This window comes from Parabacteroides sp. AF14-59, assembly GCF_003479515.1.
Taxonomy (GTDB): domain Bacteria; phylum Bacteroidota; class Bacteroidia; order Bacteroidales; family Tannerellaceae; genus Parabacteroides; species Parabacteroides faecis.
Genome location: NZ_QUHH01000036.1, coordinates 1 through 56,101 on the forward strand (window position 1 = coordinate 1; position 56,101 = coordinate 56,101).

Genomic DNA, 56,101 nt, shown 5'->3' on the forward strand with positions numbered 1-56,101 from the left:
ATTGTTTTTAGTAATAAATGTTTTATCTGTAAACTACTTTCAGTAAAGGTCAGAATGCTTACTTATTTATCGTTTGACAATTATAAAGCGATCTTTTCACAATTGTAGATCGATTATTCGACAACTGTAAACCTTTCGTTCCACAATTGTCGAACGCTTACTATCTCCTTACAAAAGTAACAGTTCTATATGACTTCTGCAATACTTGTTACCGACTTTTCCGGTAGATGAGATTGTAAGAAAATAGTTGCCTGTAAATTTGTAAAACCTTGATATACGGTAGTATATTCGTGAAAAACAACTTAATTAATCTATATGTATATGCTGAAAAAAATGATTGAAAAATGGTATCGTCTGTTCATTGGACGGATGCTTGCCGGGAAAAACGATGTGGAGGAAACTATGTCGGAGAAAATATCTTTAAAGCAGCTTACTACACCCCTTAAGAAAGACGGTTCTATGCAAAAAGGGACCGGCATGATGGTCTGTATGGAGCAGTTTTTGGAAGAACAGTATGATTTTCGTTTCAACATGCTGACAGAAGAGACGGAATACAGGAAGCGGAACGTTCCTTCGGTTGGTTTCCACCCTGTAGGACAGCGCGAATTAAACAGTTTCTGTATCGAAGCGCGAAAAAACGGAATCGATTGCTGGGACAGGGATGTGTCGCGCTATGTGTTATCGGATAGTATTTCTGAATATCATCCGTTCCGTTTGTTTATGGAAGAATTACCGGAATGGGACGGGACAGATCGGGTCATACCTTTGGCACGCCGGGTCTCATCGGACGGGTTGTGGGTGAGAGGGTTTCGCCGTTGGTTACTGGGGATGGCGGCACAATGGCTGGGAACAGACCGCTTGCATGCGAACAGCGTTTCGCCGGTGTTGGTCAGCCGCGTGCAAGGTCGGCAAAAGTCTACTTTTTGTAAATTATTATTGCCCGGTGAGTTGAAACGATATTATACGGATTGTTTCGATTTGACGGCTCAATCTGCAGCCGAACGCAAACTGACTGAGTTCGGTTTGATCAATATGGATGAGTTCGATAAATTCACTTCCCGTAAGATGGCTTTGTTGAAGAATCTGATGCAGGTGGTTGATCCGTGTATTCGTAAGGCACATCAGAAAAGTTACCGTTCCTTGCCTCGCGTCGCTTCTTTTATTGCTACATCCAACCAGAAAGAGCTACTGACCGACCCGACCGGTAGCCGGCGTTTCCTTTGTGTGGAGATAGAACATAAAATTGATTGTTCTGCCATTGATTATCGCCAGCTTTATGCACAACTGAAAGCAGAGTTGGCAGCAGGCGAACGCTATTGGTTCACTTCCGAAGAGGAAGCGGGGATCATGACGGCCAATGAGGCGTTTTATAAGCATCCGGTGGAAGAGGAGGTGTTCAAATCTTGTTTCCGTCCTGCCGGATATGGCGAGAAGGCGTTGATGTTATCTGCCGCGGAGATTTTCCTGCGATTGAAAAAGCACAATCCGGCAGCGATGCGTTCGGTATCGGCAGGTAATTTCGGAAAGCTTCTTTCTTCCCTGGGAATTGAACGGAAACATACTGAAAACGGTAATTTGTATCTGGTGGTAGCACAGGGGTAAAAGGCGTTTTTGGGGGTGAAAAAAGACAAATTAACATTTCTCCTCAAAAAGAGAGGAAATGCTCTTTGACGGAGAGTAAAACGGTATTAATCCATCTTTCAGTTTTATGAGCTGACAATCAGTGTGATAAGTTGGCTGAAACCTGAAAGGTGGATTGTGTTATTATATATGTACACGTACATTATTTATATCTATACTTCAATTTAACATTTGGGTGGATTTAGAAAAATGCGAAAGTAATAATCTGATATCCAGAGTATAAGTGCAGAAAAAATGATGAAAAGTGATGACTGAATTAAACGTCCCTTTTTTCTCGTCAACAAAAGTAATCATTCCTTTCAAATCTACAATCCTTTTTGAGTAAAAATTATCTTTCCTATATTCTTTCTTATCAGTTAGATAACAATCCTAGTACAAAAAAGCGTTTTTTTATTACGAAGTCAAAATGGACTCTAAAAAATGACGAGAAAAAAGGGACGTTTAATCTAGTCATTAACATTTGAACGTCCGACAGAATACAGAACATTACGAACATTAGTATTAATATTAAATTTAGAATTATGAACAAAAAGTTTTCTACGTTAGTAGTTGGCGCGATGTTGTGTTCAGCAGTTGGCGCTTCTGCTCAGATTCAAAATTCTGTTTCAGCCAATGTGCCGGACAATTTTGGTTATGAATGGAAGACCCTTTCACATTTTGTGATGGCAGATACTTTGCACAAAGCTCCAGCTTATCCTTTTGATGTTACCGAAATTAAAGATTATACGGCTGGTAACATTTTGTATCAATTATCAAATGCAGCAGGTGACAGCGTATTGGTACAGTTGCGTGATAAAGAAACAGGTGCTCTTTACCTGAAAATGGATTCTATCAGCAAAGCTCCTCTGAACTACTCATTGTGGAGAGTGAAAGTAGATGCTGCCGATGGTGTTAGCGGTGCTAAATTTACATTTACAAATGCTGAAACCGGTGTTGATTTGATTTTTGATGATCAGACAGATAACAGTAATGTATTAGCTTCTGCAACAGCTAATCTGAGTGTTGCAGATAAAGACTCTACAATTTTGAATGGTTGCCAGAACAAATGGCAGTGGTATAACAGTGCAACTAATAATGGTGCTGCTATTTCTACTCCGACAGCTGTGTTTGCTTATTTTGGTGCAAACAATGACCATGTTATGGTAATGCAGCTGAATGACAAAGGTCAGGTAGTAGCTGTTAAATATCCGAGAACAGTAGTTGGTGCAACAGGTGTAAGTGCTATTACTGATGCTTTGAAATTACGTCCGAGATTGGCTTCTCCGCTTGTATTGGATCCTTTGGCTTTAAACACTTTGGTTGATTTTAATGCCGATGGTACATTTAAATTGAAATCTTCTGCAAATCCTACAATTGCCTCTGAATTTATCAGTGGTGAATTTAAGGCTGTTTCAGCAGATGCCTTCTTGAAAGCTCCTGTGGCTTTTGCAACTGGCGTATCTGCTATTTCTGATCAGTTTGCTCAGGATACATTAGGTCTGAACAGTGCTGACAGCTTGAATCTGTATGTAGCACTTCAGAGTAAAACCGATGTAACTAAATATATGATGGTTGACTCTGTACCTGCGGCAGGATACAATGATTATGTACCTTTCAAGTTTAGTGCTTATGATAAAGCTACATCTTCTTTGAGCGATACAATTCTTGCTACACGTTTCTTGTATAAGTTTACTTATTATGCATCAACTGATAGCTTGGTTATCGAACCGTTGAATGCTCTGTCTATGGCTTCTGTAAGTGGTAATTATGAATGGAGAAACAAAGGCATTGCCTACAACTCTCATTATAATAACAGAAGAGCATTCTTGGCAGCAGATAATCAGCCTACTACGGCTTTACGTGATGCTGCTCAAGATAGTGTTGTTGTTACTTTAGTAGAGTTAGGTAATACGACAGCTTTAACAGCTTATAATAATGATGGTACTTCTGTTACAACTCCGAAATTTAACTTTGATGGCAGAGACTTATCAACAAAATGGTTACAGCGTGCAACTTTGACTAAAGGTTTGAACTATATCATGACTGGTGGCAAGTATGTTGTAGCTAATTTGGTTGGCTGGACTCAATATGATGTTCCTACTGAAGCTCAGAAGTTTGTTTATATGCCTGCCACAATGTGGGATGTTCAACAAATTGGTTGTGAAGCAGATGCTACTTCTCCTGTACAGATTGCAAACCGTGAATTTGCAAATGAAGTATTCAAAGGTCAGCTTTATAAAGATGCTACAGGTAAGGTCTTTATCATCGATAATAATTATAATACTGCTATTGATAATATATCAGTGAAATCGCTGTATAATAAAGATGGCTATGATATTACTACTGTTGTTGACAAAGATGGCGCTGCCGCTGCAGCAATTATTGCAAGTGATTATCATGGTTACAGACATTTGAGCAGTAATGAATTGGCCTATAATGAATTTAAGTTGAAATATAATGTTACAGACAATTTGACTGGCGGTAAAGATGCTTTGGTTGCTGTAGATAAAGATATGAATTTCGTTGCTACAACCGATGGTTCTTCTACTTATTTCCAGGTAGAACAGATTGAAGGTGCTCCGACGAATTTCGGTACTAATTATTCTACAACATCTCAGTTGAAAAAATATGCTTACAAATTGAAAGTCAGAGATGCTAATCTGATAGATAATGATAAGTGTTATGTATATCTGGCCGAAATTACACAGAGCGATGGTACTAAGAGATCTTATTATAAAGCTTATACACCGGAACAGGCTGCTGCTAATAATGCAACACTCGCTAAATTCTATTTGAAGAATGATCAGGTAGATACGGAACGTGAATATTATACATTGGTTGACACTGTAGGTAGTACTCTTTCTTCAGGTGTATTAGAAAATGCTCACCGTGTTGCATTGGGTGATGGTGTTCAGCACATGACTTCTGTCAACTTGAGAAACTATGTAACTGATGATATCGACGCTTTCGCATTAATTGATGCTTCTCGTAACTTGTATCAAAATGTTGATGATTTGAGCGGCAAAACAGTTAAGGTCTATCGTGAAAGACAAGGTAATTCAACTGAATGTTTGTATGAAAATTCAACGAGTGGTTTCAACTTCCTAGGAATAGGTACTGGAACAGACTTTAAACCGGGTGAAAATTACACAACAGCTCTGTATTTGCATGCAATAGGTGGTGAACATATGCCACAATATATGTTGGGTGTTGCTACAGGTACTGTTGAAGATGGAAAGTGGTGTGATAAACACGGATACAATCCTACTTGTTCAGGTGAACATTTTGAACCGGTTGATTATAAAGGATATTTATATGGACGTTTCTTGGTTAATCTGAATGATTCAACTGACAATGCTTACATGTGGAATGATGTATATACTCGTCTTGCCTTCATGGAAGGTGTTATCAAAGATGGTGTATTCTATCAGGTAAATGCCGGAAATGGTTATACTTTAGCTTCTTTAAGTGAAAAGTATGGTGTAATAGCTCCTGCAGACTTCAATGATAATACAAAACTTGTTCCGACAACTCTGACAAAAGATGTTCATGCTAACTGCTTGTTCTCTTTACGTAAGATTACAGATGATGGTGAGGATTTCTTACTGGAAACTAATCTGGATGGTGTATCTGGTATCGGTTCATTCAAGGGTGCTTGGGTGAAGATTGAAAATGGTGTTCCTGTATTGGCTAAATCTAAAGAAGAAGTTGGCGGTAGCCATGACGGTGATGAGGCTAAGGTAGACGAACTTGTTAAGCAGGCTCAGGTATTTAGCTTGAAGGATGCTGAAGGTGAAATTGCAACAGATAACGAATCAATTTCTTCAACATCTGAAGTTAGTGTAATTGCTGCAAAAGGTTCTGTTAGAGTATTGAACGCAACAGGTAAATCTGTTAAAATTACAAACTTGTTGGGTCAAACAGTCGCTGAAACAATCGCTACATCAAATGATGTTGAGGTAAATGCTCCTACTGGTATCGTTGTAGTAGCTGTCGAAGGCGAAACTGCTGTAAAAGCAATCGTGAAATAAGAATTAGAGAAGGAGCTTTCCTTCTTTAAATAATCAAATAATTAGAACTACGTAGTTTGGTTGTATGCATATTTATGCATTGCTGGATTAAGTAGCCTGTGAGAGGTGAACAAGTAGTTTTTAATACTAAAGTAAAAAATAAAGTTCTTCTGTTAGTATCCCTGTGAAGAGAGAAGGCAGACACAAGACAAACCCCGTTGGTTTTAAGCCAGCGGGGCTTTGTTGTTAAATAATAATAAATAGTTTGAATTCACCTGTTCTATAACAGAAACAAACGGGAACTATTATGTAACTTTGCACCGTTTTTAGCGCAAGTTATGTAGAAAAACACCCGTAACTCGTTGGTTATACGGAAATAATGCGTATCTTTGCAGCCTGAAATAGAAAAAAGAGATAAATATAATTATAACACATTCAAAGTTTAAAAAGAAAAAGAAATGCCTACAATTCAGCAATTAGTTAGAAAAGGAAGGGAAACTTTGGTGGTAAAAGGTAAATCACCTGCATTGGATGCTTGTCCTCAGAGACGTGGCGTTTGTGTACGTGTTTACACTACAACACCGAAAAAGCCTAACTCTGCAATGCGTAAAGTAGCGAGAGTTCGTTTGACAAATGGTAAAGAAGTAAACTCTTACATTCCGGGAGAAGGACACAACCTGCAGGAACACTCAATCGTATTAGTACGTGGTGGTCGTGTAAAGGACCTTCCTGGTGTACGTTATCACATTGTACGTGGTACCTTGGATACAGCTGGCGTTAACGGTCGTACTCAGCGTCGTTCTAAATACGGTGCAAAACGTCCTAAAGCAGGTGCTGCTCCAGCAAAAGGAAAGAAGTAAAAATCACCCTTTCAAACTGAGAATTTAAATTAAGTATTAAAGCTGGTTTGAGTTATTTGGATAGGCTATAAGGTTGAGTAAATGGTTCAGCGGAACCGTTGAAGACAAAATTAAAAAGGCAACCAAAGACAAAAACGAAATTTTTGAAACAAAATGAGAAAAGCAAAACCAAAGAAAAGACAGATCCTCCCGGATCCTGTTTTCGGTGATGTAAAGGTTACGAGATTCGTTAACCATTTAATGTATGATGGCAAGAAAAATACTGCCTTCGAAATTTTCTATTCCGCTCTGGAAAACGTTAAGGCTAAATTGCCTAACGAAGAAAAGTCTGCTCTCGAAATTTGGAAAGCTGCACTCGACAATATTACTCCTCAAGTCGAAGTGAAGTCACGCCGTGTAGGTGGTGCTACTTTCCAGGTACCTACTGAAATTCGCCCCGATCGTAAAGAATCAATTTCTATGAAGAACCTTATTATCTTCTCACGTAAGAGAGGTGGTAAGACGATGTCTGACAAGCTGTCTGCAGAGATTGTAGATGCTTTCAACAACCAGGGTGGCGCATTCAAAAGAAAAGAAGATATGCATCGTATGGCTGAAGCTAACCGTGCATTCGCTCACTTCAGATTTTAATTTAGCATAAAGGATATACAATGGCAAACGATAAACAATTAACGTTTACAAGAAACATCGGTATCATGGCGCACATCGATGCAGGTAAGACTACGACTTCAGAGCGTATTCTTTTCTACACTGGTTTGACGCATAAGATCGGTGAAACACATGATGGTACTGCTACCATGGACTGGATGGCTCAGGAGCAGGAACGTGGTATTACAATTACTTCCGCTGCTACAACTACATTCTGGAACTACTTGGGTAACAAGTATAAGATCAATCTGATCGACACTCCGGGACACGTTGACTTTACAGTAGAGGTTGAACGTTCTCTTCGTGTACTGGACGGTGCTGTTGCTACTTTTTGTGCAGTGGGTGGTGTTGAACCCCAGTCTGAAACCGTATGGCGTCAGGCTGATAAATATAATGTACCTCGTATCGGTTACGTGAACAAAATGGACCGTTCAGGTGCGAACTACTACGAAGTGATCCGTCAGATGAAGGATGTACTGGGCGCTCGTCCATGTCCTATCCAGATTCCTATCGGTGCTGAAGAAGTTTTCAAAGGTGTAGTAGATTTGGTCAAAATGAAAGCTATTTTCTGGCATGACGAATCAATGGGTGCTGAATATAGCGTAGAAGAAATCCCTGCTGATCTGCAAGCTGAAGCTGAAGAATGGCGCGATAAGATGTTGGAAGCTCTGGCAGAATGCGATGATGCTTTGATGGAAAAATATTTTGATGATCCTTCTACTATTACTGAAGAAGAAATCAATGTAGCGATCCGCAAAGGAACATTGGCTATGCAGATCAATCCGATGACTTGTGGTTCTTCTTTCAAGAATAAGGGTGTTCAGACTCTGTTGGATGCAGTTTGTGCATATCTGCCGTCTCCGGAAGATACTCCTGCTATCGAAGGTACAGATCCTGACGATCCTGAAAAAGTGATTATCCGCAAGCCGTTGTTCGAAGAACCGATGACTGCTTTGGCATTTAAGATCGCAACAGACCCGTATGTAGGTCGTCTGTGCTTCTTCCGTGTATATGCAGGTGCTATCAATGCCGGTTCTTATGTATTGAATACCCGCTCTGGTAAAAAAGAACGTATCTCTCGTTTGTTCCAGATGCACTCAAACAAACAGAACCCGATGGAAATGATCGGTTGTGGTGATATTGGTGCAGGTGTTGGTTTCAAAGATATTCGTACAGGTGATACGCTGTGTGACGAAAATCATCCGATCACACTGGAATCTATGGACTTCCCGGATCCGGTTATCGGTATCGCTGTAGAGCCTAAGACTCAGAAAGACATGGATAAACTGGGTATGGGATTGGCTAAATTGGCTGAAGAAGACCCAACATTCCGTGTACAGACTAACGAAGATACAGGTCAGACTGTTATTAGCGGTATGGGTGAGCTTCACCTGGATATTATCGTTGACCGTCTGCGTCGCGAATTTAAGGTTGAATGTAATCAGGGTAAACCTCAGGTTACTTACAAAGAAGCTATCACTAAATCTGTTGAACTTCGTGAAGTTTATAAGAAACAGTCTGGTGGTCGTGGTAAATTTGCTGATATCATCGTTCGCGTTGAGCCGGCTGACGAAAGCTTCGAAGGAACTCTGCAGTTCGTTGACGAAGTAAAAGGTGGTAACATTCCTAAGGAATTTATCCCGTCAGTACAGAAAGGTTTCGAAAAAGCCATGAAGAACGGTATCCTTGCCGGTTATCCGTTGGATAAACTGAAAGTGACTTTGATTGATGGTTCATTCCACCCGGTTGACTCTGACCAGTTGTCTTTCGAGATCGCAGGTATCCAGGCTTTCAAGAGCGCTTCTGAAAAAGCAGGTCCTGCTTTGATGGAACCGATCATGCAGATGGAAGTTGTTACTCCGGAAGAAAGTATGGGTGATGTTATCGGTGACTTGAACAAACGTCGCGGCCAGGTAGAAGGTATGGAAACAAGCCGTACCGGTGCACGTGTTGTGAAAGCTAAAGTACCTCTGGCTGAAACATTCGGTTATGTAACAGCTCTTCGTACTATCACTTCAGGTCGTGCAACATCTTCAATGCAGTTCTCTCACTATGCTCAGGTATCTTCTTCTATTGCTAAGCAGGTACTGACAGAAGTACAGGGTCGTGCTGATTTGATCAAATAATTTAGAAACATATATAACAATATGAGCCAAAAGATCAGAATTAAATTAAAGTCTTACGATTATTCTTTGGTAGACAAGTCTGCCGAGAAGATCGTGAAGACGGTAAAGGCTACAGGTGCTGTTGTTAGCGGACCGATTCCCCTGCCTACACACAAACGTATCTTTACTGTGAACCGCTCTACTTTCGTTAATAAGAAATCTCGTGAGCAGTTCGAACTATCATCTTATAAAAGATTGATAGATATCTATAGCTCAACTGCAAAAACAGTTGACGCATTGATGAAGCTGGAATTACCCAGCGGTGTTGAAGTAGAAATTAAAGTGTGAGTTATTTAAAAATTAAGTGAAATGCCAGGATTATTAGGAAAAAAAATCGGAATGACATCCGTTTTCAGTGCCGAGGGAAAGAATCTTCCATGCACTGTTATCGAAGTGGGTCCTTGTGTTGTTACACAGATCAAGACTTTGGAGAAAGATGGCTATGAAGCTGTACAGTTGGGTTTCGAAGAGAAAAAAGAGAAACACACAACACAGCCGGAAATGGGTCACTTCAAAAAAGCCGGTGTAACTCCCAAGAGATACTTGGCCGAGTTCAAGAATTTTGAAACTGCATACAATCTGGGTGACGTGATCACTGTGGATTATCTGGAAAATGCAGGTTTCGTTGATGTAGTAGGTACATCAAAAGGTAAAGGTTTCCAGGGTGTAGTAAAACGTCATGGTTTCGGTGGTGTAGGTCAGACTACTCACGGTCAGCATAATCGTTTGCGTGCTCCCGGTGGTATTGGTGCTTGTTCTTACCCTGCAAAGGTATTCAAGGGCATGCGTATGGCCGGACAGATGGGTAATGAACGTGTAACAGTTCAGAACCTGGAAGTGATCAAGGTAATGCCGGAACACAATCTTTTATTGGTTAAAGGATCTGTTCCAGGAGCAAAAGGTTCAATCGTATTAATTGAAAAGTAATGGAACTGAGCGTATTTAATATTAAAGGTGAAGATACCGGAAGAAAGGTAACTTTGAACGATGCTATCTTCGGCATTGAACCCAATGATCATGCCATTTACCTGGATGTAAAACAGTATTTGGCTAACCAGCGTCAGGGTACTCACAAATCGAAAGAAAGAAGTGAGATCTCTGGTAGTACACGCAAACTGATCCGTCAAAAAGGTGGTGGTGGAGCCCGTCGTGGTGATATCAACTCTCCTGTATTGGTTGGTGGTGCTCGCGTTTTCGGTCCGAAACCGAGAGATTATGAGTTCAAATTGAACAAGAAGGTAAAGGGTCTGGCTCGTAAGTCTGCTTTGGCTTATAAAGCTAAAAATAATGCAATTGTAGTTATTGAGGATTTCGCTCTGGAAGCTCCGAAAACTAAAGAATTTGTAACAATTGCTAAAAACCTGAAAGTGGCTGATAAAAAGTTACTTATGGTTTTACCGGAGAAAAATAATTTTGTATATTTGTCGGCTCGTAATTTAGAAAAGACAAGTGTTATAACAGCCTCTGAATTAAACACATACAAAGTGCTTGATGCAGCTAATTTGGTTTTGACTGAAAGCTCTGTTGCTGTTATAGAAAAACTTTTTAATGCATAAGGAGTAAAGAAATGGGAATTATCATTAAACCTATAGTAACAGAGAAGCAAACAGCGATTACAGAAAAAATGGCTAATCGCTATGGTTTTCGTGTTTCTCCTGATGCCAACAAGTTGGAGATCAAAAAAGCTGTACAGGATATGTATAATGTAACCGTAGTTGATGTTAACACCATCAACTACTCTGGCAAGCAGAAAAGCCGTTATACAAAATCAGGTATTATCAATGGTAAACAGTCAGCTTTTAAGAAGGCAATCGTAACGTTGAAAGAAGGAGAAACAATTGATTTCTTTAGTAATATCTAAAAAAAGAAATGGGAATACGTAAATTAAAGCCCACAACACCGGGGCAGAGACACAAAGTTATTGGTGCATTTGATAAAATCACTGCAAGTACACCAGAGAAGTCTCTTGTGGTAGGTAAGAACAATACTGGCGGTCGTAACAACACAGGTAAGATGACAATGCGTTATCTTGGTGGCGGTCACAAACAAAAGTATAGAATTATCGACTTCAAGAGAAATAAAGATGGCATTCCTGCAACAGTAAAGTCTATCGAGTACGATCCAAACCGTACTTCTCGTATCGCTTTATTGTATTATGCTGACGGAGCAAAGAGCTATATCATCGCTCCGAACGGATTGGAAGTTGGCCAGACAGTGGTTTCAGGTAGCGATGCTGCTCCTGAGATAGGTAATACTTTGCCTATGGCAAATATTCCCGTTGGTACTATTATTCACAATATTGAGCTTCGTCCTGGTCAGGGTGCCAAAATGGTACGTTCTGCAGGTGCATTTGCTCAGTTGACTTCTAAAGAAGGTACTTATGCGATTATTAAGATGCCTTCTGGCGAAACCAGAAAGATTCTTGCTGCATGTAAGGCTACAATTGGTAGTGTAGGTAACTCAGACCATGGTCTTGAAAAATCAGGTAAAGCCGGTCGTTCTAGATGGTTAGGTCGTCGTCCTCGTAACCGTGGTGTTGTAATGAACCCGGTTGATCACCCAATGGGTGGTGGTGAAGGTCGTGCTTCCGGAGGTCATCCAAGATCTCGTACAGGCTTGTATGCTAAGGGCTTGAAGACAAGAGCTCCGAAGAAGCATTCTTCAAAGTATATTATTGAAAGAAGAAAGAAATAATCTGATTAATTAAGTAAACTATGAGTCGTTCACTAAAAAAAGGCCCGTATATTAACGTAAAGCTGGAAAAGAAAGTCTTGACTATGAATGAGTCAGGAAAGAAAGCTGTAGTTAAGACATGGGCAAGAGCTTCAATGATCTCGCCTGATTTCGTAGGCCATACTATTGCAGTTCACAATGGAAATAAATTTATTCCTGTTTTTGTAACCGAGAATATGGTAGGTCACAAGCTGGGAGAGTTTTCTCCTACTCGTACGTTCCGTGGACACGCCGGTAACAAGAAAAAATAATTATCGGTAGTAACAGGAATTCAGGAATCTGAAAATAAAAAGAATCAATAAAAATGGGTGCTAGAAAAAGAATATCAGCTGAAGCAAGAAAAGAAGCCCAAAAGACCATGTACTTCGCAAAGTTGCGTAACGTACCTACTTCTCCGCGTAAGATGCGTCTCGTTGTAGACATGATCCGCGGTATGGAAGTATTCCGTGCGCTTGGTGTTTTGAAGTTTTCTAACAAGGAAGCTGCAGCAAGAGTAGAAAAATTGCTTCGTTCAGCAATTGCCAATTGGGAGCAGAAAAATGAACGTAAAGCAGAAACTGGTGAGTTGTTTGTTTCTTCAATCAGCGTAGATTGCGCTACTACATTGAAGAGAATGCGTCCGGCTCCCCAGGGTAGAGGATACAGAATTCGTAAACGTTCGAACCATGTAACCTTGTTTGTTGATACACTTAGTAAAAACGATAGTCAAAATTAATTGTAGATGGGACAAAAAGTTAATCCGGTTAGTAATCGTTTAGGAATCATCCGTGGTTGGGATTCCAATTGGTATGGCGGCAAAAATTACGGAGATACTTTGCTGGAAGATAGCAAGATCCGTAAATACTTGAATGCTCGTCTTGCTAAAGCTAGTGTATCTCGTATCGTTATTGAACGTACGCTTAAGTTGATCACAATAACAGTTTGCACATCACGTCCGGGCATTATCATCGGTAAAGGTGGTCAGGAAGTTGATAAATTGAAAGAAGAGTTGAAAAAGATTACCGACAAAGAAGTTCAGATCAACATCTTTGAGGTAAAAAGACCCGAATTAGACGCAGTTATTGTAGCAAACAATATTGCACGTCAGCTTGAAGGAAAAATTGCTTACCGTCGCGCTATCAAGATGGCTATCGCCTCTACCATGAGAATGGGTGCCGAAGGTATTAAAGTGCAAGTATCTGGTCGTTTGAATGGCGCTGAAATGGCCCGTTCTGAAATGTACAAAGAAGGAAGAACTCCGTTACACACTCTGAGAGCAGATATCGATTACGCTTTGGCTGAAGCGTTGACGAAAGTTGGCTTGCTGGGTATCAAGGTATGGATCTGTCGTGGTGAAATTTATGGTAAGAGAGATCTTGCTCCTTCATTCACTGCTTCTAAAGATTCAGGCCGCAGAAATGAGAATGCCGGTGGCAACAGAGGAGATAAGAACTTCAAGAGAAAAAAAGCTAATCGTTAAACGTTAGAATTAAGAAGAGATGTTACAACCAAAGAAAACCAAGTTCAGAAGACAGCAGAAAGGCCGCATGAAGGGTGAAGCTCAACGTGGCAACCAGCTGGCATTCGGTTCGTTTGGTATAAAAGCGTTAGAGAATAAATGGATTACCGGTCGCCAGATTGAAGCTGCCCGTATCGCGGTAACTCGTTATATGCAACGTCAAGGTCAGGTTTGGGTTCGGATTTTCCCGGATAAACCTATTACAAAGAAACCGGCCGAAGTACGTATGGGTAAAGGTAAAGGTAACCCGGAAGGATTTGTTGCGCCTGTTACTCCAGGTCGTCTTATTTTCGAAATCGAAGGTGTTCCCTTTGATGTTGCAAAAGAAGCATTGCGCTTAGCGGCTCAGAAGCTTCCTGTAACAACGAAATTTGTTGTGAGACGTGATTATGACATGCTAAATCAAAATGTGTAATTGTTATGAAGATTGCAGAAATTAGAGAATTAAGCACAAAAGAATTGCTTGAAAGAGTAGATGCTGAGGTTGCTGCCTACGATCAGAAGGTTATTAACCACACTATCTCTCCGACAGACAACCCTGCACTGATTAAACAACAACGCAGGATGATTGCGCGCATGAAAACAGAATTGCGCCAGAGAGAACTTAACAACAAATAATTGAGCCTGATGGAAACTAGAAATTTAAGAAAAGAAAGAACGGGCGTGGTTACTAGCAACAAGATGGATAAAAGCATCACTGTTGCTATTAAATGGAAGGAAAAACACCCCATTTATGGTAAGTTCGTTAACAAAACGAAGAAATATCATGCTCACGACGAAAAGAACGAGTGCAATATCGGTGATACCGTAAAAATTATGGAAACTCGTCCTTTGAGCAAAACAAAGAGATGGAGACTTGTTCAAATAATCGAAAGAGCTAAGTAACATGATACAACAAGAATCTAGACTAGTAGTAGCAGATAACAGTGGCGCAAAAGAATGTTTGTGTATACGTGTATTAGGCGGTACAAGAAAACGTTACGCTTCTGTTGGGGATGTAATTGTAGTTGCAATTAAGAGTGTAATCCCATCAAGTGATGTGAAGAAGGGTGCTGTTTCTAAGGCTATCATTGTTCGCACTAAAAAAGAAATCCGTCGCCCGGATGGTTCATACATCCGTTTCGATGATAACGCTTGCGTATTGTTGAATGCCGGTGGTGATATTCGTGGAAGCCGTATCTTTGGTCCGGTTGCCAGAGAACTTCGTGCAACAAATATGAAAATTGTTTCACTTGCACCTGAAGTACTTTAATTCGTAAAATTTAAGGTAATGAGTAAATTACATATCAAAAAAGGCGATATAGTTTTTGTTAATACCGGCGAAGACAAAGGTAAAACAGGTCGTGTTTTACAGGTACTCGTAGACGAGAACCGTGCTATTGTTGAAGGTGTTAACATGGTATCAAAGCATACTAAGCCTAATGCAAAGAATCCGCAAGGAGGAATTGAAAAGAAAGAAGCTCCTATTCATCTTTCAAACCTGAACGTGGTTGACCCGAAAACTGGAAAACCGACACGTATCGGACGTAAAGAAAATGCTGAAGGTGCTTTAGTTCGTTATTCTAAAAAATCAGGGGAGGAAATTAAGTAATGAGCAATACTGCCAGTCTTAAAAAAGAATATCAGGACAGAATTGTTCCTGCTTTGACGAAAGAGTTCGGATATAAGTCGGTAATGCAGGTTCCCGTACTGAAAAAGATTGTTATCAATCAGGGATTAGGTATGGCTGCTGCTGATAAGAAGATCATCGATATCGCAATCAGCGAATTGTCTACAATTACAGGTCAGAAAGCTGTTGCAACAGTTTCTAAAAAGGATATCTCAAACTTTAAGTTGCGTAAAAAAATGCCGATTGGTGTGATGGTAACATTGCGTCGTGAGCAGATGTACGAATTTTTGGAAAGATTAGTTCGTATCGCTCTTCCGCGTATTCGTGACTTCAAAGGTATTGAAAGTAAGTTAGATGGTAGAGGTAATTATACCATGGGTATTCAGGAACAAATCATTTTTCCTGAAATAAATATCGATAATATTACTAAAATATTAGGAATGAATATTACCTTTGTGACCTCTGCGAAAACAGATGAAGAAGGGTATGCTCTGTTGAGAGAATTTGGGTTGCCTTTTAAAAATGCAAAAAAAGACTAAGTTATGGCTAAGGAATCAATGAAAGCCCGCGAGGTTAAAAGAGCAAAGCTTGTGGCTAAATATGCAGCTAAAAGAGCTGAACTGAAGGCTGCCGGCGACTATGAAGCTCTGCAGGCTTTACCTAAAAATGCTTCTCCTGTACGTTTGCACAATCGTTGCAAGATCACAGGACGTCCAAAAGGGTATGTACGCCAGTTCGGCATTTCACGTATTCAATTCCGTGAAATGGCATCCAATGGTTTAATCCCGGGTGTAAAGAAAGCAAGTTGGTAAGTTTTTTTATTTAAATATTGTCCGGGTGGCCGGATCAATTTAATTCATTTATATATGACAGATCCTATTGCAGATTATTTGACAAGATTGCGTAACGCAATCAAAGCGAAGCACAGAGTTGTTGAAGTGCCGGCGTCAAATTTAAAGAAAGAGATCACTAAGATCCTCTTCGAAAAGGGTTACATTCTTAATTTTAAGTTTGTAGAAGATGGTCCTCAGGGTACAATTAAGATTGCCCTGAAGTATGACCTGGTAAACAAAGTGAATGCAATCAAGAAGCTTCAGAGAGTTTCTACTCCAGGTTTGCGTAAGTACACTGGTTACAAAGAAATGCCGAGAGTATTGAATGGTTTAGGTATTGCCGTTCTTTCTACTTCTAAGGGTGTGATGACTGACAAAGAAGCCCGCGATCTTAAAATCGGTGGTGAAGTATTATGTTATGTTTATTAATTAGGAGGAAAGAAGAATGTCAAGAATAGGAAAATTACCAATTCATGTGCCAGCCGGTGTAACGGTTACGATTAAGGATAGCGTAGTGACTGTAAAAGGTCCTAAGGGCGAAATGACTCAGGCTGTTAATCCTGATATTAATGTAACTCTGGAAGATGGAGTTATTCATTTAACAAGACCGACAGACGACAAGAACCATCGCGCATTACATGGTTTATATCGTTCTTTGATCAACAATATGGTGATCGGTGTATCTGAAGGATACAAAAAAGAACTGGAACTGGTGGGTGTTGGTTATCGTGTGTCTAACACAGGACAGTTACTGGATCTTTCTTTAGGTTATACTCACAATATTTATTTGCAGTTACCGAAAGAAGTGAAAGTTGAAACGAAGACTGAGAGAAATAAGAATCCTCTTATTATCCTTGAATCAGCTGATAAACAATTAATAGGTCAGATTTGTGCAAAGATTCGTTCATTCAGAATGCCGGAACCGTATAAAGGTAAGGGTATTAAGTTCGTGGGTGAAGAAATTCGCAGAAAGTCTGGTAAATCAGCAGGTAAGTAATCTACGTAAACTGAAATTATCATGACAACGAAGGAAGAAAGAAGATTAAAAATAAAACGAGGTATACGTGGCAAAGTTTCAGGAACTCCTGAATGTCCGCGCCTTACTGTGTTTAGAAGCAACAAGCAGATCTATGCACAGGTTATAGATGATACTACAGGTAAAACTTTGGCTGCTGCTTCATCTTTGAAATTAGATGTTAAGGCTCCTAAAAAAGAAATCGCTGCCCAGGTTGGTGGATTGATCGCTAAAAGCGCTCAGGAAGCTGGTGTAAAGGCTGTAGTTTTTGACCGTAACGGTTACCTGTATCATGGGAGAATTAAAGAATTAGCAGATGCTGCACGTAACGGCGGCCTTAAATTTTAATGAAGATGGCAGGAGTTAATAATAGAGTTAAATCGACCAACGACTTAGAGTTGAAGGACAGATTGGTTGCAATCAACCGCGTAACTAAAGTAACAAAAGGTGGACGTACTTTTAGTTTTGCTGCTATTGTAGTAGTAGGAAACGAAGATGGTATCATCGGTTGGGGCTTAGGTAAAGCCGGTGAAGTAACGACAGCTATCGCTAAAGGTGTAGAAGCTGCTAAAAAGAATTTGATCAAGGTTCCTGTTCACAAAGGTACTATTCCTCACGAACAGCTTGCTAAATTCGGTGGCGCACAGGTATTGATCAGACCGGCATCTCACGGTACCGGAGTAAAAGCCGGTGGTGCTATGCGTGCTGTATTAGAAAGTGTTGGTATTACTGACGTTTTGGCAAAATCAAAAGGATCTTCAAACCCTCACAACTTAGTAAAAGCTACTATTGCTGCTTTGGGTGAATTGAGAAGTCCGTTTACTGTTGCTCAGAACAGGGGTATTGCTGTTGAAAAAGTGTTTAGAGGTTAATTAGGGAGGAAAAATTATGGCAACTATTAAAATTAAACAAGTTAAGAGTAGAATTAAATGCCCGAAAGACCAAAAAAGAACACTTGATGCACTGGGCCTGACAAAATTGAACCGTGTAGTAGAACATGAAGCTACTCCGGCTATCTTGGGCATGGTTGAGAAAGTGAAACATTTGGTTTCAGTAGAAAAGTAATAATTGGTTGAAAAAATAAATTATAAGATATGAACTTATCAAATTTAAAACCTGCTGAAGGATCTACTAAGACCAGAAAAAGAATCGGCCGTGGTCCGGGTTCAGGATTAGGAGGTACTTCAACAAGAGGTCATAAAGGAGCAAAGTCTAGATCTGGTTATTCAAGAAAGATCGGATTTGAAGGTGGTCAGATGCCAATTCAGAGACGTTTGCCTAAATTTGGTTTCAAGAATATTAACCGTGTGGAATATAAAGCTATCAATATCGCAACATTACAGTTAATGGCTGAATCTCAGAACATAACTAAGATTGGTGTTGATGAATTGATCGAAGCTGGTTTTATTTCTGCATCTCAACTGGTTAAAATTCTTGGTAATGGTAGCCTTACTGCTAAATTAGAAGTTGAAGCTCACGCTTTCTCTAAGAGTGCAGAAGCAGCTATCCAGGCCGCAGGTGGAACTGTTGTTAAACTCTAAGTCATGAGAGCAGTTGAAACAATAAAAAATATCTGGAAGATTGAGGATCTGAGAAATCGGATCCTCACCACTCTTTTATTGGTGGCTATATATCGCTTCGGAACGTATGTAGTGCTTCCTGGTATTGATCCTCAAGCGTTAACCGCTTTACAGGCGCAGACAAGAGGCGGATTGCTTGCACTGTTGGATATGTTTTCAGGTGGTGCATTTTCTAATGCTTCTATTTTTGCATTGGGTATTATGCCCTATATTTCCGCTTCAATTGTTATGCAGTTGTTAGCCATTGCAGTTCCTTCTTTCCAGAAATTGCAGAGAGAAGGAGAGAGTGGTCGTAGAAAGATCAATCAGTGGACTCGCTATTTGACAGTAGCTATCCTGTTATTCCAGGGACCTACTTATCTGGTGAACTTAAGCGTTCAGCTTAAAGCCGCTGGAGCAGCATTACCTCCGGGTATCCTGTTCACCGTTTCTTCTACTATTATTCTGGCTGCAGGAAGTATGTTTATCTTATGGCTAGGTGAAAGAATTACAGATAAAGGTGTTGGAAATGGTATTTCATTTATCATTTTGATTGGTATCATAGCCCGTCTGCCACATTCATTGTTCCAGGAATTTATTTCAAGAACAAGTGAAAAAACTGGTGGTCTGGTTATGTTCTTGTTTGAAATGCTGTTTCTTTTACTTGTTATTGCCGGTGCTATTTTATTGGTTCAGGGAACTCGTAAAGTACCCGTACAGTATGCTAAGAGAATCATAGGTAATAAACAGTATGGTGGTGCTCGTCAGTATATTCCTTTGAAGGTGAATGCTGCAAACGTAATGCCTATCATCTTTGCTCAGGCAATTATGTTTATTCCTATTTCTATTGTAGGATTCTCCAGTACTGGTGATCAGAGTGGTTTTTGGGCTGCATTTATGGATAATACCGGTTTCTGGTATAACTTCGTCTTTGCAGTATTGATTATCCTCTTTACTTATTTCTATACAGCTATCACGATCAATCCGACGCAGATGGCTGATGATTTGAAGAGAAACAATGGATTTATTCCGGGTGTTAAACCGGGAAAAAGTACCAAAGACTATCTGGATACAATCATGGACCGCATTACTCTTCCGGGTGCATTCTTCCTGGCATTGGTAGCTATTATGCCTGCTTTTGCTAGAATCGCCGGTGTTAGTATGGAGTTCTCACAGTTCTTTGGAGGAACATCTTTGTTGATTTTGGTTGGTGTAGTGTTGGATACATTACAGCAAGTAGAAAGTCATTTGTTGATGCGTCATTATGACGGTTTGTTGAAGTCAGGAAGAATTAAGGGTCGTACAGGCTCAGTTGCCGCTTATTAGTAGAATGATCTATTTAAAAACAGATGAAGAAATCGAGTTGATGCGTTCGGCCAATCAATTGGTCGGTCGGACACTGGGAGAATTGGCAAAACATATTGCTCCCGGGGTGACAACTCTTCAACTCGATAAGATTGCTGAAGAATTCATTAGGGATAATGGAGCTGTTCCAGCCTTTTTAGGGTATGGTGGTTTTCCTAACTCAATATGTGCTTCTGTCAACGAACAGGTAGTACATGGTATTCCTTCCTCAAAAGCAGTTTTAAAGGAAGGTGATGTAATATCTGTCGATTGTGGAACGATATTGAATGGTTTTGTTGGTGATTCTGCTTATACATTTTGTGTAGGTGAAGTTGCTCCGGAAGTAAAGAAATTGTTGAAAACAACAAAAGAATCTCTTTATCAGGGAATTCAACAGGCTGTGGAAGGAAAACGTGTTGGGGATGTAAGTCATGCTGTGCAGACATACTGTGAGTCGAAAGGTTACTCTGTTGTAAGGGAACTGGTGGGACATGGTATCGGACGCAAGATGCATGAAGAACCTGAAGTACCCAATTATGGACGATATGGCTGCGGACCTTTATTGCGTAGTGGAATGTGTATCTGCATTGAACCTATGATCAATATGGGAAGTAAGAATATCGTTTTTGAAAAGGACGGTTGGACAGTGCGTACAAAGGACAGAAAGTGCTCTGCTCATTTTGAACATTGTATAGCGATCAGACCTGACGGTCCTCAGATTTTGTCTTCATTTGAATTTTTAGAAGAAGTCCTAGGAAGTAACGCAATTTAAATTGATTTATATGGCTAAACAAGCAGCTATTGAACAAGATGGAGTTATTGTAGAAGCATTGTCGAATGCAATGTTTCGTGTAGAATTGGAGAACGGACATGAAATTACAGCTCACATATCAGGAAAAATGCGTATGCATTATATTAAAATTCTTCCTGGTGATAAGGTGAGAGTGGAAATGTCTCCGTATGATTTATCAAAAGGTAGAATTGCTTTTAGATATAAATAAAAATAACTAGATATGAAAGTAAGAGCATCTTTAAAGAAGCGTACCCCTGAATGTAAGATTGTAAGAAGAAAGGGTCGCTTATATGTAATTAACAAGAAAAACCCTAAGTATAAACAACGTCAGGGATAATTTATTATTTTTGCAAAATAATTAAGTAAGTAATATGGCTATAAGAATAGTTGGTGTAGACTTGCCACAAAATAAAAGAGGAGAAATCGCTTTGACTTATATCTATGGTATCGGTCGGAGTGCTTCAAAATCTATTTTAGAGAAAGCAGGCGTTGATCGTGATATCAAAGTGAAAGACTGGACAGATGATCAGGCCGCAAAAGTACGTGAAGTCATTGGCGCTGAGTACAAGGTAGAAGGTGATCTTCGTTCTGAAGTTCAGCTAAACATCAAGCGTCTGATGGATATCGGATGCTACAGAGGTGTTCGTCACCGTATTGGTTTACCATTGAGAGGTCAGAGCACAAAGAACAATGCTCGTACTCGTAAGGGTAAGAAGAAAACTGTTGCAAATAAGAAAAAAGCTACTAAATAATAAGAGTTGATATGGCAAAAAAAACAGTCGCAGCAAAGAAGAGAAACGTAAAAGTAGACGCTTACGGTCAAGCTCATATTCATTCTTCTTTCAATAACATTATTGTGTCTCTTGCCAATAGCGAAGGTCAGGTTATTAGTTGGTCTTCTGCAGGTAAGATGGGATTCAGAAGTTCTAAAAAGAACACTCCGTATGCCGCTCAGATGGCAGCACAAGATTGTGCTAAGGTAGCTTATGATCTTGGTTTGAGAAAAGTAAAAGTATTCGTAAAAGGACCGGGTAACGGACGTGAGTCTGCTATCAGAACTATCCACGGTGCCGGTATTGAAGTAACTGAAATCGTTGACGTTACTCCGCTGCCTCACAATGGTTGTCGTCCTCCGAAAAAGAGAAGAGTATAATTAACTATAGTTTCTTGAACATTGAATCCGGAATTGTGAATAGATTGCACAAAGACCTTATCCTCTCTGTAATCGCGGCTGCACGGTTCCAGATTCAGACAGAAAAATTAAAACAATAAAAAAATGGCAAGATATACTGGACCAAAAACAAGAATTGCCCGTAAGTTTGGTGAGGCTATATTCGGACCGGATAAAGTTCTTTCTAAAAAGAATTATCCTCCCGGACAGCATGGTAACGCCAGAAAAAGAAAAACTTCTGAATACGGAATTCAGCTTCGCGAGAAGCAAAAAGCAAAATACACTTATGGTGTATTAGAAAAACAATTTAGAAACCTGTTTGAAAAAGCACAGCGTTCAAAAGGTATTACCGGTGAAGTTCTGCTTCAGTTACTGGAAGGCCGTCTGGACAATGTAGTTTTCCGTTTGGGTATGGCTCCTACAAGAGCAGCAGCCCGTCAGTTGGTTTCTCACCGTCACATTACAGTTGATGGTAAGGTTGTAAATATTCCTTCTTACTCTTTGAAAGCCGGTCAGATCGTTGGTGTTAGAGAGAGATCTAAGTCTATGGAAGTGATTGCTGATGCATTATCAGGATTCAATCACAGCAAATATCCTTGGATTGAGTGGGATCAGTCTTCTTTAAGCGGAAAATTACTGCATCTGCCGGAAAGAACTGACATTCCTGAAAACATTAAAGAGCAGTTGATCGTAGAATTGTATTCTAAATAATAATTGATTTCCATGGCGATATTAGCATTTCAAAAACCCGATAAAGTATTAATGTTGGAAGCGGACAATTTCTTCGGAAAGTTTGAATTTCGTCCGTTGGAACCCGGCTATGGTATTACTATAGGTAATGCTCTGCGCCGTATTCTCCTGTCGTCGCTTGAAGGTTTTGCTATTACATCCATTAAGATCGAAGGGGTTGACCATGAATTTGGTACAATCCCCGGTGTTATTGAGGATGTAACAAACATTATCTTGAACTTGAAACAGGTACGGTTCAAGCATATTGTAGACGACATAGAGAATGAAAAAGTAAGTATTACTGTTTCGGGTTCCGAAGTGTTCAAAGCCGGTGATATAGGTAAACAACTGACCGGATTCGAAGTATTGAATCCTGATCTGGTTATTTGCCGTTTGGATCCGAACGCTAGTTTCCAGATTGAATTAACGATAAATAAAGGACGCGGATATGTACCCGCTGACGAAAACAGAGATCCGAATGCAGACGTTCACGTTATTGCTATTGACTCTATTTTCACTCCTATACGTAACGTTAAGTATTTAATCGAGAACTTCCGTGTTGAGCAAAAGACGGACTACGAAAAGTTGGTTCTTGAAATAGCCACAGATGGTTCTATTCATCCGAAGGAAGCGTTGAAAGAAGCTGCTAAGATTCTGATTCATCATTTTATGTTGTTCTCAGATGAAAAGATTGCGATCGAGACAGTGGATACTGACGGCAATGAAGAATTCGATGAAGAAGTTCTTCACATGCGCCAGTTGCTTAAGAGCAAGCTAGCAGATATGGACCTTTCCGTTCGTGCTTTGAATTGCTTGAAAGCTGCAGATGTTGAAACATTGGGTGAACTGGTTAAATTTAACAAGAATGACTTGTTGAAATTCCGTAACTTCGGTAAGAAGTCGCTCACTGAACTTGATGAACTGCTTGAAAGCCTGAACCTTTCATTCGGTATGGATATCACGAAATATAAATTAGATAAAGAGTAAGTAAAGCGATGAGACATAATAAGAAATTTAATCATTTAGGTCGTACAAATACTCACCGTGAAGCAATGCTGTCTAATATGGCTTCTTCTTTGATCAAGCATAAGAGAATCTTTACGACAACAGCAAAAGCGAAAGCACTTCGTAAGTTTGTTGAACCTCTGATCACAAAATGTAAAGAGGATACAACTCACTCAAGACGTGTAGTATTTAGTACTTTACAGGATAAAAACGCTGTAACAGAACTTTTCAAAGAAGTAGCTCAGAAGATCGGCGATCGTCCGGGTGGTTATACCAGAATCATTAAGACTGGTAACCGTTTAGGTGATAACGCTGCAATGTGCTTCATTGAGTTAGTTGATTACAACGAAAACATGTTGAAGGATAATGCAACTAAGAAAACTACGAAAACAAGACGTTCTCGTAAAAAATCTACAGCTGCTGAAACAGCTGCTCCGGTTGCTGAAGCTCCTGCAACAGAAGCAACAGAAGAAAAGGCTGCAGAATAATTTCTGTAAGTTATATAAAACAAAGACAGCCGTCATTTTTATGACGGCTGTCTTTGTTTTGTATGGATATTAAATATCTTATTTAATATTTTCCAATGCTTCCTGTGCTGTAGCATTAGAAGGATCAATTGCCAGTATCTTATTCCAGTATGATTTGGAACTCTCCATATCTTGTTTAAGATAGTAATAATAAGCTAGATAGCGGTAACATTCCGTCAATTCATTACGATATTTGTCTTTATTTTTTTCCAGCATAGAAATACAGGTCTCATAATAGGGTTTAGCTAATCCCTGCTCTGTTTCCGGATCCAGTTGAGATTGTGTTCGCGCTTGCCATAAACTTCCCAGATGACTATCTGGTACACGTTCTTTTACTATAGCAAACAGGCTATCGGCTTTTGTTAAATAATTATAGGCTTCCAAGCTGTCTTTGGTCGCTGCTGAATAATAATATTTACCCAGTTGATAATAATCGGCCGCTTCCGATTCTTTACCTAATGACTCTATATACTGTGTATAGGCATTAATCGCCTCAGAATCTTTTTCACTATTACTGTATACTTCAGCAAGGTCTTTGTACACTTCTGTGTGAGCCGAGTTTTCTTTTATTGCTTTTAGCAATGCTTCTGCCGCTTTATCGTACTGCTTGGCTTTGTTGAGTAAGCGACCGTAGTATAAGTAATCCTGCCATATGTATTTAGCATCCGGATCATTGAAAAATGTATTGATTTCTTCAAGTCCTTTTTCATATGCTTTTGTTTCATAGTTATTATAAATGCATAGACGTTTTAACAGGAAATTATTGGGATCGATTGCCTGCCCTTCATTAATCACCTGACTTGCTTCTGCATATTGCTTGTTGAAGAACAGAGCAGATGCGTAATGAATCAGATTGTCAATAGAGTAAAGACCTCCTGCCATATATGTTTTATATGCAGCTACCGCTTTGGAGTATGTTCCCTGTAATGAATAAATATTGCCAAGTTGATTATAGGCGGGAAGATAATCCGGATAGTTTGTAATTACTTTTTGGAGCATTTCTATGGATAATGCCGGCTGAACGCCCTGGTAAACATTTGCGTATTTGAGATAAGCTTCTTTGCAGGAGGGATCGAAGTGAATCGCTTGTTCATATCTGCCGGCAGCATCTCCCGGTTTATCTTCACAGATTAACATATCGCCTTCATATATGTAAATAGCCGGATCATTGATGTTATACTTTTTGGCATTATCGAGGGCAGTCTTTGCTTCTGAATTCATTCCATAAGTTGAATAAGCTCTGGCAATGGCTACATAAACCGATACATTTTTCTTATCAACTTTGGTTGCTGTATCAAATGCTTTTTGGGCTGCCGCCTTGTCTGTTTTTAGTAATACTTTCCCTTCTCCCACCTTATTATAAGCGTAATCGGAAGAAACAGTCCAACCTTTTTGATAGTTTGTAAGGGCATCGGCTGTTTTTCCGGCGTCGAAGGCTATTTCTCCCAGGTAATAGAGCGCTTCTGCCTGTTCTGCGGGAGAACCGTTTAACTGTTTATTGAAAAGCTGGCTTGCAATCGTTGGTTCACCGGCTTTATAATAGGCAATTCCTTGTTGGTTATCTGCGTGAATAGCTATCGCTATCAGGCTTAATATGAGTATATATAAATTCTTTATCATAATGATTGATGTTTATAGGGTTTATAATTGATCTCTGACATTGACCAGCCGGACAGTTTGTGTAGCCGGAAGAATTCCGGATTTGAGAATGATCCGTTGTCCCCGGTCGCTGGTGATAAAGGTGGTAAAACCGGAAGCCAGTCCCATACGCGGTTCTGACAGGATCAGGTAAACGGACCTTGTCATCGGATATTCCTTTAGGGCTATGTATGCCTGATACGGTTTAAAGCTATTGGTAACGGTCGCTTTTCTGTATCGACTGACTGCCATCACTTTTATATCGTCCAGAAAACTCATACATGTTGAATCCAGTGGGTTACTGATCCAGTTTACTCCAATGATACCCAGTGCTCCCGGAGTTTTAGATACATAATCCATTACCTGCCGGTTATCTTTCATCGCATGAAGATTACCATTCAACGGTTCTCCGCCACAGATTGAATCAATAGCATAACGAACAGTTCCGGAATTCGGATTGTCGAATACCACTTCTATTTTTCCAGACTTATTATCCGTAGTAAACTCTTCCCAATCCTTGATCTTGCCTGTCAGTATATCTTTTAATACCGGAATGCCGATCAGAGAGTCTGTATTTTGTCTGTTTGTGATTAAAGCGATAGCATCGGTTGCGATATGAATACTTTTGGGAAATAGCTTTCTGCCGTTCATATATTCAGTCTCTTCCTGGGTTAGCGGTCGTGAAGCGATTGCCAACCGTGTACTGTCATGTAATAAGCGGTTGATCGTTTCTGTTTCACCGGAGAAGTAGGGAACTATACCAGCCTCTTTATAAAGACTTTCAAACACGGCGATCTCTTCTCCTATGATCGGAGTAAAGCAACCGTCGGAGGCAATTGCTATTACACCGCTCGTAGGAGTATCGTCCGGCGAATTACTATTTTTGCTGTTGCATGAAGCTAACACCGCTATACATATTATTATATACAATAGATTTCTCATCGTTTATTGTCTTTTACCAGCCTATATCCTCTGAATATTGTGTAACAAAAGAATAAGACACCAAATATCATCCGCATATAGAATGACATATTCTCGTTAAACAAGTTCGTGAAGATTAGAAGAAAAGACATGCCGAGGTATATCACAATCATGGATATACCCCAAACAAGCCTCATATTTATACACTTTACCTCCATCTTATTGCAATCTGAAGCGTACCGGGACAGTGAAATAGACCGGTACAGGTTTACCATTTTGTTTTCCCGGGACCCATTGCGGAAGAGACTTGATAACACGTATCGCCTCTTTGTCGCAGGATGGATCTAACTGTCTTAGGATCTCCACCTTGGTGACTTCGCCTGTCGGACTGACAACAAAACGGAGTGTGACTGTTCCTTCGATACCATTTTCAGCAGCAATTACCGGATACTTTAAATGAGTACTGATGTATTTCAACAGTGCTTCGTTCCCACCGGGGAATTGTGGCATCTGTTCTACAGCTACGTAAGGAGTCGTTTCCTCCTCGATCACTTCTTTGTTATCTTTCAGGTCGGCGATGTCGATTGCGTCTTCACTGTCAGAACCTTTTACATCGGCAACAGAGATAGCCAACTTGGATGTGGTCAGCTCTTCCTGTGTTTTGATCTCCTCTTCATCCCTTACATCTTTGTCCGCTTTGATGACAGGCGGAGTAAATTTGATTGTACTTTTCAGTACGGGAGGAGGAGGGGCCTCGATATTACGAATTTGATTTTCTTCCGGCACCTTCGTTTCCATCTGCAGGTTAGAAAGTGTTGTAACTTCCAGTACCTGCTCTTTGGTATGTTGCGGGATGACAGATTTGATTAAAGCCGGAATGGTCATTACCAGGATTGCTCCGATGGTAACGGCGATCAGGGCACGAATATGTCTGCGGGAAGAATTTTTGCGTAGCTCATAAGCTCCGTATTCTTTATTCTTTCCTTTGAAGATCAAATTGGTCCATTCCGGTGAGTTTAGATTTATATTATTAATATTAATCATGATCGTCATTTTTTATTCGCCTGGGCGATCTCCTTGGAAAGTTCGCCCCCGCTTTTTAGATTATCAACCAGGAATTTGTCTCCGTCAGTGATATCGACAATCGCATATTTACCTATGTTGCAAATCTGCATTTCGTCGAGTGCATCCACCAGGTCTTTGTAAGAAGCATCGTCGGTAGCTTTGATCAGTACGACCGGTGCGTCTTTACCTCCTTTTATTTCTGCGGCTTGCTTTTTGAACTCATCTTCGGAGATTTCTTTATTCAGCTTTTTTACTTTCAGTTCCGTGATCTTCTGTACGGCATAGGCGTTACGTTCCAAAAGAATGTTACGTAATCCGGTGGAAGAGAAGTCGGTCGTCTGCAGCGATTCAACATGTTCGTAATCCGGTTCGCCGAAATAGTAATACACCTTGCTGTCTTCACCCAGTATAAGAGTGATGGCTTTGGAGGCTTTTACTTTCGTCTGTTCGGCTTCCGTCACATGGTCTTTCGACGGCATACTGATCTCCATGGTCTGCGGTTTGCTGAGCGAAGTACAGAGCATGAAGAAAGTAATCAGCAACATGTTCATATCCACCATCGGAGTAAAGTCCACACGGATATTCACCTTTTTCTGTTTACCTTTCTTGCCGTCGCCTTTTCCTTTATCTGTATTTACTTCTGCCATAACGTTTGTTGTTTAGGCATTGTCAGGTACATTTTTGAGAGTAGTGATCAGGTTATACCTGTTTTCCCTCAAGTCCTGCAATGTGTTCATAATGTTCTTAATCTTCGGATAAGGAGTCTGTTGATCGGCTTTAATGGCAATCACCAGGTCACGGTTTACTTCGCGGGCATGTTGAACCCACGCTTTAAACTGGTTGTTGGTACTGTCGGCCGGGATTCCGTAGTTGACTATTAACCGGTCTTGTTCGGATCCCGGGAGATTCAGAAACTCCTGCATATTCTGGATAGGAACACCGAAGGAAGGAAGCAGACTGAATTCATATATTTCTTTGTCGGTAAAGTTTATACCATAATCTTTTCCCAGCATCTTCAATACATTTGCCTTATCTTCCTGTTTATCCAGGCTCATAAATACTTTCCCGTCCGGGTCTACCAGGATTGAAAGAATATTTGTTTCCGGTATTTTGATTTCGGAAACAGACCCCGGTGTCGTTACCATAACCGGTTCTTTCTGAATAAAGGTAGATGTCAGCATAAAGAAAGTAAGCAGCAATACCGTTACGTCACTCATTGCCGTCATGTCAATGAATGTACTTTTGCGTTTTACTATGATCTTAGGCATATGCTTCAGTGTTTAGCGGCGAATGTCTGTACGATAGAGAAGCCTATCTCGTCAATAGCATAGGTAATATTATCTATTTTACTGGTGAAATAGTTGTATGAGATGATGGCCATGGCACCGGTGGCGATACCTAAAGCCGTATTAACCAGCGCTTCAGAGATACCAGTAGACAAAGCAACGGAGTCGGGAGCACCTGCATTAGCCAAAGCGGCGAACGAACGGATCATACCTAATACGGTTCCCAGCAACCCAAACAAGGTACCTAACGTTGAGATCGTAGCGATGACAGGCAGGTTCTGTTCCATAGTCGGTAATTCCAGCGCCGTACTTTCTTCAATCTCTTTTTGAATGATGACCATCTTTTGTTCTTTTGTCTGGTCTGCTCTTTGTTCTACATCCGCATAGCGTGTCAGAGCTGCGTTAACGACATTGGCAACGGAGCCTTGCTGTTCTTTACAGGCTGCTTTTGCGGCATCCAGATTACCTTCTTCCAGGTCTTTCTTTATGGTCTGCACGAACCCCATCAATCCTTTTTTCCCTTTGGAGCGACTGATAGCGATGAAACGTTCTACACTTAATGTAATAACAGTCAATAGAAGAGTGATTACAACAGGAACTATATAACCCCCTTTATAGATCGTACCTGCATAATTTCCGGGAAGCGGATGGTTGTCAGGATTATTATCCATGAAGTTAGATGGATTACCCAGGACGAATTCAAAGAAACATACAGCCAGGATAAAGCAAACGATAATAACGATACCGGCTGATACGCCGTTGGATGTTTTTAATATAACAGATTTATTTGTTTTCATAATTTTGATATTATATTGGAGATAATAAACAGAAAATAATAGTCTGAGTGCACAAATAAGGGAATGTGCATTCGGATCATACCTTACAAAAAAGGCATAACCATCGATTACAGTTGTTTAATCTATAATATCAAATAACGAGTTTTCGTAAAACGTAGATCCAAAGATTTCCACATTTACGAAGCGAAGAGTAGTTTATGGTTTGAATAGTAGATAAAGTCTCTGATACTTTATATTGTATAGCTTGACCTTTCAGATGTAGGAGGAGAAGGTTTTTATTGTTGTTCGATAATTTGAACAGTCGTTCGTAGTTGTCAGAAGCCGATATAGTACGGGTTGTTATATCATGAGACTCGAGGGGTACTTTTCCTACTTCAAACTTCTTAAGCTCTATATCCGGAGAAGAGGAACTTTCGTCATCGTCCAGGGTACATTCTTGGACTATCGTTCCGCTATCTGCATTGAACGCAACCTCCTGGCCGGTAAGGACCAGAATAAGGAGTGTCAATATGGATAGAATCTTTTTCATAACCCAACCAAAAAAGGACTTTTGTGTTAAAACATTTGGCAGATGCAAATGGTTGAAACTTTTTAGGAAAAAATATCAACTAATTCTTATCGCAAATTTAGATAAAATATTGAATCGTAAAAGAAAGTATTCTATTTATTCATCGAAAAACTCTATGAGGACTTGGCAACAATCGACATGTAAACTTTGTTATATTTGTACTGAGTGAAAAATAATAGAATACTAAATATTTAGGTTATGAAAATTGAAAAAGTAATAGGTAGAGAAATCCTTGATTCCCGTGGAAATCCGACAGTAGAAGTAGATGTACTTCTTGAATGTGGTGCGTTTGGCCGTGCTGCTGTTCCCTCTGGTGCTTCAACCGGTGAAAACGAAGCAATCGAACTTCGTGATGGCGATAAAAAACGTTATAGCGGCAAAGGTGTTCTGAAAGCCGTCGATAATGTGAACAAGATTATTGCGCCTGCAATTATCGGTATGAGTGCTTTGAACCAGCGTGAGATCGACCATAAACTGATCGCTTTGGACGGAACAAAGACGAAGTCTAAGCTGGGAGCCAATGCCATGCTGGGTGTTTCGCTTGCCGTAGCTAAAGCTGCCGCCAATTATCTGGACCAACCGCTTTACCGTTATATCGGCGGAACGAATGCTTATGTGCTGCCTGTTCCGATGATGAATATTATCAATGGAGGCTCGCACTCCGATGCTCCGATTGCATTTCAGGAATTTATGATCCGCCCGGTAGGCGCGAAGAGTTTCCGTGAAGGTTTGCGTATGGGAGCCGAAGTATTCCACGCATTGAAGAAAGTCTTACACGATCGTGGTCTGAGTACTGCTGTTGGTGATGAAGGAGGTTTTGCTCCGGCTCTTAACGGAACAGAGGATGCACTGGGTTCTATTATGGCTGCAATTAAGGCTGCCGGATACGAGCCGGGTAAGGATGTAACTATTGCTATGGACTGTGCTTCGTCTGAGTTCTATGATAAGAAAGGAACTTACGATTATACCAAATTTGAAGGTCCGAATGGTGCAAAGCGTACAGCTGCCGAACAAGTATTATATCTGACCGAATTAGTAAATAAATATCCGATCGACTCGATCGAAGACGGTATGGATGAAAACGACTGGGAAGGTTGGAAGAAGTTAACCAAGGCTTTGGGTGACCGTATTCAGCTGGTGGGTGATGACTTGTTTGTTACAAACGTAGAATTCCTCAAAAAAGGTATTGAAGAAGGTTGTGCCAACTCTATCCTGATCAAAGTAAACCAGATCGGTACATTGACCGAAACACTGGATGCTATCGAGATGGCTCACCGTAACGGATATACTTCTGTAACTTCACACCGTTCAGGAGAAACGGAAGATGCTACGATTGCCGACATCGCTGTTGCTACTAATTCAGGACAGATCAAGACCGGTTCGTTGAGCCGCTCAGACCGTATGGCTAAGTATAACCAGCTGCTTCGCATTGAAGAAGAATTGGGCAACCTGGCTGTCTATGGCTATAAGACTTACAAAAAGTAAGAAATAGATTTGATATATATTTGAAAGCCTCCCTGGTAGAATTATCAGAGAGGCTTTTTATGTATATGCAGATTTATCCTTTAGTGCTTTATACCTTGTATGGTCTTTGTCCCTTCCTCAGTAGAAAGCCTGAAGATATAAACACCAGTGGATAGGCTGCTGGTGTTCAGAGTGTTGTTCGGATGTTGTATTTTCCGTACCAGTTTGCCATCTGAAGAATAAACTTCCAACACCTTTACCTGCTGGTGATTTTGTATCTGAACTTCTTCGCTGAATACACGAGGGTGAATATCTATTTCCTCTTTAACCGGTGTCAGTTCGTTGCTGACGCTTGTTTCTATTCGGGCACTGACGGGAAGACTTTCCTCTTTTCCATAGAGGGCCGATACCTGAAACAGCGATACGTCGGAGATTCTGTTTTTGACCGTATATTGTGTTTGTGAGCCCGGCAGTGTCGCTAGTGGAGATTGATCCTGATACACCTTATATTCCGTCAATTCAGGGAAAGCTGTGATCAGGGAACTTTCGGGCAAATCAGAAACAACATTTGATCTTTTGACTGACAACCGACGTGTCTCCGAGGGTTCGGCTGGAGTAACCGGTATGCGTCGCATACCGGTTGCCGTATAGTTTGAAGTTAATTCACCATCTTGAGATGAAATGTTAATGGCCAGGAGTGTATTGGCATTTAACTCCTCCTTTGCGAAAGTTTTCCATTCTTTTCCGTCTAACGAATAAATATTTCCTTTTCCATCTATTGCCGGTCCCTCATCAACGAAAGCCGGATAAACGTCATTGCCATATTCTTTCACATGGATGGCTACCAGTAGCTCCTGATTAGAATCGATTACAAAGGGAGTTTTGAGTTTGACCGAATTGAATTTGTCAGGATCGGATTCGATGACATCTTCTTCATAGATACGATTTCCTTGCTTGATATATATACCGTATGTCACATTCGATACCGGATAGATGCAGACGTGTGTAATCGTTTTCTTATGCACGGGGGACAAGTCGCTCGTATCCCATTTTTGTGCGAAATAGAAAGGTTCCCCTCGTAATCCGTATTGATTGTAACGGCTTGACGTACCCCATCCTGCTAACTGATCGTATAAGGGAGCCGACCATTTCAATAAAATATCTCTGTTGTCTGTTTCCTGATATGTCAGATCGGCGGGGCCTTTATAGTTACTTCCTATCGTTTCCCCCGTTTGCGTCATTCCATACAGCGTGGTTACTCCCGTTTGCAATGGGTCAAGCCAGAGATCCATCCGGCCTGTATTGTTTTCGCTGTATTTATTCCAGTGGAAGGATAATTTGCCATATAGGTTTATGCCTTCGGGGTCTTCGCAACTGGAGTTACCTCCGCTCAATGTCCCGATGATTAATCCATTACTGTTGAACAGCGGTGAACCGGAAGAACCGCCTTCGGTTACTCCGTGTCCGTTGGGGGTTGCATCGTAGATGACATTCCAATGAGCGTTTTTCGCTCCTGTTTGCCATGTGTCTCTATTCTTCCAGGTTGCTGATTCTGTGGGATATTTACCGTAAGTGGATATCTTCATATAATCGCCTGCCGGATGGTGAATTCCGACTCCGGAGAGAGAAGGTTTGTTTATACGATCCCATCCATTGAAAAACACATCGTAATCGTCCGGTATATTCTGATTCAATAACAGGAGCAGGCCATCTGAACCGTATTCGACAGGGATAGCTACTTTTCGGGTACAACCGACCATGGTTTTGATCGGAAGGATCGGTGATTCGTTATCGCAACCCGAGTGTTCTTCGTGAAAATAAAACAACCATTGATTCAGCTCTTCGTCGGTAGCCTCCTTTGTTCCAGACATATTCTGTGAGCAGTGGAAGGCACTTAATACATAAGGCTTTTTATCTTTCGCTGTGTTATTTATCAAAGAAGCAGAGCAGATATAGGTGGCATCGTCTATCAATTGTATCATCTGAATGATTCCTTTCTTTTGGAGTTGCCAGCTGTCTCCCTCTTCGCAATTGATGTTAACCTGGCAAGGACCTGACTGACCGGCACCGGGGACTTCAATGGATAAGTGGTTGTATCCGTATCCTACCTTGTCGATTCGCAGAAGCACTTCTTTTCCAGAGGGGGCGGGTACATATTCCAGTACAGCTTCATCACCTGCGATAAGTTCGGTTGCAAAAGCTCCGTTCTGAGGATGTGTACGGTTAGTATAGGCTCCCAATACCTGGGTTTTGTTTGCATTGTAAATATACAATTTGCCTCCTTCCGGAATGTAGAAGTCGGAATAATAGAAGATCAGGGCAATTGCATCTTTCGCCTGCAGATGTAACTGCCATACTTGCTGACCATCAGGTAAGGTGATCCAGTCTCCGTCGTTCGCTATGTTGAAGTCGGTGTCGATTACTTTGGCAATACACAGCGGAGCACCTTGGCTAACATGCCATGCATCGACAGCTTTTAGGTCTTCGACACTGAAATTTACCGGGATTTGTATGGCTTGCTCTGTACTTCGCAAGTTTGATTTGAACTGGAAACTAGGCGGCAGGCCTCCCTCGCTGATCTGTGCCTGTAAATTAATGACTGTAAAAAGACAAAAAAGGCATATAGTCAGTTGTCGTAAAAGTCGGTTGCAAAGATTCATAGAATCGATATTTTTATATTAATATTAATGTGTATAATTCGGATCTCTTATCGACCGGAGTGTTCAAACTCAAGACGATACTGGTAATTCTTTACAAAGATAAAAGTTTCTATAAAGGATATTATAGATCGTTCTCTTTTTCTTGTTGTTTTATTTGTTGTATACAGTTTGGTGCCGGGTATTGAGGATTAAGCAATTTTATCCTGTATATTAATCGTTAAGCATATGACTTTTAACCGTTTTTCTTATGACTTTGATATAAGTAAGGTCTCTGTTTTATTTTTGTAAGGCATGGGTTACATATGTGTATTGTGTACTTTACGAAAAAGAAAAGCATGCATTACCTGTAAAGATGTACGGACTTTTACATTTAATACCAGGAAGGTTGTCTTTTAGATGGTGGGAATAACGATCTTAATCGTTTAGAACTGAAAAAACATTCCCGGCATGTCAATCTGATAGATATGCCGGGATTGAATTATAAATTGTAAATCAACTCTTTACTTATAGTTGGGCGAACCATTCGCGGATCGCATCGATCAGAATCTGATTCTCTACTGTTGTCTGGGTGGACAGGCGGATATACGTTTCATCCAGTCCGCGGAAGTTGGATGCATCGCGGATCAGGATACCATAATTGTCCCATAAATACTTTTTCAGTTCGGCTGCTGTCCCTTTTTTCAGGCGGACAAGGAAGAATGTTGTGGCCGTCGGTATCACTTCCAGATTGTCGAATTTATTCAGCTGATAGATCAGTTCGGCTGTTTCACGTTGCCATTTGCGGATAGGCAGGGTGAACTGAGCCGGATGAATCAGGATGTATTTGCTGGCTTCGAGTGCGATGGCATTGACCGACCAGGGGATGATATATTTGTTTACTTCCGCTGCTATTTCAGGAGAAGCGACCAGATAGCCGATACGTAATCCTGGAATATTGTATGCTTTCGATATAGACTGGATCAGGATCAGGTTCGGGTTGTTCTTTACGTCGGATGGTTTCAACATGTCTTCTGTCGTAAAGGCGACGTAAGCCTGGTCGATGATAAACTTTGTATTGCGGTTAGCTGCGATCAACCTCAGAAGCTCAGAACGGTGAAGCAGTTTTCCGTCCGGATTGTTAGGATTACATATCCAGCAGAAATCCTGTCCTTCCAGAGAAAGTTCCGAAAGATCATCGGAGGTAGAGAAGAAATTGATTTCATGTTCATGCAGGCGGCAAGCATCTTCATATTCCGAGAATGAAGGTACGGCAATGGTGGATTTAGCCCCTTTCCATGCCTGGGCGATCAGATAGAAGGCAGTGATCGAACCGTTTGTCACCACTACATTTTCTTCTTTTATTTCATACCGGCGGGCAAGCAGTCTTTTCAGTGATGCAGCATCCGGCTCCGGATAACGTGTCAGTTTACTGAACTGTTCATTAAGATGTTCCTTGAGTTTATCAAGGTTAGCACCGTGCCATACGTTAGAACTGAAGTTTATCTTCACTTCATTCTGCGAATTGTAAAAGTCATCACCGTGTCCGAATAGCATACTTTATTTGTTTTAGTAATTAATGTTGTTATAATAAGGTGGTGCAAAAATACTAATCTTTTTGGCTTTTCCTATCAATCGCCTTATAGATTGCATCCTGTATGCGTGTACGGATATCTAAGGCGCTGAGTTTGTTGTTGGCCCGTGACGGATTAACCCTGTTGCAGAGGAATATATAAAGTAACTGATTATCCGGGTCCACCCAGAAACAAGTTCCGGTAAAACCTGTATGGCCATACGTCGAAGGCGGTGTCAGGTTACTGCAGGGGGAACCTTTGTGCGTTCCGACGGCAGGCTTGTCGAAACCCAGTCCGCGGCGGCTTGTCGGGCTTTTGCTTTGAGTGAAAAGGCGGCAGGTTTCTGCTGACAAGTATGGTTCGTTGCCGTATGTGCCCTGGTTCAGGAAAAGCTGTAAAACTTTCGCCAGGTCGTTGGCATTCGAAAACAGTCCGGCGTTACCGGATACACCTCCCTGGAAGGCGGCAGCCTCGTCATGTACATAACCGCGTAATAACTGGCGGCGTACGAACTGGTCATTCTCGGTTGGGACGATTTGCAGGCTGTCCATTCTTTGGAGTGGGTTATAGGTCGTGTGCCAGGCTCCCAACCGGCTGTAGAAATCGTTATGAAGCAACTGGTCCATCGGCTGTTTCATCTGATTTTCCACCATCATTTTCAGCATGATGAAGTTGACACAGCTATATACGTACTTTCCGCGTGTACCGAGCCGTGAGTCTTTTATATCCTGCATGATACTATCTTTGAAAGAGTCGTGCAGGTAGAAGTTGCGGGCGACTTCGGTGGTAAATCCCGGCTTTTGGGTGGAAGACACCAGTTCCGGCAAGTATTTGAAGTCGTTGCGGACATAGGTCTTGGCATCGAAGCGTACCGGATGTGTAGCATTCTTTTCGCGGCTGTAAAGACTGCCTTTATAGCTGTCTTTATCAATTGCATCCAGGTAAAAGTTGATTGTGGAGATAACCCCCGACTGATGATAAAGCAGTTCCTTTATATTCAGGTCTTTTTTATTGGAGTCCTTCAATTCAGGAATATAATCCGATATTTTGTTATTGAGGGTGAACTTCTTTTCATCGTAGGCTTTCATTACCGCTAATAATGTACCTGCTGCCTTGGAGGCAGAGGCGAGGTCGTAGACGGAATTTTCTTCTACTTGCTGTTTCTGGTCGTAATCAAAATAGCCGAATGATTTATCGTAAATGATCATTCCGTCTTTAGCTACCAGTACCTGACAGCCGGGATAGGCTTTTTGTTCGAGTCCGTCTTCAGCAATCGCATCGATAACGTCCAGACGTACGGCATTGGCTCCGACTTCTTCCGGTTCATGGTAGCCGAGCCGTGTCTTTTCAGTAAAGATACCCGAACCGGCATGGAATAGTCCGGGAATCGTGACAGGCAGCTTGCCTTTGGCCGGGACTCCTCCGAAAATGACTTGTGCAGCATATTCCTGTGCAAGAGGGGTACCTTCGTATCCCATGACAACCGCTTTGGCCTTCATGATGGAACTCTTATATTCTTTACAGGAATAAGGCAGGGTAAAGAAAGCGAAGACTACTTCTTTTTTGGTGGTTAACTGACGGAGTAACAGACTTTCGGGGATACGGACAGTATGTATGCCGCAGATGATTACATCGTATTTTTCCAGTTGTTTATAGATGTTCTGAACTTGTGCGGCAGTTGAATTGCGGCTGATGCTAAAACAAGCAACACTGTCATAGCGTCCCAGCATTTCCTGAAACTCATTTCCGACGGATGCACCGATAGACAAAGCTGCAATCTTTTTTTTATCCAATTGTTTGAGCGGAACTATATTCTCTTCGTTCTTCAACAAAGTGATTGCTTCCGCGTTGAGCTTGGCTGCCAGCCAGGCGGCATGCGGTGAGTTCAGTCGTTTGCTTAACCCTTTCGTGTCGACCGGACGATAGTTGTTCAGTCCGGTAATATATTTATATTGAAGGATTTTTATGCATTTAGCCTCAATGTCTTCTATGCTGAGGATACCTTCGTCGATCGCTTCTTTGACAGCGGTAAAGTCATTGATCGGAGCTGCCGGTGCCAGCAAAATATCATTTCCAGCCAACAACGCCTTCACCGACGGGTTATCCGATTTGCGGGTGGTTGCACCTTTCATAGCGAGTGCGTCAGTGAAACACAGACCTCTGAAGCCCAGCTCCTCTTTCAGCAGTCCGGTGACGATAGGGCGGGAGAGGGAAGAAGGCAGGTTACGGGTTTTATCCAATGCCGGGATATAGAGATGTCCGGTCATGATCCCCGCATAACCATCATAGATATATCGTTTGAAAGGATATAGTTCGACACTGTCCAGACGTGCCCGGTCGTGGTGGACGGCCGGTAACGTGTTATGTGAATCTTCCGCTGTATCGCCATGTCCGGGAAAATGTTTGGCAACGGAGATGATGCCTGCACCTTCCAGTCCGCGGGCATACGCAATTCCCTTGTCGGCCACAGCCCGCGGATTCTCACCGAAAGAGCGCAGGCCGATGACCGGATTGTCTGTATTGCTGTTCACATCTATGTCTGGGGCAAAGTTTATTTGTATCCCCATCTCTTTGCACTGGCGGGCTACTTCCCGGCCATATTCAGTGATCAGTTTATCATCTTCGATAGCTCCCAGCATCATGTTCTTCGGGAAACGGGTCGTTCCGCTAAGTCGCATGGACAGCCCCCATTCCCCGTCCAGCGAAACGAACATCGGGACACGAGATGCTTTCTGCAGCCGGTTGGTCACTTCCGCCTGGGTGATCGGATTCCCTTTATGGAAAAGGATCCCGCCGACCTTTATCTCATTCACATACCGCATCAGCCGTTGCATATTGCGGTTCTCCGATTTCGGTTCGGCGATGACCATAAAGAGTTGCCCTATCCGTTCGTCGTAAGTCATTGTATCGAATACGGAATCAACCCAGTGATTCATTTTTGCCTGATCGACGTTGCGGTACATATTGGGTATAGTCTGTGCTTTGGCAGTCAGTAAACACACAGAGCAAAACAGTATTGTAAGTATCTTCCTCATCTTCACGTAATCATTATTATTCTCCAAAAATAAACAAATCTGCCGAGGTTTTATACGAGTGACGCAAATATTCTTCAATCTATTTGCGTATCAAATAAATCTTTCGTTACTTTGCATCCGCTTTGCGCAATCTCTGTCGGGACAGGTCGCCCGTTATATTGCGTTTCATTTTAAATTACAATTAAAAAGCTATAAAACAATGGATTTAATTAAGATTGCAGAAGAAGCGTTTGCTACAAAGAAGGAGTATCCTTCATTCAAGAGTGGTGACACTATTACAGTAGCTTACCGTATTAAAGAAGGTAACAAAGAACGTATCCAGCAGTACAGAGGCGTAGTGATCCGTATCTCAGGACATGGTGACAAGAAACGTTTCACTGTTCGTAAGATGTCTGAAAACGTTGGTGTAGAGAGAATTTTCCCGATCGAATCACCGTTCATCGAAAGCATCACTGTTAACAAGCTGGGTAAAGTACGCCGTGCTAAATTGTATTACCTGCGTGCTCTTACAGGTAAGAAAGCAAGAATCAAAGAAAGAAGATTCTAATCCGTTTGGATTTAATTGCCATACAAAAAGCCATCCGATTTATTCGGGTGGCTTTTTTGTTGGATACAGGTTTCATTGGAAAAGGGACGTTTCACCGATGTTTTTGTCCGTTTCGTCGATAGGAATTTTTCATGTAAGCGGGGAACGTTATCTTTACGTCCTATAAATTAGTCCTGTATGTTACGTTCCGGAAAGAGTGAGTTGTTGATTGGTTTTACAATATCCGTACTATTGACCCTTTTTGTCAATTTCCCGATGTTGATGCGTAGTTATGATCATGCGGTCAATATGACGAATGACAAATATATGATGGCGCCTCCTGTACTGTTGCATGGTTATTTCTTTTATTTCCCTTTGGTTTGGTTTTTCCTGTTTGCCTTCATTCTTTTTATGGTGGATGTACAGATGTATAAGGTGGGGGATAAACTGTTGAAGCTAAAAGAATATAAAGTAGTCTTGTTTGCCGGGGCAGTCAGTTTTCTTGTCGGGCTGGGGCTTCTGACGGTCTACCCGTTTGCCCAGAGTGAATTTCTGGCGCAAGATATGGAGATTCACGAGTTTATTATAAAGGATGTCCCGAATGTGAAGGTATCTTCTTCCGATAAGATCATACCGGGATACGGGCGGCCTGTTTCGAAGGCGAGAGACCGGATGGAGACTGTAGCCATTAGCCGGATGGCATCACCTCCCTTCTTTTTTCATCCGCAACTCACGGAGCATCTGTTTGTTTTATTGACCGTACTTCTGAGTGTGCTCCTGATCCGTCTACTCAGCGGTAAACAACAGATGATGCTGGAATATGAACAGTTGAAAACGGAAAAGCTGCAAACATCATACAACGCCCTGATGGGACAGATCAATCCCCATTTTTTCTTTAATTCACTCAATGGTCTTAATTCGCTGATCCGTAATGGAGAAAAGGAACAGACACTGACTTATCTGGATGAACTGTCGAATGTATTCCGGTATATCCTCCAAAGCAATAAGAAGGAAATGGTTACGCTGGCAGAAGAATTACAGTTCGTAAAAGCCTATACTTATCTGCTGGGGGTACGCTATGAAGGCAAACTGTTTTTTTCCATACAGGCCGAACCGGCCCTGCTACTTTGGTCGCTTCCTATCCTGAGCGTACTGCCGTTAATTGAAAATGCAGTCAAACATAATGTGATCAGCAAGCAGTATCCGTTGCAAATCGACATTTATACTACAGGGGAGAACATGTTGGTGGTCTCCAATAAAGTTCAGCCGAAGGTTGAGGAGGAACACAGTAGCGGTATCGGCTTAAAGAATCTCTGGGGGCGTTACCGTTTGCTGACCGGTAAAGATATCAATATCTCCAACCGGAAAGAATATTTCAAAGTGTCCCTTCCTTTATCGAATAAACCGGTATGAATAAGCTCCAGATTATTATAAACCAAAATAGATCGTATGAATGCTGTAATAATAGAAGATGAAACGGCTGCGGTAAGCACCCTGAAAGCGATATTGGCTCAAAACTCCATTATCCCGATCGAAATAGTAGCGGAACTGGAAAGTATAGAAGAAAGTGTGGTCTATTTCCATACGGCCCCTCAACCGGATATCATCTTTATGGATATCCATCTGGCAGACGGTTCCGCTTTTAAAATATTCGAACAGGTCGAGATCGAAGCCCCGGTTGTTTTTACTACGGCCTATGATGAGTATGCTTTGCAAGCCTTCCAGGTGAGCAGTATCGACTATCTGTTGAAACCCGTAACGCTTACTTCACTGGAACGTGCCTTGAGCAAACTTCGCCTGTTCAGTCCCGAGGAACGCCTGGCCCATATCCGGCAGACCAACGATGTCATACAGGGACGCCATGTGATCAAAAGTTTGCTTATCATGCTGACAGATAAGTTTTATCCTTTGCAGGTAAAAGATATCCTGTATTTCTATACGGCAAATGAAAAAGTGACGGCTTATACCTCCGATGGCAAACAGCATCCGGTAGACCGTACGTTGGATGCCTTGGGCGATCAACTCGACGAGAGGCATTTCTTCCGGGCAAACCGCCAGTTTATCATCTCCCGGAAAGCGATTAAAGATATCGACTTGTGGTTCGGAAGCCGTTTGTCCGTCAATCTCATTTTGCCTATTCCCGAACGTATCATTATCAGCAAGACAAAGACCCCTGTTTTTAAGAAATGGATACTGATGGAAGAGTGAACGGATGAAATACTGCATCATTCCGGTAAATTTTTTCGCCCCGCCCCTTTGGGCGATTCACCGACTAAGTTGTACCATTTATCGGCCCTTAACCTTTGTTCACCGAACTTTCTTATTTATTTGTAGCATAAACTTAAAAGATACGGAACTATGTTGAAATGTATTACTTTCGATGGGGATGCTTCTACGTTGAACGCCTTGATGGGCTATTTTGAGAAGTTGGATAAAGCATTGGCGGATGTGCATGATGTATTGCACAGGGAACAAACCGAACAACCCGTTTTTGTTCGGGAAGGAAGTAAGATCATTCGTCTTCGCAGGGAAGATATCCTTTTCCTGGAGGGCTATGGCGATTATGTGAAGATTCACCGTACTACGGGCAAGCCACTCCTGTCGCAGGTAAGCCTGAAACGTTTTGAGGAAAATCTGGCGGACGGTTTGTTCTGCCGGGTACACCGTTCCTATATCGTATCTCTCTCGCATATCAGCTATATTGAGCGGAAGCGGATACGCATCGGTGACGAACTGATTCCGATCAGCGACTCTTACCTGCCTGCATTGATGGGGCGGTTGGCCTTACAGGAATAAGGCTGTCAGCTCCTGATAACTAAAAAGATTCTATAAAAATGTAATTTGAGGAACAATGCCGTAATCCTGTCTGTTTGGATGAAAATTAAAAAACAAATAGACTATGAATTACGGCATTAGTGTTCTGTTCAGGGCGATACCTCTGCTGATGGCCCTGTTTTGTTTCGGTTATGGATGGTTCGTTCTGGCGTATGGAACAGACCCGAGTCGGTTTGTTGCAGGCCCGGTGATATTCTCCCTGGGAATGATCTGTATCGCACTGTTCTCGACTGCGGCAACGATTATCCGGCAGATCATCCATACGTTTGGGCAGATAAGCCGGTATGCGCTTCCGGCACTGGGGTATTTGTCAGCCCTTCTGACCGTGATGGCGGGGAGCTGTATCATGCGGTCGCCCGATGCATCTTCCTTTGTTGCCGGCCATGTGATTTGCGGGGTAGGGTTGATCACCGCCTGCGTATCGACTACGGCAACTTCTTCCACCCGGTTTACGATGATTACCGTCAATGCGAAAAAGACGGACCATGATGTTCCGCCCGAAGCTTTTACCCGTGCTCAGGGGCTGACCCTGATCGCCATTGCCGGCCTGATCGCGCTGGTTGCCTGGGTGTGGGCCTTTTGGTTGTTGGCCGGGAGTGATCGTGGTTCGGAATATTTTGTAGCAGGGCATGTCATGATCGGCCTGGCTTGTATCTGTACCAGCCTGATTGCTTTGGTAGCGACGATCGCCCGGCAGATCAGGAATATTTTTACACCCACCGAACGGGAGTTCTGGCCGGTTATGGTATTGATCATGGGAAGTATTTGTGTTGTCTGGGGGATTATCCTGATCCTGGCAACTGCTAATCCGGCAAACGGGACGACCGGTTATATAATGATAGGGCTGGGACTGGTTTGTTACAGTATATCCAGTAAAGTGATTTTGTTGTCGAAGATATGGAGGCACGAATTCAAATTGTCCAACCGTATCCCGTTGATACCTATTTTCACGGCATTGACTTGTCTGTTCCTCTCCGCATTTCTGTTTGAACTGGGTTCGGTTCATGCTTACTATTTCGTCCCGGCACGTGTGTTGGCCGGTCTGGGAGGCATTTGCTTTACCTTATTCTCGATTGTCAGTATTCTGGAAAGCGGGACGTCTTCAAAGTAATTTACTACTGATGAATATTACTTCTCCGGCACTATAGTGTGACGTGTGCTGACACAATAGTGTGGCATGCACTGACACTATAGTGCTATCCCTGTTATCACAGGCATGCCGGATCGGCGGCTCTACTCTCCGGATCAGGGGCATTCCTGTGATAAATTATAACTTCAGTTTATAGAATAACTCGCTCAATGTATATGAAACCGTTACTCCGAAGGCTTCCCGTCCGAACACATTATTTTTCAGTTGTGTGCGGTCATAATAAAAAGCTGCATTGATACGTCCGTTCATTACCGGCAGTCCCATTCCTGCACTCACCCGGTACGAGTAACCGGTCTGTCCGTTGATCTGCATGTAGGGAGTCGATAGATCTACTCCGGCTTTGTACGTGATCCGTTTCCAGTAACTTCCCGACGTATATCCGTCCGGGAAATAGCTGATACCCATTTTCAACTCATGCGAATCTTTGAACTTTACCCGGCTGTCGCCCGATGAGAGACAGCTGTATTGGTGGAGGCTGTAGTCGAGGGCATACGTCCATTTCTTATAAGCCAACGAACCTCCAACTCCGAAATATTGCGGCAGGTATTGCGTCGTATTCTTCTTGCTTTGTTCTGTCTCGTTGCTGCTGTAAGTAATGGCGATCGAGTTTTCCAGTTTCAGCCGTTGTTTATATCCGTAGACAGCCCCTACCGTAAAGGATGCATCGCGGTTGAGTTGGCGGTGATACTGTAATCCGAAGTCGGCATAGAAATTATGTGTGTACATTCTGTTTTCAACTGAAATGTCGCTTTGGCTTTCCGTGAGTTTCGTGTTGCCGAATATGTAACTTACATTGACACCGACCGAAAGGTTTTTAGTCAGCATGAAGGCGTTTGTCAGGTAGACTTTGGAAAGTCCGCCATATCCTTCGAATATACTGGTATAGTATGAATCGGGCGATCCTTCCAGCGGTTGTGTACTCTGGAAATAATAACCGACCGATGAATAAGGTGTCAGGCCGGCTGCCATATACCAGCGGGGAATAATGCGTCCAGCCAGGGAAAAGGCCGATACATTACCGGTGAAGGCATGGCTGCTACCGCTTTTCGACCGGTAAGATTCGCTTTTCAGGAATGCCGAAGTCTCGGCAAAGAGGCGGAGCGTGTCGAGTCCGGTCAGTCCGGCCGGGTTTTCCGTATTGATCAGCCAGGCATCGCGCATACCGGTCGATACGCCTCCCATAGCAGAATTGGAACCATATAAACCCGTTACGATCTCACCGAGTCCGAACATCGAATAAGGCGAGGAGGTCATAATGTTTTGAGCATTGGCAGTTACGACCGGCAGAAAGAAAAGGATCAGATATTTAATAACTTTCATATATTTTGTAGATTAGCTGTAAGACAATAGGAGAACGGCCCTGCTGGTCACTGAAAGTCAGGTTGCGGAACGATGTCGTATAAGTGTCTTCATTGAACACCAGTTGCAGGTTGTGTTTGTACATCCCGAAAGCTCCCAGTTCCTGTTGCATAAAGTCTGTGATATCGAAATAGTAATAGGTGTTTTCGTCGTATGTGTCGTCTTTCACTAAAGTACCGCTTTGTACGGCTGTTCCCAGATAATCCGTTACGGCATCGGTGACAACATTGTTCTCATCGGCGATATAGAGATAAATACTGTCGGGGAGTGCGTTGGTTCCGGAGAACGTGCCGGGTTCAGGGTAGATTTTCAGCAAGGCACTTTCGATAGCAACCTGTTCACCTTGCATCAGGATGTTATTGATAAAAGGAAATTCCAGACGCGTGTACCATCCCAGACCACCGAAAAGAACGCCTCGGTTATCAAGTAAGGCAGACGGTATCTCTTTCTGCCCTGCCGGAAAAGGTTCCATAATTGTACCTGTGCGGTCGTGGTCGATATGGTTGAACTGGGTAGTCGTGTTAGGGGTGAATGTCAATACCTGTTCATTCTCCTTTTCGTCGATGATGTGGTAATGAAGGACCAACGTCGCCGAACTGTCTGCAACCTGGAAAGAGAGCAGCGACTGGTTGCCCGTAACTTCCGGTATGACGACGAGCCCTTTGAAGTAATCTTCAAAATAGTCGGAGCTGACCTGGATATCCCTTTTGTGGAAACGGGTCAGAAAATCCTGTCCCATCTCATCGGGCAGACGTACCAGTAGCTTTTCCCCGCTTTGGGGCCGGGGGATGAACGTGCTGGTGGCCAATGGCTCTGTTTCGTAGGCGAACGATGAGGTGTTATAGAGATAACCGTTATCGTTCAATCTCACTTTTTCGGTCAGCTTATGTATGTTGATCCGTTGAGCCGGCAAGGTGTCACCTACATAATATCCTCCGTAATTAAAAGAAAGGACCAGTGAGTCGAGTACTACCTGGGCATCGATATCGGTCGTGTATGACGGGCAGTTATAAGCCACATAGCTGGAGGAGGATATTTTGCCCCATACAGGATGAGTGTATTCACCTAACATGACAAGAGATTTGCCGGAAGTCTCCAACGAGTCGATCAGCAGGGCGGTAACCGTCACTGTGCTGGTGTCCGTACTGATGTTGCGGAAAGCCGAGTCGACTAATCCGTTACCATACTTATTACTCTCGTCATAGCAGGATTGGAAAAGGCTGCCGGCCATAGCCAGGCATATCCATAACAGAAAAATGTTTCTTTTCATATTATTATATACTGTTCAATTGACCGCACAAAGAACCGGATTCAGTCTTTTTCATGCAAGAATAACCTGCCAATGCCCCGGATTTCTCTGTTAATGGCCTGATTGCACAGATTAGCCGGTAACAGGTCCGGTATAAGGCCCAAAAAGGATTTTACCTTCCTGAAATCCCCATTCATCGGATAGGAAAGGCTGTTTGTCGATTTAATTTGCCGGATTTTGAGATACTTTATTCTTTTGCATCCGTAAACAGTAACACGTTATATGATGACACAAAAAAGACTATTTCTGTTCCTGCTGGCCTTGCTGCCTCTGGTAATGATATCCTGTGGGGATGACGATGATGATGATTTGATAGGAAAGTGGTATCGCGTATCCGATTTCGACGGTTTGGCCCGTAGTGATGCCTCCTCGTTCTCTATCGGGAATAAGGGATATCTGGTCTGTGGATTTGATGGAACAAACCGCTTGTCGGATTTATGGGAGTATGATATGGACCGGGATACCTGGACACAGAAAGCAAACTTCCCCGGTACGGCGCGTAACTCGGGAGTTGCCATGACGGTTGACGGTAAAGGGTATTTCGGAACCGGATATGACGGATCGAATAAGCTGAGCGATTTCTGGGAGTATGATCCTACCGCCAATAGCTGGACACAAAAAGCTGATTTCCCCGGCGGTGCACGTTATGATGCTGTCGCTTTCGGTGTAAGCGGCAAAGGATATATCGGTTGTGGTTATGATGGGAATTATCTGAAAGATTTCTATGCGTTTAACCCCGGTTCCAACAGTTGGCAACAGATCGTCAGCATCGGCGGAACCAAACGGCGCGGTGCAACCAGTTTCGTGATGAACGATAAAGCATATATTTGTTGCGGAACGAATAACGGTACCTATGTGGATGACTTCTGGATGTTCGATCCCTCGACAGAGACATGGACTCAGTTGCGCGACATAGCCGATACCTCGGATGAAAGTTATGATGATGATTATAATATAGTACGAACGAATGCATCGGCTTTCGTTATCGACGGGGCAGTTTATCTGACCTGCGGGGAAAGCGGGAGTATACGTTCCGACACGTGGAAATATTATCCTGCAACCGATTTGTGGGAGAATGTAGCCAAGTTTAAAGGTACGGCCCGTACAGTTGCTGTTTCTTTTTCCAATGGTGAAAGGGGATTTGTGGCGACGGGAAAGAGCAGCACTTACCGTTTTGATGACATTTGGGAACTTCACCCTTATGAATACGACGATGATGATTATTAAAGGTAGAAAGGCTCTTTGGGGCCTGGTGCTGTTACCGGTACTTATTTTATTTCTTTATTTCCGTCATGGAGATGTGGGGTCTCCCGACGGCCGGCAACCGGAGTTGCAAACGTTTCAATTGGAGGATGGCTGGGGCTATCAGATCGTGATGAACAAGAAGGTGTTGATATATCAGCCCTCCATTCCTGCAATTGACACGCTGAGGTCTTTCCCGGATGAGGCCAGTGCCCGTAAGATCGGTTCGCTGGTCCTGGAAAGGCTTAAAAATAACAAGGATTTTTCAATAACAATTGGTGATATTGAACATTCACTCTCTGATTTAGAAACAAACGATAATTCAACGTGAACGTCGGAAAGGGTAGCCAGTGATGGTCACCCTTTCTTTTTGTAAAGACAATTACTGCTTGTGCGTCTGAATGGGTTTTACCTTTTATAATAGTCTGTTCATCGGGAGATTAGTCCTGTTGGTCGATTTTATTTGTGCGTAGGTAAGATACTTTGTTCTTTTGTATCAGTAAATAGAAGAAGTGGTATGAATGTATTTGAGAGGTTGTTTCTATTGCTGTTGACCATGTTCTCCGTAACGATGGTCTCTTGTAAGGAGGATGACGATATCATTCCCGATGATGATGACACGGAAGATTGCTTGATGGGAAAATGGTATCGTATATCCGACTTTGACGGGGTTCCCCGTAGTGATGTCGCATCGTTTACGATCGGAGATTACGGATATCTGGTCTGTGGATTTGATGGAACAAGCCGTTTGTCGGATTTTTGGGAATATGATATGGACCGGGATACCTGGACACAGAAAGCGAACTTTCCCGGTGCGGCGCGTAACTCGGGAGTTGCTATGGCGGTTGACGGGAAAGGATATTTCGGAACCGGATATGACGGAAGCAATAAGTTGGATGATTTCTGGGAATATGATCCGGCAGCCAATAGTTGGACACAAAGATCCGACTTTCCCGGCGGTGCACGTTATGATGCAGTGGCTTTCGGTGTCGATGGTAAAGGTTACGTCGGTTGCGGTTATGACGGCAGTTTTTTGAAAGACTTTTATGTGTTTGATCCGGATACCGATAGTTGGGAACAGCTCTATTTCGATGGAAGTAAACGGAGTGGCGCATCCGCTTTCGTGATCGACGACAAGGCATATATTTGCTGCGGATTGAATAACGGAGTTTATGCAGATGATTTCTGGAGGTTCGACCCTTCAACAGGGATATGGACACAATTGCGTAATATTTCGGATACTTCGGAAGAAAGTTATGATGATGAGTATGCGATAGCTCGTGTGTCGGCAGCTACTTTTGTTATCGATGGTTCAGCCTATCTGACTTGCGGTGAAAGCGGAAGTCTGTGTACCGATACCTGGAAATATTCTCCTTCAACTGATTTGTGGGAGAATGTAGCCAAATTCAAAGGGGGAAGTCGTAAGGCACAGGCATCTTTCTCAAATGGCAAGAGAGGTTTTGTCTTAGCTGGCATGAGTGGGCTTATACGTTTTGATGATGTATGGGAGTTTCATCCGGACGAGTACGATAAGGATGATTACTAACGGAAGAGATAAATATTATGTAAAATTCCTATAACAACTAGATATTAAACATTCACTCTCTGATTTAAAAACAAACGATAATTCAACGTGAACATGGAAAGGGTGGCCAGTGATGGTCGCCCTTTTTTAGCAAGATAGGAAAAGTATCTTATCCTCCCCGCTCTTATCTTTGTAACGAAATACGAAATGAATATGGAACAAAGACCCGCAACAAAAGAAGAGTATCAACGTAAAATAAATATCCTGGTAGAGTATATCAACAATCATTTGAGCGAAACAATTGATCTGGATATGCTGGCAGAGATGTCCGGTTTTTCGCCCTGGCATTTCCACCGGATCGTAAAAGCATTCCTGGGAGAGAATATCGGTGCTTTTATTGTCAGGATGAGGGTCGAGACTGCAGCTCGGTTACTGCGTTACTCGGATATGTCGGTACAGGAAATATCCTGGCGCGTAGGTTATGATGTCCCGTCTTCCTTGTCGAAGGCCTTTAAACTGTTCTATGGTATTTCACCTAATAATTATCGTAAAAATAAAGATTACATTATTATGAGACCTGTTGAAGTAAGACATGATTTGAATATAGAAACTGAAGTAAAAGAATATCCTGACCGTCAGATTGCCTATGTCCGTTTATCGGGAGCCTATATGACTCTCGATTTTTGCGGGGCCTGGCAGAAACTGTGGGTCTTTGTGAAAGAACAGAACCTGTATTCGGAAGGGATCGAGCATATCTGTATCTATCATGACGACCCTAAAGTGACGGAACCTGACAAGCTGCGCACGTATGTTTGCCTGGTTTTACCGAAAACAGCCGAACCGAAAGGGGAGGTTGGCGTAAAGCAATTACCTGCTGCTAAATATCTAATCTTCCGCTATAAAGGTTCGTATGAACATCTGAAATCGGTATATGATACGATCTATCTGCATCTGATTCCCGAAGGTGGATACAAACCGCTTGATGCGCCGGGATATGAAAAGTATCTGAATAATCCGGCCAACACAGCCCCTGAAGAGCTGGTGACTGAAATCCATATACCGATTGAATAAATTCGTATATTTGCCGGCATGGAATCGTTTCAGATACTATTACCATCGCCGGCACTTGCTCCTTATGTCAGGCATTACTGGTTGTTGGAGACGGATAGTCCTATAGAAAACACGGAGCGCATCATCCCGACCGGGAATGTGCAGATGCTTTTCTATCGGGGGAATCCAATATTATTATCTTCCTCACACGACAGCCGACGTGTAAACAGCCAGTCTATTTTGTGCGGGCAGTATGTCGGTTACTCCGAACTGAGCTTTTCCGGAACGATCAGGATACTGGCCGTTGTCTTCCATACACATTCGGTAAGTGCATTCTTCCGGATGCCCGTCAGTGAGTTTTGCAACCAGAAAGTTTCTGCCGATGAGTTGGGCGACCGCGAATTGCAGGAACTGGAAGACCGTATATTACATGAAGCAGACGACAGGAATTGTTTCTGCCTGATCGAACATTTCCTTCTATCCCGTCTTAATCCTCCGGAAGAACATAATCTCGAACGGATGTTTTCTGCTATTCGGACGATCAACCGGCGGGGAGGAGAAGTGCGTATCTCTGATCTTGCTTCATCCGTTTATCTGAGTACTAAACAGTTTCAACGTATTTTTACCGGACATGTCGGGATCAGCCCGAAGGAGTTCCTGCGGATTGTCCGTTTCCAGCATGCTTTATATGTACTGCAATCTACTCCGGATATAAGTTTTTCCCAACTGGCTTATGAATGTGGCTTCTATGACCAGCCGCATCTGATTAATGAATTTAAGGTTTTCTCCGGATATACCCCGAAAGAGTATCTGGGCGTTTGTGCTCCCTATTCCGATTATTTCTCACAGGAGAACGGCTAATGTCCTTTTTTTCCAAGTCTCGGCTTTTGGCATACTCTATCTTTGCATTGTCAAAAGACAGAAACTGTTTATCTAAAAAAGTGAACATGAAAAAGTTAATTTCTTTCTTCGAGATTCCGGCCTCTGATTTCGTAAGGGCCGTAAAGTTTTACGAAACAGTGTTGAGCCTGAAGTTGGATGTGATGGAGTGCGATGCCGAAAAGATGGCTTTCTTCCCTGATGAAGACGGTTTGGCTCCGGGTGCCGTATCATGGGCTGCCGATTTTCTCCCGTCAAAGAACGGTGTACTTATCCATTTGCATGTAGACGATATGGAAGCTACACTCTCTCTGATCAAATCCAACGGGGGAAAGGTTCTTAGGGAAAAGACAAAGATCGAAGCTGACTGTCGCGGATATTTTGCTATGTTTTCCGATAGTGAAGGAAATACGATTGGACTGTATTCCGACAGATAAGAAGGTCATTTGTGATTGAACGGAAAGGACGGCAGGAGTGTCGTCCTTTTTATATTTCTCATTTTCTGCCGTTTTAGTAGTCATAGTCCGGAAAAACGTTTACATTTGCAACTGTTACAAATAATCCGATTATTCAACTTATGAAGTGTCAACTCTGTATATAGCGTAGTTTCCTTTGACATAAGACAAAGATCCTCTTTGTCTGTAATTCGCTATCCTCTTATTATACAGGGTACAAATCTTATTTTATAATTAATTGTCGTGATGCATTCTTCTGAAAAGAATGTATAGTGACGCATATATACTAAGTTGAATTATGAATTTCACATACAAACAAATATGGCTCATCAACTTTCCTGTGATGATGAGCATTCTCATAGAGCAATTGATTAATATTACAGACGCTATCTTTCTGGGACACTATGGAGAGGTGGAGTTGGGAGCTGCCGCATTGGCGGGTATGTATTACCTGGCTATCTATATGCTGGGGTTTGGTTTCAGTCTGGGGTTACAAGTTATGGTAGGCCGTCGTAACGGAGAAGGGAATTATAATGAGACGGGGAAAGTATTCTTTCAGGGACTGTTCTTTCTTATTGTGTTGGCCGGATCTATGTTCGTAATGTCCTGGTTGTTCTCTCCGGTCTTATTATCTGAACTGATCACATCGGAAGAGGTGTATGAGGCTGTAATAAAATATCTGGACTGGCGTACGTTCGGTCTGTTGTTTACTTTTCCGGCTTTGGCTTTCCGGGCTTTCTTTGTGGGAATAACAAAGACACGGATACTGACAACGGGGGCAGTCGTAATGGTAATTACTAATATTGTATTGAATTATCTGTTGATATTCGGTAACTTCGGATTTCCCCGGCTGGGAATATCCGGAGCCGCATTGGCTTCCACCATTTCGGAACTTTCTTTTCTGATCGTTTTAGTGGTATATGTTTGCCGCAAAATAGACAAACGTTATTATGGACTACGGCCTGTATACGATTGGCAATTGCAACTTCGACTATTTAAGCTTTCGGTATGGAGCATGATGTATTCTTTTACGGCCGTGGCTCCCTGGTTCTTGTTTTTTGTGGTGATTGAACATTTGGGAGAGGAGCAGCTAGCCATTGCAAATATAGTCCGTAGTATCTCTACTGTATTTTTTGTAATAGTCTGTTCCTTTTCAACGACAACAGGATCTTTGGTCAGCAATCTGATCGGTACCGGGGAATATCGTAATATCATGCCTTTATGCCGGAAGATGATGGGTTTGAGCTACATGCTGGGAATCCCGTTGCTTGTATTTACCTTCTTTTTTTCGGATGAGGTATTAGGTATTTATACAAAAAATCAGGAGTTGATCAGGAGCGCATTCTGGCCTTTTGTTGTAATGCTCTCCAATTATTTCCTATCGGTTCCGGCACATATTTATTGTAATGCTGTAACAGGAACGGGCCGGACACGGACTGCTTTTGTTTTTGAACTGATTACGATCCTGATTTATCTGGCCTATCTGTTTTTGGTATTGGTACAGTTTGATGTCCCGCTGATGGTTTACTGGACGGCCGAGCTTTTATATGTTTTCGTGCTTTTCGTCCTTACTTATGGCTATATGAAGGTTCGTTACTTCAAAATATATGCTCCTGAGGTATAAACATTTCATTATCTGTACGGTTTTATAAAAAAGATATTAAAGAAAAAGAATTATGGAATGTCGGATAGAAAAAGATACGATGGGAAACGTGAAAGTCCCAATTGATGCCTATTATGGTGCACAGACCCAACGTAGTGTTGAAAACTTCAGGATTGCACAGGATATAAACCGGATGCCGAAAGAAATTATCCGGGCATTCGCTTATTTGAAGATGGGAGCGGCCCTGGCAAATAAAGATGCCGGAGTTTTATCTCAGGAAAAATGCGACCTGATTGTACGTGTCTGTGATGAGATACTGGATGGAAAGCTGGATGACTCTTTCCCTTTGGTTGTATGGCAGACCGGTAGCGGAACGCAAACCAATATGAATGTGAATGAAGTGATAGCTTATCGCGGGCATGTGTTGAATGGTGGAAAATTGACGGATGAGGTAAAGATATTGTCGCCCAACGATGATGTGAATAAGTCGCAGTCGTCGAACGATACTTTCCCTTCGGCTATGCATATCGCAGCATATAAAATGCTTAGGGAGAATACGATCCCGGCCCTGGAGATGCTACATAAGAGTTTGATAATGAAAAGCCGTGAGTTCATGCCGATCGTGAAAATAGGACGTACCCATTTTATGGACGCTACGCCGTTGACGCTTGGCCAGGAATTTAGTGGTTATGCTGCTCAATTGGAATATGGTATTCATGCTTTGAAAAGTACTTTACCGCATTTGGCAGAACTGGCATTAGGTGGTACTGCTGTCGGTACGGGTATCAATACGCCTGATAACTTTGGAGAGAATGTTGCCCGTAAAATTGCACAACTGACCGGGTTGCCGTTTGTTACTGCTCCGAATAAGTTTGAAGCATTGGCCACTCACGATGCAATCGTGTCTACCCATGGTGCACTGAAGGGTATAGCCGTCAGTCTGATGAAGATTGCAAACGATATCCGCATGCTCGGTTCCGGTCCACGTGCCGGGATAGGTGAGATCCATCTACCGGAGAATGAGCCCGGTTCTTCCATCATGCCGGGTAAAGTAAACCCGACCCAAAACGAAGCATTGACAATGATCGCTGCACAAGTGATGGGCAATGATGTGGCTATTTCGGTAGGAGGAGCAAACGGGCAGTTCGAATTGAACGTATTCAAACCGATGATTATTTATAACTTTCTTCATAGTGCCCGCCTGATTGGCGATGGTTGCAGGAGCTTTAATGATAATTGTGTTATCGGTATCGAGCCTGTAAAAGAGAATATAAAGAAACATCTGGATGATTCATTGATGCTTGTAACAGCTCTTAATCCGAAGATCGGTTATTACAAGGCTGCATCGATAGCCCAGAAGGCTTATCGTGAGAATAAGTCTTTGAAGCAGGCGGCCGTCGAATCGGGTTTGTTAACGGCTGAAGATTTTGATAATTGGGTTGATCCGTCTAAAATGGTAGGTAATATCTGATATTGTGATCTTAATGGATAATTAATGAAATGCAGTTTTTGCAAAAGATGCAAAGGCTGCATTTTTGTTTGCAAGGTTTATCCGAATATGTAAACATTAACGATGGAAATGACGTTTCCCCGGTACATGTAATAAACTTAAACTTCAATTCATATTTATCTCGATATTGTTTCCCAGGTGTATGTTTTCGCCATAATCGACATAAATAGGGGCTGAAACCCATACATTTTCACCTCTTGATCCGAGTAACTGGTCGAGGATACTGTTCAGCTGTTCTTTGTCGGTTGTATCTGTATCGTAATATTGTTTTGCCAGTTTTTTGGCAAGGTGCCAGCGTGTGATTAACTCTTTGTCGCCGCAATCATATGATTCACCGGCCAGCATTTTTTCTTTTTCGGTCATCTTCGTGTTCTTTTATGAGTAAAACATTCTTTTGGTTATAAATATAAGGTTTTTGAACAAAACCACTATCTTTATGCTTATAAAGAGTAAAAGTAGTATGGAAGGAAATAAAGCACAATCTCCCGGAATATGGAATCGTTTATCATCGTTGGTAAACTGGTTCCGGAAGAAGGATGTAAAGAATATCGATGTCTATTTTATTTCCGGAATGTGCTATAATTGTAAGGTATTTGATAAGCTGAGGCTTCCGAAAGGGTATAGGAAGGTTTATATTGAATGGTATATTCCCCGGCCGGACGAATCCTTGTCCGAATATGCCCGGACCATGGCAAAAGTGATCGATACTTCCTCTCCGTTTATCCTGATCGGCTATTCTTTCGGTGCAGTGGTCATGCAGGAAATGACCCTTTTCCTGAAACCGGAGAAATGTGTGATTATTTCTTCTTTTAAAAGCAAGAAAGAAATCCCTATTCTTTTCCAGGCAGTCCGTAAAGTGAATCTGATGGAATTTATGCCTAAGCGGCTTTTCTCTTCGACTGATTTTATAACGAATGCATTTAACCGTTTGGTATATAATGCATCCAATTCTGATCTGGCTGAATATATGACGGTAACTGATCCGGTTTATATAAAATGGGCGGTGGAACAGATCACAGACTGGGTACCGGATAATAAAAGCGAACATCTCTATCATATCCATGGAACTTCCGACCAGATATTTCCCTATGACCGGCTCGAAGATGTTTTTCCGGTTGAAGGAGGTGATCATTTAATGGTGGTGAAGAAAGCGGATACTGTCAGTTCCATATTGGATATTATCTTGCTTAAAAAGGAAGAATAACTTCTCTGTTTCTTGTTGACTGATTCTGTTTAATAGAATAATTACTAAATGTTGTCATAATAGTGAGCTTTTCGATTGCTGTCCGGGTTATTATAAGCGAATTGAAAAATGGATTGTTATGGCAAATGAATTTAGTGACAAATTAACGACAGAAGAACGTAAAGAACTTCCCTCTTCTGATTTCGGTCTTCCTGAAACGCGGGAGTTCCCAATGCCGGACGGCGCTCATGTAAGGGCAGCCGAAGCTTATTTCAGATATGCTCCGGAAGATAAAAAGTCTTTATTGGCACATCGCATCCTGTTAAAAGCGGAAGAATTCGGTGTCGATGTACACAGTCCGGTGATTCTGGG

Annotated in this window: 63 protein-coding genes and 1 pseudogene (1 of these 64 cut by a window edge); 51 read left to right on the forward strand and 13 right to left on the reverse strand. The window is 42.1% G+C overall.

Annotation, left to right across the window (positions count from 1 at the left end; genetic code table 11):
* The first annotated feature begins 321 nt into the window (after positions 1-321).
* The 35 genes from DWW23_RS24640 to rplQ all read left to right on the forward strand — a co-directional run bounded on the left by DWW23_RS24640 (position 322) and on the right by rplQ (position 24,080).
* Positions 322-1,602 (forward strand): VapE domain-containing protein, encoded by a 1,281-nt coding sequence (locus DWW23_RS24640; protein ID WP_233564450.1) that lies wholly within the window; start codon positions 322-324, stop codon positions 1,600-1,602.
* Positions 1,603-2,162: 560 nt separating this feature from the next.
* Positions 2,163-5,651, forward strand: coding sequence for a DUF6383 domain-containing protein (locus DWW23_RS24645; protein WP_147382648.1), 3,489 nt, complete (start codon positions 2,163-2,165; stop codon positions 5,649-5,651).
* A gap of 437 nt (positions 5,652-6,088) precedes the next feature.
* A complete protein-coding gene (rpsL, locus tag DWW23_RS24650) occupies positions 6,089-6,490 on the forward strand; it encodes a 30S ribosomal protein S12 (RefSeq protein ID WP_009859549.1) in 402 nt (133 codons plus the stop codon).
* A gap of 153 nt (positions 6,491-6,643) precedes the next feature.
* The gene (rpsG, locus tag DWW23_RS24655; RefSeq protein ID WP_028730651.1) at positions 6,644-7,120 is read left to right on the forward strand and encodes a 30S ribosomal protein S7; all 477 of its coding nucleotides are present in this window, start codon (positions 6,644-6,646) and stop codon (positions 7,118-7,120) included.
* A gap of 20 nt (positions 7,121-7,140) precedes the next feature.
* Entirely contained in the window at positions 7,141-9,264 is a 2,124-nt protein-coding gene (gene fusA, locus DWW23_RS24660) for an elongation factor G (protein ID WP_122357125.1), read from the forward strand.
* 21 nt (positions 9,265-9,285) lie between these two features.
* Positions 9,286-9,591 carry a 30S ribosomal protein S10 gene (gene rpsJ / locus DWW23_RS24665; RefSeq protein WP_005634728.1) on the forward strand — a complete coding sequence of 102 codons (306 nt, stop codon included), beginning with the start codon at positions 9,286-9,288 and terminating at the stop codon, positions 9,589-9,591.
* A gap of 21 nt (positions 9,592-9,612) precedes the next feature.
* Positions 9,613-10,230, forward strand: coding sequence for a 50S ribosomal protein L3 (gene rplC, locus DWW23_RS24670; protein ID WP_122357127.1), 618 nt, complete (start codon positions 9,613-9,615; stop codon positions 10,228-10,230).
* Positions 10,230-10,859, forward strand: coding sequence for a 50S ribosomal protein L4 (gene rplD, locus DWW23_RS24675; RefSeq protein WP_122357129.1), 630 nt, complete (start codon positions 10,230-10,232; stop codon positions 10,857-10,859). Before rplC ends, rplD begins: the two co-directional genes overlap by 1 nt.
* An 11-nt stretch (positions 10,860-10,870) precedes the next feature.
* Positions 10,871-11,164, forward strand: coding sequence for a 50S ribosomal protein L23 (gene rplW / locus DWW23_RS24680; RefSeq protein ID WP_122357131.1), 294 nt, complete (start codon positions 10,871-10,873; stop codon positions 11,162-11,164).
* Between the two features lie 8 nt (positions 11,165-11,172).
* The gene (gene rplB, locus DWW23_RS24685; protein WP_122357133.1) at positions 11,173-11,997 is read left to right on the forward strand and encodes a 50S ribosomal protein L2; all 825 of its coding nucleotides are present in this window, start codon (positions 11,173-11,175) and stop codon (positions 11,995-11,997) included.
* A gap of 20 nt (positions 11,998-12,017) precedes the next feature.
* Positions 12,018-12,287: a 30S ribosomal protein S19 gene (rpsS, locus tag DWW23_RS24690; protein WP_122357134.1), complete on the forward strand. Its 270-nt coding sequence runs from the start codon at positions 12,018-12,020 to the stop codon at positions 12,285-12,287.
* Positions 12,288-12,340: 53 nt separating this feature from the next.
* Positions 12,341-12,751 carry a 50S ribosomal protein L22 gene (gene rplV / locus DWW23_RS24695; RefSeq protein WP_009859542.1) on the forward strand — a complete coding sequence of 137 codons (411 nt, stop codon included), beginning with the start codon at positions 12,341-12,343 and terminating at the stop codon, positions 12,749-12,751.
* Positions 12,752-12,757: 6 nt separating this feature from the next.
* On the forward strand, positions 12,758-13,495 hold the full coding sequence (gene rpsC, locus DWW23_RS24700; protein WP_122357135.1) for a 30S ribosomal protein S3: 738 nt from the start codon (positions 12,758-12,760) through the stop codon (positions 13,493-13,495).
* A gap of 19 nt (positions 13,496-13,514) precedes the next feature.
* Positions 13,515-13,949, forward strand: coding sequence for a 50S ribosomal protein L16 (gene rplP, locus DWW23_RS24705; RefSeq protein ID WP_122357136.1), 435 nt, complete (start codon positions 13,515-13,517; stop codon positions 13,947-13,949).
* 5 nt (positions 13,950-13,954) lie between these two features.
* A complete protein-coding gene (gene rpmC / locus DWW23_RS24710; RefSeq protein ID WP_122357137.1) occupies positions 13,955-14,152 on the forward strand; it encodes a 50S ribosomal protein L29 in 198 nt (65 codons plus the stop codon).
* Positions 14,153-14,161: 9 nt separating this feature from the next.
* Positions 14,162-14,419, forward strand: a complete 258-nt coding sequence (gene rpsQ / locus DWW23_RS24715) for a 30S ribosomal protein S17 (RefSeq protein ID WP_009859539.1) — start codon at positions 14,162-14,164, stop codon at positions 14,417-14,419.
* Between the two features lies 1 nt (position 14,420).
* Positions 14,421-14,786, forward strand: coding sequence for a 50S ribosomal protein L14 (gene rplN, locus DWW23_RS24720; protein ID WP_010800553.1), 366 nt, complete (start codon positions 14,421-14,423; stop codon positions 14,784-14,786).
* A gap of 18 nt (positions 14,787-14,804) precedes the next feature.
* Positions 14,805-15,125 carry a 50S ribosomal protein L24 gene (gene rplX, locus DWW23_RS24725; protein ID WP_122357138.1) on the forward strand — a complete coding sequence of 107 codons (321 nt, stop codon included), beginning with the start codon at positions 14,805-14,807 and terminating at the stop codon, positions 15,123-15,125.
* Positions 15,125-15,682, forward strand: a complete 558-nt coding sequence (gene rplE / locus DWW23_RS24730) for a 50S ribosomal protein L5 (protein WP_010800552.1) — start codon at positions 15,125-15,127, stop codon at positions 15,680-15,682. The genes rplX and rplE overlap by 1 nt, the downstream gene beginning before the upstream one ends.
* A 3-nt stretch (positions 15,683-15,685) precedes the next feature.
* The gene (rpsN, locus tag DWW23_RS24735) at positions 15,686-15,955 is read left to right on the forward strand and encodes a 30S ribosomal protein S14 (RefSeq protein WP_009859536.1); all 270 of its coding nucleotides are present in this window, start codon (positions 15,686-15,688) and stop codon (positions 15,953-15,955) included.
* Positions 15,956-16,009: 54 nt separating this feature from the next.
* Complete coding sequence (gene rpsH, locus DWW23_RS24740; RefSeq protein WP_122357139.1) at positions 16,010-16,405, forward strand: 30S ribosomal protein S8; 396 nt, start codon at positions 16,010-16,012, stop codon at positions 16,403-16,405.
* A gap of 16 nt (positions 16,406-16,421) precedes the next feature.
* Positions 16,422-16,973, forward strand: a complete 552-nt coding sequence (rplF, locus tag DWW23_RS24745; protein ID WP_122357140.1) for a 50S ribosomal protein L6 — start codon at positions 16,422-16,424, stop codon at positions 16,971-16,973.
* Positions 16,974-16,994: 21 nt separating this feature from the next.
* Complete coding sequence (gene rplR, locus DWW23_RS24750; protein WP_122357141.1) at positions 16,995-17,339, forward strand: 50S ribosomal protein L18; 345 nt, start codon at positions 16,995-16,997, stop codon at positions 17,337-17,339.
* Positions 17,340-17,344: 5 nt separating this feature from the next.
* Complete coding sequence (gene rpsE / locus DWW23_RS24755; protein WP_122357179.1) at positions 17,345-17,863, forward strand: 30S ribosomal protein S5; 519 nt, start codon at positions 17,345-17,347, stop codon at positions 17,861-17,863.
* 16 nt (positions 17,864-17,879) lie between these two features.
* A complete protein-coding gene (gene rpmD, locus DWW23_RS24760; protein WP_009859531.1) occupies positions 17,880-18,056 on the forward strand; it encodes a 50S ribosomal protein L30 in 177 nt (58 codons plus the stop codon).
* Between the two features lie 29 nt (positions 18,057-18,085).
* Positions 18,086-18,532: a 50S ribosomal protein L15 gene (rplO, locus tag DWW23_RS24765; protein WP_122357142.1), complete on the forward strand. Its 447-nt coding sequence runs from the start codon at positions 18,086-18,088 to the stop codon at positions 18,530-18,532.
* A gap of 3 nt (positions 18,533-18,535) precedes the next feature.
* A complete protein-coding gene (secY, locus tag DWW23_RS24770; protein ID WP_122357143.1) occupies positions 18,536-19,876 on the forward strand; it encodes a preprotein translocase subunit SecY in 1,341 nt (446 codons plus the stop codon).
* A 4-nt stretch (positions 19,877-19,880) separates the two neighbouring features.
* Complete coding sequence (gene map, locus DWW23_RS24775) at positions 19,881-20,666, forward strand: type I methionyl aminopeptidase (RefSeq protein WP_122357144.1); 786 nt, start codon at positions 19,881-19,883, stop codon at positions 20,664-20,666.
* Positions 20,667-20,676: 10 nt separating this feature from the next.
* Positions 20,677-20,895: a translation initiation factor IF-1 gene (gene infA, locus DWW23_RS24780; protein ID WP_009318521.1), complete on the forward strand. Its 219-nt coding sequence runs from the start codon at positions 20,677-20,679 to the stop codon at positions 20,893-20,895.
* A 12-nt stretch (positions 20,896-20,907) separates the two neighbouring features.
* Positions 20,908-21,024, forward strand: coding sequence for a type B 50S ribosomal protein L36 (gene ykgO / locus DWW23_RS24785; RefSeq protein ID WP_005645768.1), 117 nt, complete (start codon positions 20,908-20,910; stop codon positions 21,022-21,024).
* A gap of 34 nt (positions 21,025-21,058) precedes the next feature.
* Positions 21,059-21,439 carry a 30S ribosomal protein S13 gene (gene rpsM, locus DWW23_RS24790; protein ID WP_009859527.1) on the forward strand — a complete coding sequence of 127 codons (381 nt, stop codon included), beginning with the start codon at positions 21,059-21,061 and terminating at the stop codon, positions 21,437-21,439.
* An 11-nt stretch (positions 21,440-21,450) separates the two neighbouring features.
* Positions 21,451-21,840, forward strand: a complete 390-nt coding sequence (gene rpsK / locus DWW23_RS24795; protein WP_005634781.1) for a 30S ribosomal protein S11 — start codon at positions 21,451-21,453, stop codon at positions 21,838-21,840.
* Positions 21,841-21,963: 123 nt separating this feature from the next.
* Complete coding sequence (rpsD, locus tag DWW23_RS24800; protein WP_122357145.1) at positions 21,964-22,569, forward strand: 30S ribosomal protein S4; 606 nt, start codon at positions 21,964-21,966, stop codon at positions 22,567-22,569.
* A gap of 12 nt (positions 22,570-22,581) precedes the next feature.
* A complete protein-coding gene (locus DWW23_RS24805; RefSeq protein ID WP_122357146.1) occupies positions 22,582-23,574 on the forward strand; it encodes a DNA-directed RNA polymerase subunit alpha in 993 nt (330 codons plus the stop codon).
* 8 nt (positions 23,575-23,582) lie between these two features.
* Positions 23,583-24,080 (forward strand): 50S ribosomal protein L17, encoded by a 498-nt coding sequence (gene rplQ, locus DWW23_RS24810; RefSeq protein ID WP_122357147.1) that lies wholly within the window; start codon positions 23,583-23,585, stop codon positions 24,078-24,080.
* Between the two features lie 78 nt (positions 24,081-24,158).
* On the opposite strand, the gene DWW23_RS24815 is transcribed toward rplQ, so the two are convergent.
* The 7 genes from DWW23_RS24815 to DWW23_RS24850 all read right to left on the reverse strand — a co-directional run bounded on the left by DWW23_RS24815 (position 24,159) and on the right by DWW23_RS24850 (position 30,355).
* The gene (locus DWW23_RS24815; RefSeq protein ID WP_122357148.1) at positions 24,159-25,739 is read right to left on the reverse strand and encodes a lipopolysaccharide assembly protein LapB; all 1,581 of its coding nucleotides are present in this window, start codon (positions 25,737-25,739) and stop codon (positions 24,159-24,161) included.
* A 21-nt stretch (positions 25,740-25,760) separates the two neighbouring features.
* On the reverse strand, positions 25,761-26,699 hold the full coding sequence (locus DWW23_RS24820; RefSeq protein WP_122357149.1) for a PstS family phosphate ABC transporter substrate-binding protein: 939 nt from the start codon (positions 26,697-26,699) through the stop codon (positions 25,761-25,763).
* Between the two features lie 198 nt (positions 26,700-26,897).
* The gene (locus tag DWW23_RS24830; RefSeq protein ID WP_187576765.1) at positions 26,898-27,713 is read right to left on the reverse strand and encodes an energy transducer TonB; all 816 of its coding nucleotides are present in this window, start codon (positions 27,711-27,713) and stop codon (positions 26,898-26,900) included.
* A gap of 14 nt (positions 27,714-27,727) precedes the next feature.
* The gene (locus tag DWW23_RS24835; RefSeq protein WP_122357151.1) at positions 27,728-28,390 is read right to left on the reverse strand and encodes a biopolymer transporter ExbD; all 663 of its coding nucleotides are present in this window, start codon (positions 28,388-28,390) and stop codon (positions 27,728-27,730) included.
* A 12-nt stretch (positions 28,391-28,402) separates the two neighbouring features.
* On the reverse strand, positions 28,403-29,011 hold the full coding sequence (locus DWW23_RS24840) for a biopolymer transporter ExbD (RefSeq protein WP_075558828.1): 609 nt from the start codon (positions 29,009-29,011) through the stop codon (positions 28,403-28,405).
* A gap of 5 nt (positions 29,012-29,016) precedes the next feature.
* Entirely contained in the window at positions 29,017-29,826 is an 810-nt protein-coding gene (locus DWW23_RS24845; protein ID WP_122357152.1) for a MotA/TolQ/ExbB proton channel family protein, read from the reverse strand.
* A gap of 130 nt (positions 29,827-29,956) precedes the next feature.
* A complete protein-coding gene (locus DWW23_RS24850; protein ID WP_122357181.1) occupies positions 29,957-30,355 on the reverse strand; it encodes a hypothetical protein in 399 nt (132 codons plus the stop codon).
* 237 nt (positions 30,356-30,592) lie between these two features.
* Between DWW23_RS24850 and eno the strand changes: the two genes are divergently transcribed.
* Complete coding sequence (gene eno, locus DWW23_RS24855) at positions 30,593-31,879, forward strand: phosphopyruvate hydratase (RefSeq protein ID WP_122357153.1); 1,287 nt, start codon at positions 30,593-30,595, stop codon at positions 31,877-31,879.
* 80 nt (positions 31,880-31,959) lie between these two features.
* On the opposite strand, the gene DWW23_RS24860 is transcribed toward eno, so the two are convergent.
* The 3 genes from DWW23_RS24860 to DWW23_RS24870 form a co-directional block, all read right to left on the reverse strand.
* Positions 31,960-34,518 carry a T9SS type A sorting domain-containing protein gene (locus DWW23_RS24860; protein WP_122357154.1) on the reverse strand — a complete coding sequence of 853 codons (2,559 nt, stop codon included), beginning with the start codon at positions 34,516-34,518 and terminating at the stop codon, positions 31,960-31,962.
* Positions 34,519-35,022: 504 nt separating this feature from the next.
* Positions 35,023-36,051 carry an aminotransferase class I/II-fold pyridoxal phosphate-dependent enzyme gene (locus tag DWW23_RS24865; protein WP_122357155.1) on the reverse strand — a complete coding sequence of 343 codons (1,029 nt, stop codon included), beginning with the start codon at positions 36,049-36,051 and terminating at the stop codon, positions 35,023-35,025.
* Positions 36,052-36,103: 52 nt separating this feature from the next.
* On the reverse strand, positions 36,104-39,103 hold the full coding sequence (locus DWW23_RS24870) for a glycoside hydrolase family 3 N-terminal domain-containing protein (protein WP_122357156.1): 3,000 nt from the start codon (positions 39,101-39,103) through the stop codon (positions 36,104-36,106).
* 199 nt (positions 39,104-39,302) lie between these two features.
* Here DWW23_RS24870 and rplS point away from each other — a divergent pair, with 199 nt between their 5' ends.
* From rplS to DWW23_RS24895, 5 genes are all read left to right on the forward strand, one after another.
* Complete coding sequence (gene rplS, locus DWW23_RS24875) at positions 39,303-39,650, forward strand: 50S ribosomal protein L19 (protein WP_122357157.1); 348 nt, start codon at positions 39,303-39,305, stop codon at positions 39,648-39,650.
* A gap of 177 nt (positions 39,651-39,827) precedes the next feature.
* On the forward strand, positions 39,828-41,042 hold the full coding sequence (locus DWW23_RS24880) for a sensor histidine kinase (RefSeq protein ID WP_122357158.1): 1,215 nt from the start codon (positions 39,828-39,830) through the stop codon (positions 41,040-41,042).
* A 36-nt stretch (positions 41,043-41,078) separates the two neighbouring features.
* Positions 41,079-41,837: a LytTR family DNA-binding domain-containing protein gene (locus DWW23_RS24885; RefSeq protein ID WP_122357159.1), complete on the forward strand. Its 759-nt coding sequence runs from the start codon at positions 41,079-41,081 to the stop codon at positions 41,835-41,837.
* 150 nt (positions 41,838-41,987) lie between these two features.
* Positions 41,988-42,425: a LytTR family DNA-binding domain-containing protein gene (locus DWW23_RS24890; protein WP_122357160.1), complete on the forward strand. Its 438-nt coding sequence runs from the start codon at positions 41,988-41,990 to the stop codon at positions 42,423-42,425.
* A 103-nt stretch (positions 42,426-42,528) separates the two neighbouring features.
* A complete protein-coding gene (locus tag DWW23_RS24895; protein WP_122357161.1) occupies positions 42,529-43,575 on the forward strand; it encodes a DUF2776 domain-containing protein in 1,047 nt (348 codons plus the stop codon).
* 156 nt (positions 43,576-43,731) lie between these two features.
* Here the strand turns inward: DWW23_RS24895 and DWW23_RS24900 are convergent, their stop codons facing one another.
* Together DWW23_RS24900 and DWW23_RS24905 are read right to left on the reverse strand one after the other, a co-directional pair.
* Positions 43,732-44,934, reverse strand: coding sequence for a hypothetical protein (locus tag DWW23_RS24900; protein WP_122357162.1), 1,203 nt, complete (start codon positions 44,932-44,934; stop codon positions 43,732-43,734).
* Positions 44,921-46,243, reverse strand: a complete 1,323-nt coding sequence (locus DWW23_RS24905) for a DUF4270 family protein (protein ID WP_122357163.1) — start codon at positions 46,241-46,243, stop codon at positions 44,921-44,923. The genes DWW23_RS24900 and DWW23_RS24905 overlap by 14 nt, the downstream gene beginning before the upstream one ends.
* A 264-nt stretch (positions 46,244-46,507) precedes the next feature.
* Here DWW23_RS24905 and DWW23_RS24910 point away from each other — a divergent pair, with 264 nt between their 5' ends.
* The 8 genes from DWW23_RS24910 (at position 46,508) to fumC (ending at position 54,507) form a co-directional block, all read left to right on the forward strand.
* Entirely contained in the window at positions 46,508-47,509 is a 1,002-nt protein-coding gene (locus DWW23_RS24910) for a kelch repeat-containing protein (RefSeq protein WP_122357182.1), read from the forward strand.
* On the forward strand, positions 47,484-47,855 hold the full coding sequence (locus DWW23_RS24915) for a DUF4907 domain-containing protein (RefSeq protein WP_122357164.1): 372 nt from the start codon (positions 47,484-47,486) through the stop codon (positions 47,853-47,855). The genes DWW23_RS24910 and DWW23_RS24915 overlap by 26 nt, the downstream gene beginning before the upstream one ends.
* Before the next feature lie 186 nt (positions 47,856-48,041).
* Entirely contained in the window at positions 48,042-49,070 is a 1,029-nt protein-coding gene (locus DWW23_RS24920; RefSeq protein WP_199664178.1) for a kelch repeat-containing protein, read from the forward strand.
* A gap of 192 nt (positions 49,071-49,262) precedes the next feature.
* Positions 49,263-50,120 (forward strand): GyrI-like domain-containing protein, encoded by an 858-nt coding sequence (locus DWW23_RS24925; RefSeq protein ID WP_187576763.1) that lies wholly within the window; start codon positions 49,263-49,265, stop codon positions 50,118-50,120.
* Between the two features lie 18 nt (positions 50,121-50,138).
* On the forward strand, positions 50,139-50,960 hold the full coding sequence (locus tag DWW23_RS24930) for a helix-turn-helix domain-containing protein (protein ID WP_122357165.1): 822 nt from the start codon (positions 50,139-50,141) through the stop codon (positions 50,958-50,960).
* A gap of 86 nt (positions 50,961-51,046) precedes the next feature.
* Positions 51,047-51,415, forward strand: coding sequence for a VOC family protein (locus DWW23_RS24935; protein ID WP_122357166.1), 369 nt, complete (start codon positions 51,047-51,049; stop codon positions 51,413-51,415).
* Between the two features lie 316 nt (positions 51,416-51,731).
* On the forward strand, positions 51,732-53,057 hold the full coding sequence (locus DWW23_RS24940; protein WP_122357167.1) for an MATE family efflux transporter: 1,326 nt from the start codon (positions 51,732-51,734) through the stop codon (positions 53,055-53,057).
* Between the two features lie 52 nt (positions 53,058-53,109).
* Positions 53,110-54,507 (forward strand): class II fumarate hydratase, encoded by a 1,398-nt coding sequence (gene fumC / locus DWW23_RS24945; protein ID WP_122357168.1) that lies wholly within the window; start codon positions 53,110-53,112, stop codon positions 54,505-54,507.
* 147 nt (positions 54,508-54,654) lie between these two features.
* Here the strand turns inward: fumC and DWW23_RS24950 are convergent.
* Positions 54,655-54,909, reverse strand: a pseudogene (locus tag DWW23_RS24950) (maltose acetyltransferase domain-containing protein); the annotation flags it as partial.
* Between the two features lie 73 nt (positions 54,910-54,982).
* On the opposite strand from DWW23_RS24950, the gene DWW23_RS24955 reads away from it, so the two are divergent.
* The gene (locus DWW23_RS24955; protein ID WP_233564451.1) at positions 54,983-55,750 is read left to right on the forward strand and encodes an alpha/beta fold hydrolase; all 768 of its coding nucleotides are present in this window, start codon (positions 54,983-54,985) and stop codon (positions 55,748-55,750) included.
* 118 nt (positions 55,751-55,868) lie between these two features.
* Positions 55,869-56,101: the 5' portion of a hypothetical protein gene (locus DWW23_RS24960; protein WP_122357170.1), read on the forward strand. The gene runs 25 nt beyond the window's last position; only the first 233 of its 258 coding nucleotides appear in the window; the start codon lies at positions 55,869-55,871; its stop codon lies off the right edge, out of view.

What these genes read in the sequence shown, in the direction of transcription:
- DWW23_RS24640 (WP_233564450.1), top strand. Translation starts at nt 322, where the DNA reads ATGCTGAAAAAAATGATTGAAAAATGGTATCGTCTGTTCATTGGACGG.
- DWW23_RS24645 (WP_147382648.1), top strand. Translation starts at nt 2,163, where the DNA reads ATGAACAAAAAGTTTTCTACGTTAGTAGTTGGCGCGATGTTGTGTTCA.
- rpsL (WP_009859549.1), top strand. Translation starts at nt 6,089, where the DNA reads ATGCCTACAATTCAGCAATTAGTTAGAAAAGGAAGGGAAACTTTGGTG.
- rpsG (WP_028730651.1), top strand. Translation starts at nt 6,644, where the DNA reads ATGAGAAAAGCAAAACCAAAGAAAAGACAGATCCTCCCGGATCCTGTT.
- fusA (WP_122357125.1), top strand. Translation starts at nt 7,141, where the DNA reads ATGGCAAACGATAAACAATTAACGTTTACAAGAAACATCGGTATCATG.
- rpsJ (WP_005634728.1), top strand. Translation starts at nt 9,286, where the DNA reads ATGAGCCAAAAGATCAGAATTAAATTAAAGTCTTACGATTATTCTTTG.
- rplC (WP_122357127.1), top strand. Translation starts at nt 9,613, where the DNA reads ATGCCAGGATTATTAGGAAAAAAAATCGGAATGACATCCGTTTTCAGT.
- rplD (WP_122357129.1), top strand. Translation starts at nt 10,230, where the DNA reads ATGGAACTGAGCGTATTTAATATTAAAGGTGAAGATACCGGAAGAAAG.
- rplW (WP_122357131.1), top strand. Translation starts at nt 10,871, where the DNA reads ATGGGAATTATCATTAAACCTATAGTAACAGAGAAGCAAACAGCGATT.
- rplB (WP_122357133.1), top strand. Translation starts at nt 11,173, where the DNA reads ATGGGAATACGTAAATTAAAGCCCACAACACCGGGGCAGAGACACAAA.
- rpsS (WP_122357134.1), top strand. Translation starts at nt 12,018, where the DNA reads ATGAGTCGTTCACTAAAAAAAGGCCCGTATATTAACGTAAAGCTGGAA.
- rplV (WP_009859542.1), top strand. Translation starts at nt 12,341, where the DNA reads ATGGGTGCTAGAAAAAGAATATCAGCTGAAGCAAGAAAAGAAGCCCAA.
- rpsC (WP_122357135.1), top strand. Translation starts at nt 12,758, where the DNA reads ATGGGACAAAAAGTTAATCCGGTTAGTAATCGTTTAGGAATCATCCGT.
- rplP (WP_122357136.1), top strand. Translation starts at nt 13,515, where the DNA reads ATGTTACAACCAAAGAAAACCAAGTTCAGAAGACAGCAGAAAGGCCGC.
- rpmC (WP_122357137.1), top strand. Translation starts at nt 13,955, where the DNA reads ATGAAGATTGCAGAAATTAGAGAATTAAGCACAAAAGAATTGCTTGAA.
- rpsQ (WP_009859539.1), top strand. Translation starts at nt 14,162, where the DNA reads ATGGAAACTAGAAATTTAAGAAAAGAAAGAACGGGCGTGGTTACTAGC.
- rplN (WP_010800553.1), top strand. Translation starts at nt 14,421, where the DNA reads ATGATACAACAAGAATCTAGACTAGTAGTAGCAGATAACAGTGGCGCA.
- rplX (WP_122357138.1), top strand. Translation starts at nt 14,805, where the DNA reads ATGAGTAAATTACATATCAAAAAAGGCGATATAGTTTTTGTTAATACC.
- rplE (WP_010800552.1), top strand. Translation starts at nt 15,125, where the DNA reads ATGAGCAATACTGCCAGTCTTAAAAAAGAATATCAGGACAGAATTGTT.
- rpsN (WP_009859536.1), top strand. Translation starts at nt 15,686, where the DNA reads ATGGCTAAGGAATCAATGAAAGCCCGCGAGGTTAAAAGAGCAAAGCTT.
- rpsH (WP_122357139.1), top strand. Translation starts at nt 16,010, where the DNA reads ATGACAGATCCTATTGCAGATTATTTGACAAGATTGCGTAACGCAATC.
- rplF (WP_122357140.1), top strand. Translation starts at nt 16,422, where the DNA reads ATGTCAAGAATAGGAAAATTACCAATTCATGTGCCAGCCGGTGTAACG.
- rplR (WP_122357141.1), top strand. Translation starts at nt 16,995, where the DNA reads ATGACAACGAAGGAAGAAAGAAGATTAAAAATAAAACGAGGTATACGT.
- rpsE (WP_122357179.1), top strand. Translation starts at nt 17,345, where the DNA reads ATGGCAGGAGTTAATAATAGAGTTAAATCGACCAACGACTTAGAGTTG.
- rpmD (WP_009859531.1), top strand. Translation starts at nt 17,880, where the DNA reads ATGGCAACTATTAAAATTAAACAAGTTAAGAGTAGAATTAAATGCCCG.
- rplO (WP_122357142.1), top strand. Translation starts at nt 18,086, where the DNA reads ATGAACTTATCAAATTTAAAACCTGCTGAAGGATCTACTAAGACCAGA.
- secY (WP_122357143.1), top strand. Translation starts at nt 18,536, where the DNA reads ATGAGAGCAGTTGAAACAATAAAAAATATCTGGAAGATTGAGGATCTG.
- map (WP_122357144.1), top strand. Translation starts at nt 19,881, where the DNA reads ATGATCTATTTAAAAACAGATGAAGAAATCGAGTTGATGCGTTCGGCC.
- infA (WP_009318521.1), top strand. Translation starts at nt 20,677, where the DNA reads ATGGCTAAACAAGCAGCTATTGAACAAGATGGAGTTATTGTAGAAGCA.
- ykgO (WP_005645768.1), top strand. Translation starts at nt 20,908, where the DNA reads ATGAAAGTAAGAGCATCTTTAAAGAAGCGTACCCCTGAATGTAAGATT.
- rpsM (WP_009859527.1), top strand. Translation starts at nt 21,059, where the DNA reads ATGGCTATAAGAATAGTTGGTGTAGACTTGCCACAAAATAAAAGAGGA.
- rpsK (WP_005634781.1), top strand. Translation starts at nt 21,451, where the DNA reads ATGGCAAAAAAAACAGTCGCAGCAAAGAAGAGAAACGTAAAAGTAGAC.
- rpsD (WP_122357145.1), top strand. Translation starts at nt 21,964, where the DNA reads ATGGCAAGATATACTGGACCAAAAACAAGAATTGCCCGTAAGTTTGGT.
- DWW23_RS24805 (WP_122357146.1), top strand. Translation starts at nt 22,582, where the DNA reads ATGGCGATATTAGCATTTCAAAAACCCGATAAAGTATTAATGTTGGAA.
- rplQ (WP_122357147.1), top strand. Translation starts at nt 23,583, where the DNA reads ATGAGACATAATAAGAAATTTAATCATTTAGGTCGTACAAATACTCAC.
- DWW23_RS24815 (WP_122357148.1), bottom strand. Translation starts at nt 25,739, where the DNA reads ATGATAAAGAATTTATATATACTCATATTAAGCCTGATAGCGATAGCT.
- DWW23_RS24820 (WP_122357149.1), bottom strand. Translation starts at nt 26,699, where the DNA reads ATGAGAAATCTATTGTATATAATAATATGTATAGCGGTGTTAGCTTCA.
- DWW23_RS24835 (WP_122357151.1), bottom strand. Translation starts at nt 28,390, where the DNA reads ATGGCAGAAGTAAATACAGATAAAGGAAAAGGCGACGGCAAGAAAGGT.
- DWW23_RS24840 (WP_075558828.1), bottom strand. Translation starts at nt 29,011, where the DNA reads ATGCCTAAGATCATAGTAAAACGCAAAAGTACATTCATTGACATGACG.
- DWW23_RS24845 (WP_122357152.1), bottom strand. Translation starts at nt 29,826, where the DNA reads ATGAAAACAAATAAATCTGTTATATTAAAAACATCCAACGGCGTATCA.
- DWW23_RS24850 (WP_122357181.1), bottom strand. Translation starts at nt 30,355, where the DNA reads ATGAAAAAGATTCTATCCATATTGACACTCCTTATTCTGGTCCTTACC.
- eno (WP_122357153.1), top strand. Translation starts at nt 30,593, where the DNA reads ATGAAAATTGAAAAAGTAATAGGTAGAGAAATCCTTGATTCCCGTGGA.
- DWW23_RS24860 (WP_122357154.1), bottom strand. Translation starts at nt 34,518, where the DNA reads ATGAATCTTTGCAACCGACTTTTACGACAACTGACTATATGCCTTTTT.
- DWW23_RS24865 (WP_122357155.1), bottom strand. Translation starts at nt 36,051, where the DNA reads ATGCTATTCGGACACGGTGATGACTTTTACAATTCGCAGAATGAAGTG.
- DWW23_RS24870 (WP_122357156.1), bottom strand. Translation starts at nt 39,103, where the DNA reads ATGAGGAAGATACTTACAATACTGTTTTGCTCTGTGTGTTTACTGACT.
- rplS (WP_122357157.1), top strand. Translation starts at nt 39,303, where the DNA reads ATGGATTTAATTAAGATTGCAGAAGAAGCGTTTGCTACAAAGAAGGAG.
- DWW23_RS24880 (WP_122357158.1), top strand. Translation starts at nt 39,828, where the DNA reads ATGTTACGTTCCGGAAAGAGTGAGTTGTTGATTGGTTTTACAATATCC.
- DWW23_RS24885 (WP_122357159.1), top strand. Translation starts at nt 41,079, where the DNA reads ATGAATGCTGTAATAATAGAAGATGAAACGGCTGCGGTAAGCACCCTG.
- DWW23_RS24890 (WP_122357160.1), top strand. Translation starts at nt 41,988, where the DNA reads ATGTTGAAATGTATTACTTTCGATGGGGATGCTTCTACGTTGAACGCC.
- DWW23_RS24895 (WP_122357161.1), top strand. Translation starts at nt 42,529, where the DNA reads ATGAATTACGGCATTAGTGTTCTGTTCAGGGCGATACCTCTGCTGATG.
- DWW23_RS24900 (WP_122357162.1), bottom strand. Translation starts at nt 44,934, where the DNA reads ATGAAAGTTATTAAATATCTGATCCTTTTCTTTCTGCCGGTCGTAACT.
- DWW23_RS24905 (WP_122357163.1), bottom strand. Translation starts at nt 46,243, where the DNA reads ATGAAAAGAAACATTTTTCTGTTATGGATATGCCTGGCTATGGCCGGC.
- DWW23_RS24910 (WP_122357182.1), top strand. Translation starts at nt 46,508, where the DNA reads ATGACACAAAAAAGACTATTTCTGTTCCTGCTGGCCTTGCTGCCTCTG.
- DWW23_RS24915 (WP_122357164.1), top strand. Translation starts at nt 47,484, where the DNA reads ATGAATACGACGATGATGATTATTAAAGGTAGAAAGGCTCTTTGGGGC.
- DWW23_RS24920 (WP_199664178.1), top strand. Translation starts at nt 48,042, where the DNA reads ATGAATGTATTTGAGAGGTTGTTTCTATTGCTGTTGACCATGTTCTCC.
- DWW23_RS24925 (WP_187576763.1), top strand. Translation starts at nt 49,263, where the DNA reads ATGGAACAAAGACCCGCAACAAAAGAAGAGTATCAACGTAAAATAAAT.
- DWW23_RS24930 (WP_122357165.1), top strand. Translation starts at nt 50,139, where the DNA reads ATGGAATCGTTTCAGATACTATTACCATCGCCGGCACTTGCTCCTTAT.
- DWW23_RS24935 (WP_122357166.1), top strand. Translation starts at nt 51,047, where the DNA reads ATGAAAAAGTTAATTTCTTTCTTCGAGATTCCGGCCTCTGATTTCGTA.
- DWW23_RS24940 (WP_122357167.1), top strand. Translation starts at nt 51,732, where the DNA reads ATGAATTTCACATACAAACAAATATGGCTCATCAACTTTCCTGTGATG.
- fumC (WP_122357168.1), top strand. Translation starts at nt 53,110, where the DNA reads ATGGAATGTCGGATAGAAAAAGATACGATGGGAAACGTGAAAGTCCCA.
- DWW23_RS24955 (WP_233564451.1), top strand. Translation starts at nt 54,983, where the DNA reads ATGCTTATAAAGAGTAAAAGTAGTATGGAAGGAAATAAAGCACAATCT.